Genomic DNA, 53,336 nt, shown 5'->3' with positions numbered 1-53,336 from the left:
GCAGAGATCGGAGATTCCGCCGCGTACCACCAACGGCAGGAATGCGATGCCGGACCAGACATAGCGATGCACGAGCAGATCGACCGGCGTGAAGCCGACCTTGAGGCCGTGCCGCGTGCCGGCGAAGCCAAGCGCCCAGAACACCGCCGCGGCGAGGCCGCAGAGCACGCCGACAAGGGCCGGCGCCTGATCGTTCCTCCGAATGAGAGCGTCGGCGCTCGTTCGCTGATCCATGGAGCATGCCTTATGTCAGCAAGCGACGAGGCTCAACCCATGCGGTTGCAGGGCTGGCACGCGGCGGAAAATATGCCTGCTCATCGAGCCTCCTCGCCGAACACCATCCGCCATCTCTTGCGCGTGTCCACGTATTCCCGCACCTCGCGGATCTTGTCGCCGGCCACCGTGAACACGAAGCTATAGTCATTCTCGTAACGCGCTCCCCCGGCAAGTGTAGCGCGCATCCGCTCCTCCACGATCACGACATCGCCGTCGGCATAGACGCCGCGAAAGCCGATATCGATCCCGGAGAACATCCTGTGCATCTCCTGCGATGAAGCGCGCGATCGCTTGCGCGCGGATCATGTGGTCGGTGTAATCGAGCGCGACCGCGGTGGCGTTGCCCTTCGGCGCGATCCACTCAGCGTCGTCGGTGAACAGCGCGGCGATGCGCATCGAGTCGCATACTGAAACAATCTTCCAGGCGTTGAGGACGGTGTCTTTCGGGCTGGTCACGCCGGGCTCCAAGACTGGCATCGCAGGGGGGCTTGCGTCGAGGGCGGCTTTCTAAGCCGCCCTGCCCATCGCGGCTCGCCGCAATCGGACTCGGTCATCCCGCGGCCCTTTCGCCTGCGCGGCCATGCGCTATCATCAGGCCATGCTGAGCTTTGATGTCTGCAATGCAGCGCGCCTGCGCCGCGATCCCCGCTATGACGGCCGCTTCTTCACGGCGGTGAAGACCACGGGCATCTATTGCCGCCCGGTCTGTCCGGCCAAGCAGCCGCTGACGCGCAACGTCTCCTACTATCCGTCAGCCGCCGCGGCCGAAGCCGCAGGCTTCCGCCCTTGCCTGCGATGCCGTCCCGAGACCGCACCGTTCTGCCCGGCCTGGAACGGCACGCGCTCGACGGTCGCACGCGCGGTGAAGCTCATCAATGAGGGCGCGCTCGACGAGGATTCGGTGGTGTCTTTCGCGATGCGGCTCGGCATCTCCTCGCGTCATCTGGCGCGATTGTTCGAGCGTCACGTCGGCACCACGCCGCAGCAGCTTGCGAAGACGCTGCGCGTCCAGCGCGCAAAACGCCTGCTCGATGCCGGCGATCACACGATGACTGACATCGCATTCCAGGCCGGCTTCGGCAGCCTGCGCCGTTTCAACGCCGCCTTCGCAGAGCTCTACGGCCGCTCGCCGTCGAGCCTGCGCTTATCGAAGCATGCGTAGCCCGTCAGAAAAACCCGGGGCTGAGATCGAGCCCGTATGTCAGGCTGAGCACGAACACGAACAGCGCGGCAGCTGCGAACAACGCGAGATGCCTGAGAATGAACGCGCGCGGCGAGACGCTTGCAACAACGGCTTTCTGTGCAATGGGCATGACTACTCCATTATGAAAAATGATTCTTGGCTGCTCAATAAGCCGCGGCCGCATCAAGCGCTCCGATCTGCAAAGCAACTATTAAAGAGATCACACTCGCTTTGAACGGCCGTACACAAGTGGCACGTGATCATCACTCGCTGCGCCAAAAAAAAGACCGCGCTCCCGAAAGGGAACGCGGTCCGGGCAGGCTCGGAGAAAACGAGCCTGCATCACGTTGACTTGATGTTGGCTAGTGGCGCCCCCAAATCAGCGGGCGCTGCCCGTCGTGACATCAGCGGTCTTCATCTTGCGCGGCGACAGAACGCGGGTCTGGTGGACCGAAGCGATCGTGGTGGGCGCCGAGGCCTGCTGCTCGACATGCGCGGCACCGAGCACGCGCACCTGCATCGGGGACACCGGAAAACCGTTGGCCTCGTAAGTCGGCAGCTCGGCGGCGAAAGCCACGGTGCTGCCAGCGATCGTCAGGATGGCGGCGGCGATCGACAGAGTCTTCTTGTTCATGGGTGATGCTCCTGAATGAAACGTTCGGAGCACATCTAAGCGCATTTTGCTGCATTGCGACATGCACTGCTGCAACGCAACAACGCGCCGAGTGCATGGCAATATGTTTAATGCGCGCCCCGGCGCGACATGACGCTGTTATGAGCGGCGGTCAGCCGCCGAGCACATGACCCCAGCCGTCGAAAACGTAGTCCTTCCAGATCACGGTTCCGTCACCGCCTGGCCGGCTGGCCCGCCTGAAATCATCGGCCTGCTCAGCGCTCCAGGTGATGATCGTATCGGAGAGCTGGTCGTGCAGGATGGCGGGCTCGGTGGGGTCGAAGGCGTCCATCGGACGAAGCGAGGAGTGCGTCATGGGCGCCTAACGCGCCGACCGTGACAAGGTTGCGCAACGTGTGGGCGAAACACCCTTACGCCGGCCGGCGCCAAAATATTCGTCTTTATCGAATTTTCTACACCGCCCGCGCGCAAGCGCCGGTGGAACCGCGATGGGAACCCGCGTTGCCGCCGCGCAACACCTGGTCGAAAAGCCCGCTTTCGCCGAATTGCGCCATTGCGCTGCCACACCGTCCCCCGAACAATCGGCGCGCGGCGTGCCTTTTCGTGCAAGACTGTTTGGCCAAGACTGTCTGGTCAGACTGTTCGGAGAAGACGAGGTTCAATAGAACCGTTTGGAGGCAGGGATCATGAATGATCGGCGGTCTCTTCTGGTGGCGGTCTCCTGCCCCTCGGCGGTTCTCGCCGGCTGGCTGGCGCTCTCTTTGTCCGCCTACGCCCCTGCCCTGATCGAAAACAGCGGCGCCAATGCTTCTGCCGTCTCGCGCGCAAAAGATCTTGGTCGGCTCGACCTCGCCGACATCCCGCACGCTGCGGCCATCGAGGACGGCGTCGCCCTGACCGCGGATATCGCCGCCGCGGTCGCTGCGACACCAAGCGCGGTCACCGCTGAAGCGGCAGCGCCCGAGGCGCCAGTTCCGGCCATCAAGCTCGCCTCGGCCGACCCAGTGCTGATCTTGCCGACCGAAGCGCCACTCGCGCCGCAGATTTCGCCTGATCCGACACCAATCGCCAGCGAGGTTGCTCCGGCTCCGGCGCCGGAGCCCGTGGTAAAGCTCGCATCCGCCGATCCCACCGAGATCGTGACGACCGAGGCGCTGTCGCCCGCGACGATCGCGACCGGCCCCGCGCCCGCGGCGAGCAAGGCCTCGCCGTCTGCGGACACGACCGCGGTGCTCGACGAATGCTACGTCATGGAAGCCTGCATCGACCGCTATCTCTGGGCGCTCTACCAGCGCACGCCCAAGGAAGACTCGATCAAGGTCGAGGATCGCCGCGCCGTCACCGTCAAGCGCAAGGGCAAGATGGTGACCGTGATGCGCAGCTTCACGAAACTGGTCGACGAGGACTTTGGCTGGAAGGATCCGAAGGCGGCCGACCGCGCCGGCATGTCGATGATGGACTACGTCATCGGCGGCATGGACAAGAGTTTCAAGAAAAAGCTGTTTCGCACGTTGCTCGCGGCTGAGGCTGCCGGGCTTTCGCCGGGTATCACCAGCGCGTTCCGCGACGACTATCGCCAGTCGATCGCGAGCGGCTTGAAGGCCGCCTCCGACCGCTCCTATCACGGCGGCAGCACGCGCGGCGGCTACGGCCACGGCATGGCGGCCGACATCGTCAGCACCAAGGGCGACAACCGCGCGCAGCGCTGGGTCTCGACCGAGGTGCTGTGGAAGTGGGTCGATGCCAATGGCAAGGCGCTCGGCATCGGCCGACCCTATCTCGGCCGCGATCCCCCGCATGTCGGCCCGGTCGACGGTACGGAATATGTCTCGCGCCGAGGCACGTCGGACCGCAAGGAAGCCAACGTCAAGCCGAGGAAAGCGCGGGCCGTGGCAAGTGCAAAGCTGCCAAAGGCGAAGGCACAGGCGACGCGCGAGCAGAAGGTCCCCGCGAAGCCGCAGAAATCAGCGCAATCGGCCGCGAAGCGCGCGACCTGAGTATGACGGCTTACCGTCCCGGCGTCGGCAGCGGCACGAGCCGCATCTCGGCGGCGCCGGCCTCCTGCGTGCGCACCAGCACTGCAAAGATGGTTTCGACTGCGAGCCGCACCGCCGCCTCGGTCGCAGTGTCCTTGGCCAGATGCGCCGCGATCAGGCCGGTGAGGAGATCGCCGGTGCCTGAGGGGCGGATCGGCAGGCGCGGCGTCGCAAAGCGCGACAACTGACCGTCGGCGCACAAGATCGTTTCCACGTGCCCTTCCGCCGTATCAGTGAGCGTGCAACCGGTGGCGACCACGTCAATGCGGCCGGTCCCGGCCAGCGTCGCGCACGCAGCGCGCAGACCCTGCGCATCCGAGATGTCGAGGCCCGCGAGCAGCCCGAGCTCGAACTGGTTCGGCGTGGTCAGATTGGCGGCGGGCAGCAGCCGGTGCCGGACCACATCCAGGATGCCGTCCGCGACATAGACCCGGCCATCATCGCCGATCACGGGGTCGCAGAGATAAACCAACTTTGAATTGCGGGTCAGCGCCCGCTCGACGAAATCGGCAATGACAGCGGCATTGCCGGGCGAACCGAGATAGCCGGTGACGAGGACCGCGGCCTCGTCGACAAGATCGCGCTCCTCGACGCCTCTCAGCAGATCTGCAACGAGCTCGGTCTCCAGCACCCGCCCGCGCAGGGTCGGATAGCGCGGATGGTTCGACAGCAGCGTTGTCGGCACCGCCGCGACATTCACGCCCTCCGCCTGCATGGCATAGGCGGCGGCGCTGTTGCCGACATGGCCGTGGACCACCTGGCTTTGAATGGAGATGACGAGCATGAAAGAGGTCCGTAGGGTCAAATGCCGAAGGGCGCAAGAGTAGCCCGGATCACGAACCGTGATACCCAAGCCCGGGCCGCAAAGCCTGCATCTTCCGCGCCAGCCGCCGATGCCCGTTCTCCTCCGACCGCGCCAGCCGGTCCACGACCGCGACATGATCCACATCACTTTTGTGCTGGTTGAGCTTGGCCTGCCCCTCGACGGTATCCACCAGGAGATCGATGACGCGAATGGCGGCCAACATGGTCTCGCGCTTGTCTGGCTCCATCTGTGTCAGGTCCCAGGGCGCCTTCGGCATTCGCGCTTCGGCGACCGCGAGCAGCGCATCGCCGTGCCCGCGGTTCTCATCGAGCCCGCGCAGATGCGCCACGCCTGACAGGTGTACGGCCTCGTAAAGCCAGGTCGAGACGTTGTCGCGCGAAGAATACCAGTCATTGGAGATGTAGGCGTCGTCGCCGGCAACGATCAGCAGGAAGCGCCGCGTGCCGTCCGCGAGCGGAACGAGCGGATTCCTGGCGGTGAGATGGATCTGGACGATCGCACGCCCCTCGCGTTGCTCCAGCACGAACGGCACATGCGAGGCGCGCGGGCCGCGCTCATCCGCCGCGACGATCATGCCGAAGCCGCGCTGGCTTGCGAATTCCAGCGCTTGCTGCTCCTCGATGCGGAATTGGGGGCGGAGGACATGCATGGCGGGGCGCTCGTCGACAGGCTGGAGGACAAACCGAGGCTAACTCATGATCCAGTCAAGTCGGAAACGATATTGGCCCGCAAACGCGGATGTCAGGAATGACTTCGCCGCCGCGCAAGCTCATCGATATAGGCGCAAAACATGTCGGCCATTGCGTTCGCATGACGCGCGATCTCCGCCTCGTTGCGCGGTGTCTCCGAGAACTGCTTGCCAACCTCGCTCAGCGTCGTCTTGATCAGCTCGCCGGCAAGCTCCCGCGTCGCATCCGGCGCCTCGGGCAAGGCCTCCCGCATGAAGGCCGCGACGATGCCCTTACCGGCGGCCCGCGCGTCGTGTGCTTCGGGCGCATCGCGATAGAGCGGCGCGGCGTCGCTGAGCGCCGTGCGGATCGCAGCCTCCTCGCACTCGGAGCGGATGAAGGCGCGGACCAGCGCGCGCAGTCGCACCAGTGGCGGTTTCGCCTGGTCCGCCAGGATGCCGCGCAAGAGTTCGCTCGTGCGCCGCCACTCCTCGCTCTGGAGGCGGAACAGGATCGCCGCCTTGTTCGGAAAATATTGATAGAGCGACCCGACGCTCACCCCGGCCCGCTCGGCCACCCGCGCCGTCGTGAAACGCTGCGCCCCTCCTTGGCCAGGACCTGAACAGCCGCGTCCAGAATGGCCGCCACCAGCTCGTTCGAGCGGGCCTGCTGCGGCTGTTTTCGTGTGGAAACTGAACGGCTTCGGCGATCGGCCATGGCGCCCTCGAGCAATGCGAATAGCGAATGCGACGAATTAGTCGTATTTCCATTGTCACGCAAGCACTCGCCTCGCGGCGACATCTGGAGACGACACATGACCATCCCGACCATCACATCACTTGCGCCACTGCTCGATCGTCTTTTCGACCAGGACGAAGCGGCGCGCGGCGCGATGCGAGCCGCCTTCGCCGATGTGACCGACGCCGACCGCGCACGGATGATGCGGAGCAAGACCGCTTACCGCGACCTCTACGGGCGGCTGAAGGACGCACCGCTCGCGGTCTCCCGCGAGACCGGTCACCTGCTTTACATGCTCGCACGCAGCTCCCGCGCCAAAGCGATCGTCGAGTTCGGCACCTCGTTCGGCATCTCGACCCTGCACCTTGCCGCGGGCTTGCGCGACAATGGCGGCGGCCGCCTCATCACCACCGAATTCGAACCGTCCAAGGCGGCCCGGGCGCGCGAGAACCTCGCGGCCGGCGGGCTGCTGGACCTCGTCGAAATCCGCGAAGGCGACGCGCTGAAGATGCTTCGAGTCGATCTGCCTGATACGATCGATCTCGTGCTGCTCGACGGCGCCAAGGCGCTCTACCCCGATATCCTGGATCTGGTCGAAGGCCATCTCCGGCCGGGCGCGATCATCGTCGCCGACAATGCCGACGACAGCCCCGACTATCTGGCGCGCATGCGCAGGCCCGGAAGCGGCTACATGTCCACGCCCTTTGCCGAGGACGTCGAACTCTCGGTGCGGATCAACTGACGCCCCGCCACATCGAGCAAGCGCGACCCCAATGGGCCGCCGCGCAAACCATCGCGCGGCGGTTTCGTGCCGCGCTCCGCCGTGTCGCAGGCTCGTCACTGACACGTGATAGCTGGACCCGGGCAAACGTCATATTCCCCGTACCGCGCGGTATCTTTCTTTGCACAACACGCCCGAGCCCGTGATGACTTCCGCCTTCAATGCCTACGCAGCGCTTGCCCTCGCTATCGTCCTCGAGGTCACGGCGTCCGCCTTCCTCCAGCAATCCGTGCAATTCACGCGGCTGTGGCCGACACTGGCGATGGTGCTGTTCTATGTCGCCTCGTTCTACGCTCTGTCGGTCGCGATCCGGGTCATCCCCCTGAGCATCGCCTATGCGATCTGGGGCGGGGTCGGCATCATCCTGACTGCAACGGTCTCCTTCGTGCTGTTTCGCCAGATGCTCGACGCTGCGGCCTTCGTCGGCATCGCGCTGATCGTGTCCGGAGTCGTGGTCATCAACCTGTTCTCGGCGAGCACGGTGCATTGATGCCGGCAAGCACGGTGTTCACCGGCAGGCCTTGCTTCGCGACGCCCTGCGGCAGCCGGCTCCCGCCTACTGGCTTTGCGACGGCTTGGGAGCACGCGGCCCGGATCGCTTTGTGCCAGGCTTGGCCGCAGCTCGCGGGGACGCCGTATCGACGGATTCCAGATAGGCGGCAAGCGCCCTGGCTGTGTCCGAACTGGTTGCGTAATGGTCCTTCAGGAACCAGGACAGCGTCAGGTTGAAGCGCCCCTTGGCAAGGCCGCGGGGGCTGCGATGGCAGGTCGCGCAACCATCGGCGAAAAGCTTTTGCGGCGACTTGCCGGCATCGAGATTTTGCGCGGCGGAAAATGTCGTCGTCAGGACGGCCGCGGCTGCAAGAGTCACTAGGGGCGTGATCAGGTCGCGCCCCGGTCGAAAGTGCGAAATCAATGTCGTCCCCTGCCCCGTCTTGCGGTCAGGCCGCCAATAGCTGATCGAATTCGGGCGGCGCGTAGGCCTTGCCGTCCTGGTCGGTGATGACGACCTTCCACCCCTCGCTTGCCCAAACCTTCGCCTTCGCCACGATGAGCAAACGGCTCTCGCGGGCAAAACTGCACTTCTCGTTGTCGCGTTCTGCGACCATCTTGTAGGCCAATGCGCATCCCCTTGCGTTGCCCCTGCACCCGCTCTCGTCGTGGCAGCGGGCTTTGGCGGCAATTCGCCGGGAGCGTGGCAATTTGATGCCATCCAAGGCAGCATTGTGCCTGGTTCCGGCCGAACGATGGAGATGGATCGTGCGCCGCATCATGAATGCGATTCTGCTTGTAGCGGGCTGGCCTGGTGCGGGCTTGCTCGGCGTGACGCCGACAGCCGCGCAGACCTATGATCCGCGCCATCCCGTCTGCATCGAGATCTACACGATCGACGGCCGCAGCATCGATTGCAGTTTTGCGACAATCGCGCAGTGCGCCGCGACCGCCTCCGGGCAGTCCGCCCAGTGCTATGCCAATCCTTATGCCACGCCGAGCCGGCAGCTGAGCCCGGTTCCGTCGCCGCCGCGACGAAGCCGATAGCATCAGGTCTGCGCTCCGATCAGTGGACGCGAATGATATGGGGACGGCCGAGATCAATCAGCCCCTGCACCGCCGAGAGGCGGTCATCGAGGGCTGCGATGGTCAGCAACAAATTGTTGCGGCGTTCGTCGAGAAGGCCCATCTCGGCGCCGGAGAGTTTGGTGCTCGATCGCTCCTTGTGAATCACCTCGAGAGATTGGCGCAATCCGGCAATCAGGCCGGACAGCTGCTTGGCTTCCTTGGTCATCGACCGCTTCGCGACATTATGGCGGCGCGCCTCCGCTTGGTTCTGTCTCATCGTCGTCATCCTCCCGTGCCCCGCTGCCCCGAGTGGAATGCTTACAGCTTTGAGTAGACATATTACGATCGATGAAATCTGCCCGCGAAGAAGCTTCTTAAATTGTACGCGCACGGAACCCGGTCCGCCCCGAGCAGAAAGCCCGGCGCGAGGGCCGGGCTTTCTTTGGCAACTCTAGTGCTTTTGGTGCCCGCCACCGGGACCGCCGGCCGGCGCACCGCCGCCATGCGGCGCGGCGTTGATGTGAGGAGCGCCGCCGCCACCGCCATGAGGCATCGCAGGCGCAGCCGCGCGCGGCGCCGGCATCTGGGCATGAGCATTCATCGGCGAGCCGTGGCTCACATTGGGCTGGGCCACATGCGGCATCGCAGGCCGGCTTGCGGGAGCGGCTGAGACACGCGGCGCCTCGTGTGCGCGTGCCATCGGTTGCGCAGGAACAGCCGCGCGGTGTGCGGCCTGCTCGTGCATGATGCGGGCTTGTGCATCGCGCGGATTGCGGCTCTGAAGATTGGTCCGCTCATGCGCGATGCGGTCGCTTCGTCCCGCGCGGGCCCGGTCCGTCGTCACCGCAGTCTCGCGCCTGGCGATCGCGGCGTCGTGCCGTGAAGTCGCGGCATCACGGCCCGAGACCGCGGCCGCGCCTCTAAGGCTTTCCTTCGCATTTTCCCTTGCACTTTGCTTGGCATTCGCACCGTTGCGCCCGAGTGTGACTGCCGCATCGCGCGTTGCCGCGCGGCCGATGCGAGCCGCGCGCGGATCGATCGTCATCCGCATCGCGTCGCGCTGATGCGAAGTCCAGTAGCTATTCCAGTGGGCATGCCGCCGATACCAGGGCCGCCCCTGATAATAGCTCGACCAGTACGAGGTCAGCACGAAGGGGACGATCGGCACGTCGATCTCGTCGACATAGTCTGGGAGATAGACGTAGTGATTGCGGTAGAGATATTCGAGATATTGCGACGACACCCAGCCGCGGTCATCCGAGAAGCTCACGTCGCACCAAGCGTTGCCGCGCAGGCAACCATGGATGTCGACGCGGGCGCCCTCGGGGATGCGATCGACCAGCGGAAAGCCCGGACCCGGCCCGGCGCGCAGGCCGGTCGAGACGGTGACCATGCCCGGTGCGGCCAGCGCGGCCGTCGGGGCAAGCAGCAATGCGGCTAACAACACGCTTCGGAATTTCATGGCGTAGTCCTCCTCTTTCGAGTCGGAACGCGCCAGCGGAACGGGCGTTCCGCGTACGAAGGTCTCATTCGTCGAAAGATCGAGACCGATGCCGCGCGCGGTTCAATATTCATTGGCTGTTCATCGACACCGCGCGCAGAGAGGGTGTGCGCTGCCGTCCCGTCAGTTCACTTGCTGCATAAAACCGTCGAAGTACGCAGCAAGCGCAGCAAAATCATCGAGCGGCAGCACGGTCGCGACATACTGATCCGGCCGCACCACGACCATGCAGCCGGCCTTGCGATCGATACCGCGCATGGTGAAAACGTCTTGACCATTCTTGAGGTCCGGACAGAACATCTTCTCGTAGTCGATCAGGCCGTACCGGCCCTTGCGCGGAAGCAGAAGCGCGGGCATCGCCTCCATGGCGAGCTCGCGATGATCCTGCTGGAAGACCGCCCGCAGGTCGATCACGCTGTCGATGTCGGCGGCCGCTGGCGTGTAACGCCGGACCGGCGACTCCCGGGCGTCGGAGAGAAAACTGCACAAGGCGCGAATGGCCGAGCCGGCTGCTGCCGGATCCTCAGCGCCGGAGAAAGCGTAGATGCGGAAGCGGCCATCCGCCGGCGCGGCGTGACCGAGATGCACCGGCTTGGCATCCGCAAGCCGGATCACCGGTGCGGAATGAAAGCGCGTGCCGATGACGAAGCCTTGCGCGAGATGCTGGTGGGACGTCGCTCCGGTCAGAACCGACGGGCGGTAATGCGTCGCCGTGCCCGCGGTGTAGCGACCGTGCCTCACGAAATAGTCCTGCGTCCTGGCGGCATCGGCGCCGCCGGCCTTGGCGGCGGACGCGAGAATTCCCGCCCATTCGCGGTCGAAATCGATCAGCTCTTTCGCAACCGCCTGGCGCTCGGCCGAATAGGAATGCAGCAGGCTCGGCGCAGACTGCTTCCGCAAAACGGCAGCGAGCTTCCAGCCGAGATTGAAGGCGTCCTGCATCGAGACGTTCATGCCCTGCCCCGCCTTCGGGCTGTGGGTGTGGCAGGCATCTCCGGCGATGAAGATCCGCGGCAGACGCGCTGCGATCTCGGTCTCCGGCACGTCGTCGAACTTGTCGGTCAGGCGCTGGCCGATCTCGTAGACCGACCACCACGCGATCTCCTTCACATCGAGCATATGCGGCTTCAGGATCCGCTGCGCCTTCGCGATCACGTCATCGGCGGTGATGTTGCGATTGGCGACGCGCTCGCCGACGTCGAGCTTGGCGAGCTCGACATAGAGGCGGACCATATAGCCGCCCTCGCGCGGAATGAGCAGCAGGCTGCCGTCCTTCGCCGACTGGATCAGGGCCTTGAAGCGGATGTCGGGAAAATCGGTCACCGCCAGCACGTCCATGACGCCCCAGGCATGATTGGCGGAATCGCCGAGCAACTCGCGACCGATCGATTTGCGCACCATGCTGCGGGCGCCGTCGCAGCCGACGACGTAGCGCGCCTTGATCGTCTCTATCTTGCCCTCGTTCTCGGGGTCGACCCGTTCGAGCCGCGCCGTCACGGCATGGTCGGTGGGCCCCGCGGAGGGATGGACCTGAAGGTCCAGCAGGCGCCGGCTGTAATGGGGCTCGATCCTGGCCGGCGCTTTGCGCATGACGTCGAGAAAACCGTCATGGATGCGCGCCTGGTTGAGAATGACGTGCGGGAATTCCGACAAACCGTCCTCGACGTCCTGCACCCGGCCGCTGCGGACGATGTTTTCCGGCATCCGCTCGTCCGGCTTCCAGAACGTGGTCTCGTTCACCCAACAAGCTTCCTTCAGGACGCGCTCGCTGAATCCGAAGGCGTGGAACATCTCCATGGTGCGGCATGCGATGCCATCGGCCTGCCCGACCAGCAAGCGATCCGGCTTCTGCTCGACGATGCAGGTCTTGATGTCAGCAAACTGCGCAAGCTGGGCAGCGAGCGTCAGGCCCGCAGGGCCACAGCCGACGATGAGGACATCGACCTCGTCAGGAACGCCCCCCGTTGCGCCCGAAGCCTGAATGCGCGCGGCGGGATCGGCGATTTCAGGGTCGCCCGGCTGAAATCCATTGAGATGGAATTGCATGAGCACCTCTCCCGGAAACGTTCTGTTTGGATATTGCTCAGTATGCTGACTATCAGTATACTTGTCAACGATCCCGGCCGTCCTGCCCCAACGGAGAAATTCGGTGAAAGACAACAACGACATGCCCGGACATCTGGCGCGCCGGTTCCAGCAGATCGCGGTGGCGGTGTTTTTGGCCGAGGTCGGCGATGCCGGATTCGACCTCACGCCGGTGCAATACGCCGCGCTCGCGACCATCAAGGCCAACCCGGGCCTCGACCAGGTGACGCTCGCAGGATTGATCGCCTACGACCGCACCACCATCACCGGCGTGATCGACCGCCTCGTGCAGAAGGGGCTCGCGGAGCGCCGCGCCTCGCGCCGCGACCGTCGTGCCCGCGAGCTCGAGATCACCGACGAAGGCCGCCGCACGCTGCGCAAGATCACGCCGGCCGTCGAATCCGCGCAACGCATCATGCTGCGCGGCCTCAGCGCGAAAGAAAGTGAGGATCTGATGCGGCTGTTGCACAAGGCCATCGCCGCCGGCAACGAGCTCAGCCGCGCCCCGCTGCGCGAAGCGCAGGCCTAACCCCGTAATTGTACCGGTCGTTGTCGCAATGTCGCGAAACCTGGAACTAACCTTCGGCTGTTAGGGTCCGCCGCATTCGGCGTTTAACGCGCGATTAACTTTGCCGGTCTGGAGTTTCGGATGTTCAGGTTCCTCATTGCGGCGGCGGCCATCGCGCTCTCGACCGCTCCGGCGCTCGCGAATGGCCATGGCGGCGGCGATGCCCCTCCTCCGCCGAAGCCCGCGACCTCACCGGCGAAAGTCATCCTGACCAAGCAGGGCCCCACGCTCGTCGACCTCAACGGCATGACGCTCTACTATTACGAGCGCGATACCACCGGCAAGACGTCGAACTGCAACGGCAAATGTGTCGAGAGCTGGGTGCCGCTGCCCGCAACGGCCGATGCCAAGGCGGTCGGCGACTTCACCGTGATCAACCGTAACGACGGCAGCAAGATGTGGGCATATCGCTATCGCCCGCTCTACACCTCGCCGGCCGACAAGGCGCCGGGCGAGGCCAATGGCAATGCCACGACGCTGCAATGGCGCATTGCCCGTCCCGAGAATTAGGGCGACCTACCCGCGCCAGCTGGGCTGCGCTTCGACTTGCGCGTTCTGTCCGGGCGGCAGCACCACGACCGTTGAATTGAGCTTCACCCGGTCATAGAGATCGATCACGTCCTCGTTGCGCATCCGGATGCATCCGGACGAGATCGCCTGCCCGATATATTCCGGCTGGTTGGTGCCGTGGATGCGGTAGAGCGTGTCCTTGTTGCCGGCATAGAGATAGATGCCGCGCGCACCCAGGGGATTGGCGGGACCGCCGGGCACGCGCGCCGGATAGGGTCCGAGCCGCGCCTGGATGTCCGCCGTCGGAACCCAGTCCGGCCACTCCGCTAGACGACCGACCCGCGCGACACCGGAGAACGCCATGGCTTCCTCGCCGACCGCAACGCCGTAGCGAATCGCCTTGCCGTCGGGCAGCACGAAATAGAGATAGCGCGCATCGGTATCGACCAGAATCGTGCCCGGCTGCTCCTTGCGCGGATAATCGACGATATGACGAAGATATTGCTCGGGCACGTTCGCTTGCGCGTACGGCGTATGCGCGAGTAACTGCCGGTCGCGCGGCGTCATGCTCGCGTCCGTCGATGGCGAAAGCGTTGTCTGCATGCAGCCGCCCAATGGAAGCATGGCAACAACGAATAGAACGAATAAGGATCTTGGCACCGCCGGCCCCGATAGCGATAGCAGCACCCCCAGCAACACCAGATGCTGCCAAAATCGTGCTGAAAACAAGGCATTGTGGAACACGTACGCGTGTTTTCTGAGGCGGGTTCCATCACCACAAAGGGCGCAAGAGCGTCGCACAGTCTCCATCCCCTCGCCTTGCTTTGGTCAAACCCGGCTGGACTCGTGCGTCATGGCTTGGGCCTCGGGGAATTGGACGGGCTCACCTCAACGGATCTGCTCGCGCGAATGCGGACGGCCAACACTTCAACTACTCAACGCCCGGGCTTCAAAACACCCGGGCTTCAAAGGAGCTGCGATGCTCGCGACGCTGAACTCTCGGCAAATCGTCGATGAGATCGTGAAGGACACGGTCACGAACAACGACCCGCACGACGCGGTGCAGATTTCGCCTGACATTGTGCTGGCCTCGCGCCCTCTCAGCGTCGCGCCCGCGCTCGCGCCTGAGATCACGGCCCGTCCGGAGCCGAAAATAGATCCGGCGTTCACGCTGAAGTCCAGAATGAATCCGGAGCCGAAGTTCAGTCCCGTCGCGGAGCCGCAGGCGGCAGCGCCCTCGGTCGACACTGCCGTGCGCGTCGCGGCCGGTGATGGTCTCAGCCGGCAGAAGCGCTCCTCGGCTGGCAAATGGCTGCGCGGCGCGTTCGTCACGATGCTGTTTGCGGGCGGAAGTGCGGCCGCCACTATCGCTTGGGAGAAACACGGCGACACCGCAAGACAGATGCTCGCCGAATGGACGCCGGTATTGGCGTCGCTGCTGCCTTCGACCTCGCAGACGGCACCGGTCGCCGCCGCGCAGGCCGCGCCACCTGCGGACCAGGCCGCAACGGATCAGGCCGCAACGGATCAACCGACAGATCAATCTGCGGCTCCGCCCGCAACCCAGGTTGCAGCAGCGGTGCCCACGGCAACACAATCCGATCCTGCACAATCGGTGCAGTCGATGACGCGCGATCTCGCCGCGATGGCGCAACAGATCGAGCAGCTCAAGGCCAACATCGCCGAGTTGAAGGCCGGGCAGGAGCAGATGGCACGCGAGATGACGAAGCCGCCCGCGCCGAAGCCGGTGGCCGATGCTAAGCCGCGCGTCGATCCGCGCGCGCAAATGTCCGTGCTGCCGCCGCGGCCTGCGACGGCGCCGGTTCGCAAACCGAAGCCGGTCGTGTCGCACACCTACATGCCGGCTTATTCGCCCGCGCCGCTCGCTCCGCCGCCGCCGTCGCAGGCTGCCGCGGTCCCACCGCCAGCTGCGCCTGTGACGACGACGCAAGCCGTTGCCGACGACGATGGACCTGTCGTGCGCCCGCCAATGCCGCTGCGCTGAACGATCGTCACGCGAGGACACGACGCGTCGCGCCAGCGATGGTGTCCGAGTCGATGTGGCGTGTTGAATCCGGGTGACTACGGGGAAGCGATGCTTCCATCGTTTCCCATGAAGAGAAAAGGCCGTCGGGATCTATGCCGGCGGCCTTCTCTTGCAGCTGCCGGTTCCCGGAGCCCGGTTCTGCTGCAATTCCATGCCTGATGATCACGCCGACATATTTAATAAAATCTTAACACGCTTGAATGCTGCACATCATTTCTGCGCCATAAGCACAGAGATTGCGCGCGCCTTTCATTCGATAAACATCGACTCAGTGGTACCATCAGTCATGTGTTGAAAGCCGAAGCTCAATTCGTCACACCGGGGAATTCGGATGCCTTACTATTCCTTCGATCTCGTGGTTGGTGAAGAGTTCAAGAACCAGGGCGGTATCATCCTCGAAGACATCGAGGTCGCCTCCGATCGCGCCGTCCAACTGGCCACCGAGCTGTCGCAGGTGAAGCCCGAGTTGCAAAGCAAGGGTTGCGCTGTGCGCGTCACCGACCGCGATCACAAAGAGGTCTATCGCACGCCGCTTGATCCGGTGCCGGCCTGGCGGCGCTAGCTCGCCGGCCGTCTTCGCGGCCGCACGCTATCCCCATTGCGGAGCGGCGCGGCAGCCGCTAGCCTTCCCGAAAATTCGGGGAGGTACCAAGGATGCGGACTGGTTTTCTGATGACGGCCCTGTTGCTGCTGGCGGCGCCGGCCCAGGCGGCCGACCATCCACGTTCGACCTATGTCACGCTGGTCTTGCAGGCCTTCGCCGCCAAGGTCGAATGTCCCGGGACCGATATCGTCTACCAGGATCTGGTGCAGAAGGCGGAGCAGATGCAGCTGCCCGAAGGCACCACCGAGAAGGTCCGCAAGGCGATCGCCTGGATGCACACCGGCGGCAAGTTGGGCGAGAAGCAGGACGACGATCTGATGGCCGAGGTCGCGGTGGCCACCCAGGCGACCGACCTCAACCAACGCCGCCTCGGCATGCCCAGCTGGTGCGAGGCCCAGAAGACCAACCTCGCCGGCCTGATCCGCAGCAAGGGCGGTTAGCGCTCATCGCGCGGCGTTAAGCACGCTGTGCCGGAACTTTTGCTTCGGCCAATAATCGTCACAATCCTCGCCAGCATGCGGCTCTCTTCGAATTCGAACAGGGGAGCCCCATGCGGATCAACCATGTCCTCCTTACCGTCGCGTTTGCCCTCGCAACGGTGACGACCGCGCCCGTGCTGGCGAAGAATTCCGACGCCCAGAAGGGCGAGGACAAATCGACCTCGTCCTCATCGTGTAGCGCCTATCAGCAGGCGCCGGACGGCTCGTGGGAGCCGCTCCCCTGCAAGGAGACCGGCGAGCGCTCACAGCCGCAGACGCAGCATCGCACGTCGCCGCAGGGCGCCGACCGCGGGGAGCGTTGAAGGCGGGGAACCTTGACGCGCGAGGGTGTCAGCTCTGGTGCGGACCGCGGATGATCTTCATCGCGTCGGCGATGTGACGCCACTCTTTGGCCTCATCGCCCTCGCCGCGGTCCTCACAAGCCCTGGCCTGTTCGGCGGCCTTCGCGATCGCAGCAAAACCATGCTGTTCCAGCATCTGGCGCGCGACGGTGTGGACCTGGACCTCGGTCATCATGGGCGTTCTCCCGTTTTGACGAAACCGCGGTGCATCGCGCCGCCGCGGGTTTTCACAACGATTGAGCCCTGACCTCGTTCCGCAGCGTTCCCGTCGGCGCGCAAAAAGGCGGCCCGCTATGCCCAGCGGACCGCCTTTTCACCCACCCCAAATTTGAAGCGTCGCGGCCGAGGTCCCTAGCCGGCCGCCGCGCGCTTGCGTTCGAAATCGTTGGGCACCTCGATATCGACCTCGAGGGTCGAGACCTCGTCGCCGCGATCGAGCCGGACGATGACCTTGGTCGGGTCCAGCGTGACGTGCCTGGAAACGACCGCGAGGATTTCCTCACGCAGCACACCGAGCAGGTCGGGCTGGCCGCGCAGTCCGCGTTCATGGGCAAGCAGGATCTGCAACCGTTCGCGTGCGACGGGTGCAGAGGCCTTGTTGCCGCGGAGAAGCCGAAGCAGACCCATGCTCATGCGGCCCTCCGTCGCAGCAGGCGGTCCATGAAGCCCTTGCGCTCGGTCGGCACCTGCATCGGCACGGTGTCGCCGCACAGCCGGCGGGCGGCGTCGATATAGGCCCGCGCCGGTGCGCCTTCCGCGTTCGACAGCGTCACGGGCGTGCCGACGTTGGAGGCGCGCAGCACGTCCTGGCTCTCCGGGATGATGCCGAGCAAGGGTGTTGCAAGAATTTCGAGAATGTCCTCGATGGTCAGCATCTCGCCGCGCGCCGCGCGCGAGGGATCATAGCGGGTAATGAGAATGTGCTTCTCGACCCGCTCGCCCTTCTCGGCCCGCACCGTCTTCGAATCGAGCATGCCGATGATGCGATCGGAATCGCGCACCGAGGAGACTTCGGGATTGGTGACGATCACGGCTTCGTCGGCAAAGCGCATCGCCATGGAGGCGCCGCGTTCGATGCCGGCCGGGCTGTCGCAGATCACCCAGTCGAAACGGCTGCGCAGATCGTCGATGACCTTGCCCACGCCCTCTTCGGTCAGCGCGTCCTTGTCGCGGGTTTGCGAGGCCGGCAGCAGCCAGAGGTTCTCCAACCGCTTGTCCTTGATCAGGGCCTGCGGCAGCTTTGCGACGCCCTGCACCACGTTGATGAGGTCGAACACGACGCGGCGTTCGGCTCCCATCACGAGGTCAAGGTTGCGCAAGCCGACGTCGAAATCGACGACCACGACCTTTTCGCCGCGTTGCGCGAGCGCAGCCCCCAGTGCGGCGGTCGTCGTGGTCTTGCCGACGCCCCCCTTGCCTGACGTCACGACCAGTACCTTGGCCATCTCTGAAATCTCCTTCTGGTCAGTTCAGCGCAGTAATTCGCATGGTGTTGCCCTGGAGCCAGGCCTGAGCCGGCTTGCCGCGCAGGGCCGCGTCGATATCGTCGGCGGTCTGGTAAAAGCCATCGATTGCAAGCAGTTCGGCTTCGATCTTCTGACAATAGATGCGTGCGCTCGTGTGACCGTTCACGCCCGCCATGGCGCGGCCGCGTAGCGCGCCGTAGATGTGGATGGAGCCGCCGGCGACGACTTCGGCGCCGGAGCCGACCGAGCCGAGAATGGTGACGTCGCCTTCGGGGAAGATCACAGTCTGGCCCGACCGAACGGGGCTTTCGAGCAGCAAGGAGGTCGGCTTGGTCTCGACCTTCGCCTCAACCTTCTTGGGAGCGCTCGGTTCGATGACGCAGCTCCGCCCGCCCGAAAGCAGCGGCGGCATCATGGGGGTCAACCGGCCCTCCTCCACGCCCTCGATCCCGAGCACGCGAATGTTGCGGTCCTGAAGGCTGGTGAGCAGATGCCCGATGCCGGACTGGCTGAGATCGACCGAGGACAGGTCGATCACCACGGGGCGGCCGGCAAAGAAGCCCGGCGAGCGCGCGATGGTGGTGTCGATCTCCTGCAGCCAGTCCTGGATGGGAACCGTCGGCACGAACACGAAGGCCACATAGGAGCGCCCGCGCAGGCGAACCATTTGGCGTTGAGGTTTTACTGCAGCCTCCATAGCGGCCGACTCGTTCCCTGTTATTGAATGGTTAACGATGCCGCCGATATGGTTAATGGCCGGTTAATTTCTCCGTGGGGTTACGTGCCCGTCCCAACTGTCATCGGCCGCGAAAGCTGGCGATCCAGTACTCCGAGACGGTTGTGGGTCAATCGACAGGGCGCGGCGTACTGGATGCCCCGCTTTCGCGGGGCATGACACCGGTGTGTGGGGCGGCGCGACGGCTCTTCGCCCCCTACTTCTTCACCTTGCTCGCATCCATCTTGACGGCGGGATCGAGCATCTTGGTCGTGAACGCCGTCGTGACGTCGAACGGCTTTTCCATGCCGAGATAGGTCTGGACCAGTTCGTAGTCCTTCTTCATCCGCTCGCCGTCGATCCAGCCGAGCGCCTTCGTCGTGGTGAACTCATCCGTCATCAAAAACTTGATGCGCTCCCACTGGCGCTCCTGGTTCTCCTTGTCGAGACCGGAGACCTGGTCGAGCAACGCCTTCAGGCAGGGTGCGGCGTCGGCGACGCAGGTCGCAAAGGCCTTTTGCGTGACGCGCACGAACTCCTCGACCAGCTTGGGATTCTTCTGCAGATAGCCGCCGTTCACGATCAGCGAATTGCCGTAAGGGTTGAGCCCGATGTCCTTCCAGTTGACGTAGCCGAGATCGCTTCCGAACTCGATCACCTTCAAATCGTGCTCGTTGTAGAAGTCGCTGATGATGTCGACGGTATGGCTCTTCAGCGCGGCGATCTTCGCGGTCGGCCCGACATTGACGAAGCCGACAGAGTCGGGTGCAAGCCCTGCAGCCTTGGCGAAAGCCGGCCACATCACGCGCGAGGCGTCCCCGGGCGGATTGCCGATCTTGTGGCCGGCAAAATCCTTCACCCCGTTCACGCCGTAGCTCTTCAGCCAGTAGAAGGTCTGCCCGGTGTTGGCGTAGACGCTCATTACGGCAACAGCGTCAGCGCCCTTGCTCTTCGCCACCAGCATGGTGGCGAGATCGGCGACGCCGAAGGGCGAGCCACCGGAGCCGACCTTTGCGGCGGAGACGCCGGAGCCCTTGCCGACCTCGATGGTCAGATCGATGCCCGCCTTCTCGTACCAGCCTTGCGCCTTGGCGTAATAATAGGGCGAGTGATCGGCCGTCGGCGCCCAGTTCAGGATCAGATTGACCGCTTCGCCCGCGGTCGCGGGCACGACTGGTGATCCGAGCATCAGGGCCACAGCCAGGGCCGAGCCCGCCGCCTGCAAACGCTTCATCGCATCTCTCCTCGTTGCCCGCGACCCGGCTTGTCGCTCTCCCCCTGTGAGGATACCAATGCAACAAGGCCGCCCTCAACTTGTCAACTGTTTGGTTGGAAATGCCCGCAAAACGTTCAGGCGACACCGTGCCGCAGCGGCGCGACCCGGTCGCCACACGCAAGAAGCTGCTCACCGCGGCGCGCGAGGAGTTCGCCCGGCACGGCTTTGCCGGCGCCCGCGTCGACGAGATCGCGGAGCGCGCCGGCGTCAACAAGCAGCTCGTCTACCATTATTTCGGCGACAAGGACGCGCTCTATCTCGCCGTGCTCGAATGGGTTTACGCCGATATCCGCGAGCAGGAACGCCAGCTCAATCTCGAAGGCCTGCCGCCGGAAAAGGCGATCCGGAAACTGATCGAAGCCTCGTTCGATTACCTGGCGACGAACCCCGATTTCATCGTGCTTCTGAACGACGAGAACCGCGGCGGTGCCCGCCACGTCCGCGGCTCGACGCGGCTGGAGGCGATGCATTCACCGCTGGTGAAGAGCGTGTCCCACATCCTTCACGAGGGCGTCCGCGCCGGCATGTTCCGCAAGGGAATCGACCCGATCCAGCTCTATATCTCCATCGCGGGCCTCAGCTATTTTTATCTCTCCAACACACCGACGCTCTCGGCGATCTTCGGCAAGGACCTGTCGAGCCGGGCCGCGCGCCGCGCCCGCCGTCGGCACGTCGCCGATCTCGTGCTGCATTCGCTCCGGCCGTAATCAACCAACTGGTTGAAACTTCCCTCGATGCCGGTTAGGCTTGCGACCAGCGGCAAGGTGGCCGCTGGCAACAGGGAGCAACTGGTGGCAGGAGACGGCGCCCGCAATACGCGCAGCTTTGCGATCGTCCTGATCGTGCACCTCGCCGTGCTCGTGCTCTGGCAGGTCCTGGTCGATGCCTTCCACGTGCCGAAGTTCATCCTGCCCTCGCCGCTCGCGACAATCCAGACGCTGGGAACCGCGAGCTACGCCTGGGGCGCCAATACGCTGGTGACGGCGATCGAGATCCTCGGCGGCTTTGCGCTCGGCGCATTCGTCGGCGTGGCGCTGGCCGTCATCTTCAGCTGGGCGCCGCTGATCAGCCTCGTGCTGCTGCCGCTGTTCGTGACGCTGAACATGATCCCGAAGGTCGCGCTCGGCCCGCTCCTCATCGTCTGGTTCTCCTACGGCATCGTGCCGAACATCCTGATCGCCTTCAGCATCTGCTTCTTCCCGATCCTGCTCACCACCGCGCGGGGCTTGCGCGAGGTCGAGCCGGATCTGCTCGACCTGGTCAAATCGCTGCGCGGCTCGCGCTGGACGCTGTTCCGCAAGATCCAGCTGCCGGGATCGCTGCCTTACATCTTCTCCGGCATGAAAGTCGGCGCCATCCTCGCGGTCGCCGGCGCCATCGTCGGCGAGTTCATCGCCTCCGAGCGCGGGCTCGGCTACCTCATAATCCAGGTGCAGTCATCGCTCGACACGCCCGCGATGGTGATGGCCGTCGTGCTGCTGACGCTGCTCGGCGTCGCGCTTTACGGCTTCGTGCTCGCCCTCGAACGCATATTCGTGGTCGGTGACGCAACACCGACCTGAAACGTCAAAGCCAAGACCAGGGACCACAACCATGCTCCTGACCCGCCAGACACTGCCGAAGACCATCCCTGATATCGCTGCGCTCGACGATCTCCTGTGCCGGCCGACCCAGGCATTGATCGACGACCTCGCCAGGGTCGAGGGCGACATCATGATCCTTGGCGTCGCCGGCAAGATGGGGCCGACGCTGGCGGGGCTTGCCAAAGCCGCAGCGCCCGATCGCCGCGTCATTGGCGTCGCCCGCTTCAGCGACGCCGGCGTCAAGGACTGGCTGCACGGGCGTGGCGTCGAGACCATCAATTGCGACCTGATGGACGAGACCGCGATTCAGACGCTGCCGAAGGCGCCCAATATCGTCTTCATGGCCGGCCGCAAATTCGGCGCGGAGGGCGATCTGTCGCTGACCTGGGCGATGAATGCGCACGTGCCGGCGCTGGTCGCGCAGGCCTTCCCCTCGTCGCGGATCGTGGCGTTCTCGACCGGCTGCATCTATCCCTTCGTCCCCGTCGACGGCAAAGGCTCGCGCGAGGACATGGCGCCGAACCCGCCCGGCGAATACGCCCAATCCTGCGTCGGCCGCGAGCGCATGTTCGAGTTTTTTTCGCGCAAATTCGGAACGCCCGGGCGGCTGTTCCGCCTCAATTACGCGATCGACATGCGCTATGGCGTGCTCCACGACATCGCATCGAAGGTGCTCACGGGCACGCCGATCGACGTCAGCATCGGTCATGTCAATTTCATCTGGCAGGGCGATGCCTCGTCCCAGGCGCTGCGCTGTCTCGCGCATTGCACGACGCCGACCTCGCCGATCAATGTCAGCGGCCACGAGATCTTGGCGGTACGCGACCTCGCAGCACGATTCGGCGCCAGGTTCGGCCGCGCGCCGGTGCTGACAGGAAACGAACAGCCGACGGCGTGGCTGACGGACACGTCCAAGGCCGTCGAGCTGTTCGGCCTGCCGGTCGTCGACACCGAGCAGCTGATCGCCTGGACCGCGGATTGGGTGTCCCGCGCCATGCCGAGCCTCGGCAAGCCCACCAAATACGAGGTGCGCGATGGACGCTACTGACGAGCCGGCCATCGTCAAGCTCGGCGTCGACGATGCGATCGCCGGGCTCGTGCTGTCGACGGAAGCACGCTGGAACCAGACCGAGGAGGACTGGCGCATCTTCCTGCACGATGGAATCGTGTTCGGCATCCGTGACGGCAGACGGCTGGTGGCAACCGCGGCCCTGCTGCCCTACTCCAGCAAAAATGCCTGGATCAGCATGGTGCTGGTATCAGGCACCCATCGCCGCCGCGGCCTTGCAACGCGCCTCGTCGATGCCTGCCTGGAAACCGCCCGCAGGAACGGCCTGACGAGCTGGCTCGACGCAACGCCGGATGGTGCTGCCGTCTATGGGCCGCTCGGGTTCACGCCGACCCTGCAATTGCGCCGCCTCAAACTGGTGAAACCCGCGTCAACGTCCGGGCAGGCACCTTCATCCGCGACGCTCGACGCGCTCCGCATGCGTGACCGGCGCGCCACTGGTTTCGATCGAACCGCCCTGCTCTCCAACTTCGCTCGGCGTCCCGGCTCACGCATCGTCTCCGCGAACGGAGCCATCGCGCTGGTTCGCGACGGACGCACCGCGCGCCATATCGGCCCGCTATTTGCCGACAACACGGCAGCAGCGCTGACCCTGGTGGATGCCATCGCACGATCGGAAACCGGGCCGCTGCTGCTCGACGCCGTCGCGTCGCAAGCCGCGTTCCCTGACGGATTGACCGCGTCGGGCTGGAGCATCGAACGGCCGTTCCAGCGCATGCGGTTCGGCCCCGCCACAGCCGCGGGTGAGGACATGCCATTCGCCGTCGCCGGCCCTGAATTCGGATAGGACATCATGCACCACAGTCAGATCAACAGCGATATCCGCAAGCTGATCGCCGACGGCACCGTGCTGCCAGCGCATCCCCTCGCGCTCACCGCCGAACGCCAGCTCGACAAAACGCATCAGCGCGCGCTGACGCGCTATTACATCGACGCCGGCTCCGGCGGCCTTGCCGTCGGCGTGCACACCACGCAGTTTGCGATCCGCGATGTCGGCCTCTATCGTCCCGTGCTGGAGCTCGCTGCCGAGACGGCGGCGGACTGGACCAAGCGTCCGCTGGCGCTGGTCGCGGGCCTTGCCGGCCCGACCCAGCAGGCCACCGCTGAAGCCCGCACCGCGCGCGACATCGGCTACCACGCAGGGCTCCTCAGTCTCGCTGCGATGAAGAGCGCGTCCGAAGACGAGATCATCGCGCATTGCACAGCGGTCGCGGCCGAGATTCCGCTGGTCGGCTTCTATCTTCAGCCGGCAGTCGGCGGCGTGGTCCTGTCGAGCCGGTTCTGGCAGCGCTTTGCCGCGATCGACAATGTCATCGCGATCAAGATCGCGCCGTTCAACCGCTACAGGACCCTTGATGTTCTGCGCGGCGTCGCGGCGGCTGGCGCGCTCGACCGCGTTGCGCTCTATACCGGCAATGACGACCACATCCTGCTCGATTTGATGCTGCCGTTCGACCTCCGCGACAACGGCATCACCACGCGGACCTACTTCAAGGGGGGTCTGCTCGGCCATTGGTCGGTCTGGACGGCGAGCGCGATCAAGCAATTCGAGCGCTGCAAGGCGGCACGGCACAAGGACAGCGTCCCGGCCGATTTGCTCGCGCTCGATGCCCGCGTCACCGATTGCAACAGCGCCTTCTTCGACGTCGCCAACGATTTTCACGGTTGCATCGCCGGCTGCCATGAGGTGCTGCGACGGCAGGGCCTGATGCAGGGCTTGTGGTGCCTCGATCCGAACGAGGGCATGAGTCCCGGCCAGAAGGACGAGATCGACCGCGTCACTCGCGAGCATTCAGATCTCAGCGACGACGCCTTCGTGGCCGCAAACTTGAACAAATGGCTGGCATGAGCTCAAACCCCTTCATCAGCCTGCAAGGCGTCCGCAAGGTCTATCGTAGCGGCGGCGCCGAATTCCTGGCGGTGTCCGACGTCACCATGGACGTGCAGGAGGGTGAGCTTGTCTCGCTGGTCGGCCCGTCCGGCTGCGGCAAGACCACAGTGATGAAGATCTTGGCCGGCCTGCACGGCGCCGACGGCGGCACGGTGAAGATCGGCAATGCCAAAAGCCCGTTCGATCCGACCCGCGACATCGGCATGGTATTCCAGCAGGCGCTGCTGCTGAAATGGCGGACGATCCTGGACAATGTGTTGCTGCCGGCGGAGATCGTCGGCCTTCCCATGAGGGCCGCGCGCGAGCGGGCGCGCGATCTGCTCAATCTGGTGGGTCTTGCCGGCTACGAGCAGAAATATCCGCGAGCGCTGTCCGGCGGCATGCAGCAGCGTACCGCGATCGCGCGCGCCTTCATTCACGACCCGAAACTGATCCTGATGGACGAGCCGTTCGGCGCGCTGGACGCGCTGACGCGCGAGCAGATGAATCTGGAGATGCTGCGGATCTGGCGCGAGAGCGGCAAGACCATCATCTTCATCACGCACTCGATTCAGGAAGCCGTGTTCCTGTCCTCGCACTGCGCCGTGCTGACCGCCGGCCCGGCAAAGATGGCCGATTATTTTCCGATCGACCTGCCCTTCCCGCGGGCTCTGCCGCTCAAGACGACGGACGCGTTCGGCGCCTATGCAAGGCGCATTTACGAGAAGCTGGGTCTGGGCGCGGCTTAATTCACCGCACGATAGATGCTGTAGGGTGGGCAAAGCGAAGCGTGCCCACCATGGCGAGTCATGCAAGCAGTGGTGGGCACGGCGCAAGTGCGCCTTTGCCAACCCTACGGGAGTTTGCGCGATCAGGTCTTGTTGCGCATCTTGCCGAGCAGATAATTATCGTAAAAATTCTCCGCGATCTGCGTGTAGAACAGCAGCTCCTTCATATAGGCGTCGTGGCTTTCCTTGGTGCGCTTGAACAGGTCGCTCTTGGTGGCGAGCTCGTTCAGATGCTCCTGGGTCGCGGCGTAGCAGGCCTCCAGCACCGGCTGCGGAAACGCCTTCAGCTCCGCGCCATTGGCGATCAGCCGCTTCAGCGCTGCCGGATTCACGCTGTCGTATTTCTCGAGCATCCAGGCACCCGCGGCCGACGCGGCCTGGTTGACGATCGCCTGGTACTGCTTCGGCAGCGACGCCCACTTCTCGTCGTTGACGATCATGTGCAGCATGGCGCCGCCTTCCCACCAGCCGGGGAAGTAGTAGTATTTTGCGACCTTCTGGAAGCCGAGCTTTTCGTCGTCATAGGGTCCGACGAATTCGACCGCGTCGATCGTGCCCTTTTCCAGCGCCGGATAAATGTCGCCGCCCGCGATCTGTTGCGGGACCACGCCGAGCCGCGCCAGTACATGACCGCCCATGCCGGCGATGCGGAATTTGAGACCCTTGAGATCGTCGACCGTCTTGATCTCCTTGCGGAACCAGCCGCCCATCTGGGTGCCGGAATTGCCGCATAGGATGGCGTGCGCCTTGAATGGCTTCAGCGCCTCGTTGGTGAGGTCGGCGCCGCCGCCGAAGTGCCACCAGGATTCCTGATGGCGATGGTTCATGCCGAACGGCGCGCCGGTCGCATAGGCCAGCGCCGGCTCCTTGCCGATGTAGAAATAGAGCGGGGTCTGCGCCATGTCGACAGAGGCTGTGCTGACGGCATCGAGCGCCTGCAGGCCCGGGACGAGCTCGCCGGCCGCAAAGGTCTGGATCTGGAATTTGTTGTCGGTGGCCTCGGCAACATATTTCGCAAAGGTCTGCGCAGTGCCGTAGATGGTGTCCAGCGACTTCGGGAAGCTGGAGGTCAGGCGCCATTTGATCTCGGGCGCGCCTTGCGCGATCGCAGGTGCGGCAACCAGCGTCGTCGCGCCGGCCATGGCGCCGCCCTTGAGGAACGTACGGCGTTTCATGATGGTCTCTCCCTGAACTATGTTTCAACGTCTCGGCTTGAGCGCGATCTTCGCGAGCTATTGCCGTTCCTATAGCGGAGTTCAAGTTGTGAGCGGTAGCCCGGATGGAGCGCAGCGCAATCCCGGGATCCCCCAAATATCTACCGCGTCACTCTCAGAGCAGCTTGGCGCTCACGAACAGCGCGCGCACGGCGTTGGTCGCCTGCACCACGAGCATGGCGTTCTCGGCGGCGCCTTCGAGCGCTGCGACCGCATCTTCATGCAAGGAGCGGAATTCCATCCACTCGACCGATTTGAAATTGGTGAGGAATTGATAGGCCTGGCCGACGGTCGCAATCGCCAGCGTGTCGCCGTTCAGCTTGATCTTGAACGTCGTGCGCAGCGGGGTCCCGGAACTTTGCGGATCACTCACTTTGCGGATCACTCATGGGCTGCTTCTGCACGATGACGGCTTAACGAAGGGAAAACGGCAGCCCCGCCGTGGCAGGCAAATATCAGGAGCAGATATCAGGACTCGGTGCTCGCGCGCTGCGAGGCGGTCGCCGATGGGCTCAACTTCGGCACCACGACCAGACGGTTGAACTCACCGTTATCGTAGGCCTTCATAAAACGATCGTAGTCCTTGATCGACACGCAGCCGTTGGAGTCGCCACGGGGCCCGAGCATGTAATTGTGGGTGAGCAGGCCGACGCGGCCGAGCGCGCTGGTGCCCTCGGTGGGGGTCAAGCGCAGTGCGCGGACGCCGTGAAACAGTTTTTCGCGGGGCTTCAGGTCGTAGGTCGCGGGCGGGGTCGCGCCAACCATGCGCTGGTCGACGTGCTCCGGGTCGTCCATCAGCGCGCCCATGCCTGAATGCGCTTCCAGCGCGAGGCCGCTCGGCAGGTAAAGCGCCTTGGCCGAGATGTCGTAGACCGCGGTGCGCGAATCGTAACCGAGCGCGGCGAGATCCGGCGCCTTGCCGAACAGGCCGCTGTCGGGCGTCAGCGAGGCCAGCTTGATCTTGTCGGTGAATTTTTCGAAGAAGTTGCGGTTGTCGACCCTGGGGTTGGTCTCGGCATAAGCCTGGCTCGAGGCGATCTGGGCGGAGATGTCGGCCTGGGGCGGGCGCGAGCGCGGCATCGGGATGGCGTCAGCACGCTGCGATTGTCTCGTCTCCTCGGACATATGCCGGTCGTCGTCGGTCAGAGTGGAGCGCCAGTCATCGCCCTGGAGCTTCTGGGCGAGCATCGCCTTGGCGTCGCGCAATTTGAGCTGGACTGCACTCACCGCGGAGCGCTCCAGCGTCCGCAGCCCAAGCTCGCGGGCGGGCGGATTGCCGGACGCCGAAGCGAAACGATCATCGAACGAAGGCGCATTGGCCGGCGGCAGTGCGGCGGTGACCAGCGAGGCCGGAGCGCCGATATCCGCGACCCAGGCGGCAGCGCCTAGTGCCAGCGCGACGGCGGCCAGAGACAGCAATATCGTCTCGGCTCGCCCAATACGGCGGCGCGACAATAGCCTCTCGGCTTGTGCCCGGTCGGAAACCATCAGCTCCCCAAAATCGACCCCCGGGGGGACCCACCCCCACCCGGAGACTCTATACCAGCTACCACATTGGGAGCCAAAAGTTAGGCATAATCGGGGCCGGCAGGCGTCTGGCAAGGCTCCGGCAAGCCATTCCGGGGTATTCCAAGGTATCTTATGACCGATCCGTTCGATCTAGAACGCTTTGTCCGGGCCCAGGACCCGGTCTATGGCGACGTTCAGGGGGAGCTGACCCGGGGCCGAAAGCAGAGCCACTGGATGTGGTTCGTCTTCCCGCAGGTCGCCGGCCTCGGCTTCAGCGCCATGTCGCAGCGCTACGCCATCGCCTCCCGCGCGGAGGCCAAGGCCTATCTCGCCCACCCCATCCTCGGTCCGCGCCTGATCGAATGCACCCGCCTCGTGCTTGCCGTCGAAGGCCGGACCATCAACGCGATCCTCGGCGCGCCCGATGATGCCAAATTCCGCTCGTCGATGACGCTGTTCGACGCGGTGTCCGACGAACCCGTTTTCGACCAGGCGCTCGCCCGGTATTTTTCGGGCAAGCGCGATCAGGCAACGCTCGATATCCTCGCGGTCCTCGACCGACAGCCCAAGTGACCGCGGCCACCAGCGTAAACCCGGGATTAACATCGCCTGCCTATTGTCCGTGCAAATTATTTCCCGCGCCAGTTGCCGGACAGACTCATGAAAATCGGTACGCTCCTGACCACCGCGATCGTCTCGCTCTCGACCGTGGGCGGCGGCCTCGCCGTCTACGTCGCCGTAACGAAATACCAGACGATGGAGCGAATCACCGAAGCCCAGGGGCGGCTGGCGACCGTCCGCGCCGTCAGCGACATCCCGCGCTACCTCAATCCCGAGCGCGGCTTTTCCACCAACATCCTCTATGGCCCTCCCGCCGTCGACCCGGCGCTGCTGGCCGAACAGGACAAGCTGCGCAAGCAGACCGATGCCGCCCGCGACAGGATGAACGCGCTGCGCAAGGACCTGCCGGGCCCGTTCGACGACGGCAACACCACCGGCGGCAACATCGACGCCATCAATTCGAAATTCACGTCGCTGCGCGAGGCCATCGACAAGGCGATGTCGGGCCCGCCTGAGGCGCGCAAGGACGCCGCCAAGAAGATCGTCGCCGACAACGCCGTGCTCAACGCCAGCGTGACTGCGCTGCTCAACGAGCAGGTCCGCCGCATGGCGATCCTCAATGGCGACGCCTACCGGCAGGCCAGCTACGCCAACATCGCGATGACGTTGCGCGACGTCGGCGGCTTCAACTCCAGCCTGCACAAGAACCTCGTCGGGGGCAAGAAACCAGCGACCGATACCGAGAAGGCCGAGATCAGCCGCTCGCAGGGCCGCAACGATCAGATCGTGATGTCGCTGCTGGAGCTGCGCGGCAATCCCGCAACGCCGGCGAACATCGCCGCCGCACTGGAGAAATTCAACGCGATCTACATCGAAGAGTTCGGCCGCGAGCTCAAGCTGGTGAAGGAGGGTGCGGTCAGCGGCAAGTACGAACACGACATGGACACCTATTACACCGCCACGCAGCGCGGCCTCGGCACCATCATCGAGGTCCGCGACGCCTTCTACGACAACGCCGAGCACATTCTCGCCGGTGCCTCCACTGCGGCCCACACCAGCTTCACCATCGCTCTCGCGGGCCTTCTCGCCGTGCTGATCGCCAGCGCCGGCCTCATCGTCACGGTCCGCCGCCGCGTCTGCGCCCCGATCGTCAATCTGACAACGCGGATGTCGCGGCTCGCCGACGGCGAAGTCGCGGAAGAGATTCCCGGCGCCGAACGTTCCGATGAAATCGGCGCGATGGCCGCGGCTGTCCGGGTCTTCAAGGACAACATGATCCGGGCTGACAGCCTCGCGGCCGAAAAGCAGGCCGAGAACGACGGCAAGATGCGCCGCGCACAGGCGCTCGACGGGATCACCCGCGCGTTCGAAGCCAAGGTCACCGAGCTCGTCGGCGGACTGTCAAAAGCCTCCTCCACTATGGAAAGCACGGCGCAGTCGATGACCTCGACGGCAGCCCAGACCAACAGCCAGGCCGCGGTCGTCGCCGCCGCCTCACAGCAAACATCGAGCAACGTGCAGACTGTTGCGAGCGCCACCGAAGAGCTGACCTCTTCGATCTCGGAGATCGGCCGTCAAGTGGCCCAATCCACCGAGATCGCCGCCCGCGCCGTCGACAACGCCCGCCGCACCGGCGACACCGCCCGTGCGCTGGCCGAGGGCGCGCAGAAGATCGGCGACGTCGTCACGCTGATCCAGAGCATCGCCGAGCAGACCAATTTGCTGGCGCTCAACGCGACCATCGAGGCTGCCCGCGCCGGCGACGCCGGCCGCGGCTTTGCGGTGGTTGCTGCCGAGGTGAAATCGCTCGCGGGCCAGACCGCCAAGGCCACCACCGAAATCTCCGAGCAGATTGCGGCGATCCAGGCCGCGAGCGACGAGACCGTGACCGCGATCCGCAACGTCGCCGACGTCATCGGCGAAATCGACCAGATCGGCACCGCGATCGCGGCCGCGATCGAGGAACAGGGCTCGGCGACCAAGGAGATCGCCCGCAGCGTCCAGGAGGCCGCGCGCGGCACCCAGGAGGTCAACACCAACATTTCAGGCGTGCAGCGCGCCGCCGGCGATACCGGCACGGCCGCAAGAGAGGTGCTGGGCGCAGCCGAGCAGCTCTCGACCCAGTCGCGCGATCTCGCCGGACAGTTCGACCGCTTCCTCGGCGAGGTCAGGTCGGCGTAGCATCCAAATTCGTAGCCCGGATGGAGCGCAGCGTAATCCGGGAATCGTGCCGCAAACACCGACGGCACCGGATTGCGCTGCGCTCCATCAGGGCTACGGGACCGTCAATAAGGCGGCGCCTTGCGCGCCCGCTGCGCCTTGGCGGCCTCGATCCACCACGCGAGATCGTCGGCGAAGCGCGGGAACGAGCGTTCCAACGCCTTGCCGCCTTCGCCGATCGGTTCGCCCGCCTCCGACAGCGTCTGTGCGATCGGGCCGACGCCGATGGTGCTCGACACCACCACCATACCCATCTCCGACAGCGTGCCGTGCCAGGCGGTCGAGGCACGCGCGCCGGACAGGCGGCCGGCCGAGTAGCTCACGATCGCGGCCGGACGCCAGAACCACTCCTCGAGGAAGTGGTCGGTGAGATTTTTCAGGCCCGGCTGGATGCCCCAATTGTACTCGCCGGTGACGAAGACAAAGCCATCGGCGCCGCGGATCTCTCCGGCCAGCTTCTCCAGCGCCTCAGGTGCGGAGCCCTTGGGATATTCCTTGTACATACGATCGAGCATCGGCAGGCCGATCGCCTTGGCGTCGATGAACACGACGTCGTCGCCGCGACCGCGCAGGCGATCGATGACGAAATTCGCAAGGCGTATGCCCATGCGATCGGAACGGTAGGAACCGTAGAGGACGAGGATGCGATTGCTCATGGCCGGTAGTATAGCACGGATCAGCAGGCCGGCCTCAACGTTTTGACGCGCTAGGTTCGCCGTCCGTGCTCGAGCGTTTGCGACGGTGTCTCGCCGAACCTGTCACGATAGCTTCTGGAGAAGTCGCCGAGATGCCAGAAGCCGAACGCCAGCGCGACGGCCTTGACGCTGTCGGCACCGGCGAGCAACCGCTGACGCACCAGCCACAGCCGCCGCAGACGTAGATAGCGGTGCAGGCTCATGCCGCGATAGCGGCGGACGACGTCGTGCATGGTGCGAACGGACAAGCCGAGCTTGCGCGCGATCTCGTCGCTGTAGATGGGCTGGGAGATGTCGTCGGAAAGCAGCGCGCGGATGTCCTGAAAGACCTTGAAGTTGCGCTCGTCATTGGGGCGCAGGGTCCATCGCGCGGGACCCATATTGTGGAAAATTGCGTCCACAGCGCCGAGCAAGGTCTCCCTCATGGCGGCAGCCTTCAGCGGCACGTCGGGTGCATCGACCGGCCCCGAAGCGGCTGCCAGCACCTCCCGAACCACACCGCGGAGCCGGTTCAAGCCCGCGGCGGTCGTTTCGAAGATGTTGAAGCAGAGGGCTGCTTGTGGCCAGCCGCGATCCGTCACCTCCGGCCTGAACACCACCGAGCCGATTTGCCGCGGCACTTCCTCGATGGTGGTGTAGGTTGCGCCGCCGCTGCCCATGACGATGACGGGTCGTGTGCGCTGCGTGCCGTTGAATCGAACCGGCACGTCCAAATCGTCCATCGTGAATCCGATCGCGGTACAATTCTCGACGAGCTGTGCGTCGACGACCCGCGGAAATGCCCGCGTCAAGTTCACGTCGCAGCCGGGCAGCGACAGAATGGTCTGCTCGGCCGAAATCCTCCGTACGAAAGGCGTGAACTCGAAGTTCAGGCCTCGTATGGCACTTCGAAATTCATCGACGTCGGTGAAACGAAATACCTTCGGCGCTAGCGTCGGCGCATCATCAGTTCTGTTCATGGCAAATGTGAAACTTCGCGTCGCAACACACGCGCGTCCGGCGACGATGCCGGCCCAACTTCCCCGTTCCGGTGTCCCTTAAGTCTGAAAGAATCACTTCGAACTATGTTGACCAGTTGGCGAGCGTCGAAGTCCAAGGACAAGCCGGCGCATCAAATCTCGCCAATTTTCGATAGCGTTTCCCGTGTGGCCAGCGGTGCACATATACCTAGACGAGCAAAATCAAAATTTCAAATTAACGTTTGTCGAGCGGAATAGAAGCAGTTCGATAGTCCAAATTAATTTTAGGTCAGGCCCCTGCCATGATGGCAAATTCGCCTGCTGATATTCTCGCTGAATTGGAAGAGACGGTCGCAACGTGCCCGGCGGAGCGTTGCGCACGCATTCTCTCCGGCATGGTGCAGTTGCTCACTGGTAGCCGCGGCCAGTGCCGGGAATTGCTCGTCAACGTGGTCGACGGTGTTCTGCTGCGATTGACGGAACGGGTCGAGACCAGCGCACTGGTTCAGCTCAGCATGGCGCTCGCCGAGCTTGACATCGCGCCTCCCGAAACATTGTGGCGTCTCGCCTCGCACGATAATCCGGACGTGGCATGTCCTGTGTTGCTCAAGTCGCGCGCACTTTCCGCGGCAGATCTCGAGGCTGTCATTGACTCCCGTGGCGAGTGGCATCGACGCGCGATCGCCGCCCGCAGCGACATCGCGCCGACCGTGACCGAAGCGTTGATCAAGCACGGCGGCCCGATCTGCCTTGCCCTGATCAAGAACCCGGGAACGAAATTCTCCGACGCAGCCTATGCAGCGCTGATTGCCATGGCCGACCAGGACGGCGAGATCGCGAAGGCGCTGGTGCTCCGGCCCGGCACGCCCGACCTGGTCGTGCGCAAGCTGCTCTCCGCCCCACCAGCCCGGAAGGCGCCGGCCACGCCCAACCCGCTCGCCGCGTCGCCGGTGCCGGAAACGGAGCCGGCTCCGCCAAAGCGGCCTTGCAGGGCCGACTACGCCAGCGCGAGGCCGGAGATCGTCGTCCTCAACCGCATCGGCAAGCTCAACGATTCCACGGTGAACCGTTTTGCGATCCGCGGCGAGACGGCCAACCTATTCACGGCGCTGTCGGTGCTTTCAGGGGCGCCGCTCGAAATCATCGAGCGTGTCGTGAGCGACGACGATTGCGAGGGGCTGGTCATGGCGTGCCGGGCCTCGCGGCTGAACTGGCAGACCACCCTTACCATCCTGAGCAACCGCAGCGGGAAAAGGCTCTCCTATGCCGGGCGCGAGCGCGCGCAACGGATCTTCGAGACGCTGCTTCTGTCCACCAGCCAATGGACAGTGCGATGGGGGGAAATAGCGGCAAGCGCCAACACGAGCGATCCGGCAAATCGCGGCGCGAAGATGGGGGTTAGCCGATGAAGTTCGACGGTCGCAAAGCGCAGCGCGTGAAAATGGATCACAAGCAGCCGGTCAATCTGATGGGCTCGGACGGCACGTGGCGGCGCAGCTGCGTTCTGCTCGACATATCGCAAAGCGGTGCGAAGATCGAAGTCGAGGGCACGCTCGACGTTCTGCGGGCCAAGGAATTCTTCCTGCTGCTGTCGTCGACGGGGCTCGCCTACCGGCGCTGCGAATTGGTCTGGATCGACGGCACCACCGCCGGCGTGCACTTCGTCACCGCAGACGGCAAGAGGAAACCGGCAGCCGCCGCGCAGACTGCCGCTCAGAGCAAATAGGCCCAAGGATTCATCAGCCCATCCACTCAGCATAATTCAGGTCAACCGTGCAGAACGCGCGAATTATATCCCGCCCCGTCAAGGGCGACGGCGGCATCCGAGAGAAGGAAGCGGTACGCCCGTTCGTGCATGTGCTGGCTGATTCTTCAGACAAATTGTCGAGCGTCTGTTCGATGCTCGAGCAGCAGTTTGCCGTCGCAGGCGAACGGCTCGACGCGGAAGCCAAGCTGTCCCAGGTGCCGTTCGCGATCGTCATCCGTGCGGAATTGCGTGATGTCCACACCATTGCGGCCATCAAGAAACGAGGCGTAAAGCTCGCGAAGGCAACCAAGCGCATCTTCCTGGTCGAGCACTCCTCTCACATGAGTATCTCGCAGGCCTACGCGCTCGGAGCCACGCTCGTCCTTCCCGGGACGATCGACAAGATCAAGCTGCTGGCAGCGCTGGTTGATCCCGCCGAAGAGGCGCCTGCTTCCTCAGGTCACGCGCCGCAGCCGGACAACGCCGTCGAGACCGCGGCGATTGCCATCGCGTCGATGTTTGCCTCGGTGACATCGGGGCAGCCGATTGACGTCAGCGGCGCCAGGGAAGCCGGCCGCCAGATCGCCGATCGCATCACCCAGCATGGCCTGTCGGAATGGCTCACGACGGTGCGGCGCCATCACGAGGGGACCTATCAGCATTGCCTCCTCGTCACCGGCGTCGCCATCGATTTCGGCCTGAGCCTTGGCGTCGGCAGGTCAGATCTGGAGCGGCTATACACGGCGGCCATGTTCCACGACATCGGCAAGGCCCGGATCCCGCTTGCCATCCTCGACAAGCCCGGCCGTCTCGATCCGGAGGAACGTGCCATGATCGAGACGCACCCGGTGGCGGGCTACGATTTTCTGAAAGACCACGACAATATTTCGCCGGAGATCCTCGATGCCGTGCGGCATCATCACGAATTTCTCGACGGCAGCGGCTACCCGGATGCGCTCTGCGCCGGGAACATCGGCGATATCGTGCGCATCCTGACGATCTCGGACATCTACGCTGCCCTGATCGAGCACCGGCACTACAAGCCAACGATGCCGCGGGCAGAGGCTTATAACATTCTCTGCGGAATGAGTGGAAAGCTGGAAAAGGCACTGCTGACCGCGTTCAGACAGGTCGCACTCACGAGATGAGCGCAGCAACCCGTCTCGACCCCAGCCTAGTGCGCGGCGCGGTGTCTGGTGCGGCGCGGAACGGTCCGGCAGGCCAGCCCTTCGGCCAGCAGCTTCATGTCCTCGTGCCGGCCGCTGCGGATCATCCGGCCGAACTCTTCGGGGGTGAAAGGAAGACTTGGATCATCATCGATCGGACGCCGCACTCGCGGGCCGAAGAACCGTCGAACCAGGCTAGCGAGCCGCCGCATGTCAATTCCCTCGCGCCAGCATCAAACCTTTCAGTCCGCACATTGTTCCTCCCGCACGATCGAGAATGCAAGAGGCCGCCAAGCGGTCCGCACCAAAAAAAATCGGCGAGAGAATAATCTCCTCTGCCTGCGCTACTCGGCGAATCCGACGTAACGCACGAAATCGTCGTTGCCCCCGCGATCGGAGCGAACGGCGTTCGCGGCAAAGTTGTCGTCGGGATAGCCCATCGCGACGCAGGTCATGATCACCTCGTCCTCCGGAATGTTCGCGACCTCGCGCACGATGTCGGAACGCATGATGCCCTGCCCGTTGATCACCGAACCGAGACCGCGGTCCCAGGCCGCGAGCACGATGCCGTAGCAGAGCGCGCCCAGATCGAAATGGCAGACCGCGCCGGGATCGAGCACGCGGTCATAGGTCAAGACCAGCGAGACCGGCGCGTCGAACTGGCGGAAGCCGCGCAGCACCCAGTCCTGCCGCATCGGCTTGTCGTCGCGCGCGATCCCCATCGCGCCGAACAGTTTCTTGGCGACGTCGACTTGCCGCGTCCGGTGCACGCCCTGGTATTCGCCATGGCTGACGATGTCGCGCTTGACTTTGGCGCCGCCAACCATTTCCTCCATGTTGCGTCGGCGCAGCTGATCCAGCGGCCCGCCTGTGAGCACGTGGACATGCCAAGGCTGGGTGTTCATCGACGACGGCGCACGTTTGGCACTGTCGATGATCGCCTCGATCACCGCGCGCGGCACCGGCTCGTTCCTGAAGCCGCGCACGCTGCGGCGCGACTGGACCAGCGTTTCGAATTCCACCTCAAGACCTCCCTGCCCGTTCATCCCATGGCATCGCAAACCCTGGCATGGCAACTGCGAGCCGTTGCCGATGCGGCGCGCCATATCTATGCTAACCCGCAAGCAAGACCAAGAACCCTGTGAGGATCCCAACATGGCCGCACCGCTCGATCCCGTCATCGCCCAGATCATTCCGCTGCTGCCGATGCGCGATGCCAAGACGATGACGCCACAGAGCGCACGCGATTCCTTGCGCGCACTGGCTGCCTCACGCGCGGCCATAGCGCCGCCGCCGGTGGACATCGTCGCGGATATCAAGGTGAAAGGCGGCGCCGGACCGCTCGATGCACGTATCTACCGGGTCGGCACCACGCCGGCGCCGACCGTGGTGTTTTTCCATGGCGGCGGCTGGGTCGCGGGCGACCTCGAGACTCACGACCGGCAGGCACGCAACCTTACGATCGAGACCGGCGCGGTCGTCGTCTCCGTCGACTACCGTCGCCCGCCCGAAACGCGCTTTCCCGGCGCGTTCGAGGACGCCTTTGCCGCGGTGAGCGACGTGTTTGGCCGCGTCGCGGAATTTGGCGGCGATGCAAAACGCCTCGGCGTTGCCGGCGACAGCGCCGGCGGCAATCTCGCCGCCACCAGCGCGATCGCCTGCCGCGACGCCGGCATCAAGCTCGCCGCACAACTGCTGGTCTATCCCGTGACCGATGTCCTCGGCAGTTATGCGGACGCGCGCGAGAACGCACGCTTCCCCTCGCGCGCCGAGAATGCCGAAGGCTACTTCCTCTCGCGCGCCGTGATGGAGTGGTTCTGCGGCCATTATCTCGCCGATCCCTCGCATGCGACCGACTGGCGCGTATCACCGCTGCGCGCGGCTTCGCTCGCCGGCGTCGCGCCCGCGATCGTGACCACCGCCTGGTTCGATCCCCTCCGCGACGAGGGCACAGCCTATGCACGCGCGCTGGAAGCCGCCGGTGTGCCGGTGAAGCATCATGAAGGCCCCGGCCTGATCCACGGCTATTTCGGCCTCGGCGACGCCTCCGCGGTGGCGCGAGCCGAAGCACAGCGCGCACGCGCGGACTTCAAGGCGCTTCTCGCGCGCGGCGCCTGAGGGCGACGCCCGGAGCGGCAGGATCGGCTGCCGCGCCGGCCAGCGCTCAGGCTTTGGCTGCGGGCACCTCGAAGAAGCCCGTCGCCTGAACGAGGCGGCCATCGTCGCCGAAGCGGCCAAAACTCTCGCCCGTGACGAACACGCGACCGGCGCCGTCGTACATCGTCCAGCGAAAAAGCCCCTGATCATGGTGCTCGAGGAAGCTGTCATTCCTGAAATGCGCGCCGGGAAACTTGAGCTGGGTTTGACCGATGCGCGCCATCAAGGCGTCACGTCCCTCAATCTGCGAGCCCGGATCGGTATACACGCAGTCCGCGGCCACGCTTTGCTCAAGCAGCCGACGCCGCTCGTCCTCATCGATGGGTCCCCACGCCGCCTGATAGGTGTTCCAGATCTTCAGTCGCGCTTCATCGTTCATCTCGCAGAACCTCTCGTGGCCTCATGCCGCTTCCGTCAAATTGACAATTATTGATATTTTGTCAATATGACTCGACGTTCAATTCCAACGCTTGTGAGGCTCATGGCTCGTTCCAGCATTTCGAAAGAGGCGCTTGCCGTCGAGGCTGCAACGGAGGTGTTCTCCCGCTACGGCCATGCCCGCACGACGATGGGCGACGTCGCCGCCAAGGCGGGAATGTCGCGGCCGGCGCTCTATTTGCTCTTCCCCGACAAGGATGCCGTGTTCGCGGCGGTGATCCAGCGAATGGACGAGCAGAAGCATCGGGAGATCAGGGCCGCAATCGCGCGCCTCGACGGCCTTCACGCCAAGCTGCTCCACGCCTGCAAATCCTGGGGATCGCATGGCTTCGACCTGATCGAGGCGCATCCCGATTCGGCAGATCTGTTCGACCTCCGTTTCCCCGCAGTTCGGAAGGTCTACGACAACTTCCAGTGTCTGGTCGCCGACCTCATCCGCGATCAGGTGAAGGCCGCCGGGATAGCGATCGAGCCGGAGGTGCTGGCGCGATGCCTGGTGTTCGGCATGCGGGGACTGCGCGAAACCGCCAGGAACGGCAAGGAGATGCGGCGGCTGATCGCCGTTCAGGTCACCATGCTCGTCAGAAGCATCGATGACGGCAGTTGAGCTGCGAAGAGCCGCCTATCGCGGCCTCCCCGCCCGTTGCGCGTTGGTGTGCCCCCACGTTTGGTCCCAATCTTGACCGGCGGCATCGACGACGCGGCCGTCGGCTTCGAAGAACTTGTTCGGCACCTGGAAGATCGCCAGGATCAGGGCGCCCTCCGGGCACCAGGCCGCATGCCGGCTGCCCGCCTCGCGCCAGATGAATTCGCCGGCCTTGCAGGCAATCCCCTTGGCCGGTCCCTGGTTGTCGACGAGAGCGCCCTCTATGACATAACTCTGCTCGACGCCGACATGCTCGTGATCGGGCAGCACCGATCCCGGCGCAAAGCGCATCAAGGCCGTCATCAGACCGCTGCTGCGATCGAACAGCAGCGTCTTGGCCTCGCAGCCGGGAAAGCGCGTCTTCTGCCATTCCATGTCTTGCGGCCGAACCAGGTGAGAATGCCGGTCAGAAGCGGCATCCGGCATGTTCGCAATCAGGGTCTCCATCACGATCTCCCTTCGGCTAAACTCGCCCGAAGCTAGCAGGATCGCCCGTCCCGGTCAGCGAGCAGTGCAGCAGACCGTGGGCCCCGTCGAACCCGCGTTCGAAAAATCGCCAGGAAGACCGGACAGCAGGCGCTCATCCAGCTTGATTGCGCCACGATTCCCGGCTCCAATCCGCGTGCCATTTCTGGTTTAGGGAGACAATCATGATGAAGCGGATTTTCCTGGCTGCGATCGTTGCCACGTTTGCAGCGGGTTCGGCCTTCGCGGAGGACACCTGCGAAAGCAAGGCCGTCGGCAAGGACGGCAAGGCCCTGGCTGGCGCCGCCAAGACCTCGTTCATGAAGAAGTGCAAAGCCGAAGCCTGCGCGCCCAAGGCCGTCAGCGCCGAGGGCAAGCCGCTCGCCGGCGCCGCCAAGAACAGCTTTATGAAGAAGTGCGAGATGGGCGCGTAAGGCGCCGCGAATTCGCTGCTGCTTTAGCGAGCAATCGCCAGACGAACTGCCACATGGCCGGGCTTGTCCCGGCCATTCGCGTGTGTGTTTGCGTGTGCCGGCTTCCAGACCAAATCATCCGAAAGCGTCGCCCTAGACAGGAGCTCTCGACTGACCGATCATGTGGTGCTGAGCGAAGCGGGGCGCATCGACAAGGCTTTCTAGGAAAGGGACGTCAAGATGTGGCAACCTCGAGTGCGTCATCACTTCATCGCGGCAATGAGCTTGCTCTTCGCGCTGCTCATCGGACTTGAAGCCGCGAACGCGCGGGGCCCGGGACTGCCCAACGTCATGGTGCTCGCAACCGGCGGCACGATCGCCGGCAGCGGCGCGAGCAGCACCACCGTGGTCGGTTACACCGCAGCCACGGTGGGCATAGAGACCCTCCTGAATGCCGTCCCCGAACTGAAAACGGTGGCCAACGTCAAGGGCGAGCAGGTTTTCCAGATCGCCAGCGAGAACATGAACAATGACTACTGGCTGAAGCTTGCCAAGCGCGTCAACACGCTGCTCGCGCAGGACGACGTCGACGGCATCGTGATCACGCACGGGACCGACACGATCGAGGAAACCAGCTATTTCCTGGACCTCGTCGTCAAGAGCAAGAAGCCCGTCGTCGTCGTCGGCGCAATGCGACCGTCGACGGCGATCAGCGCGGATGGGCCGATCAACCTCTTCAACGCGGTGATCCTCGCGGGCAGTGACGAGGCCGTCGGCAAGGGCGTGCTGGTTGCTCTCAACGATCAGATCAACGCGGCTCGCGATGTCACCAAGAACAACACCTCGACGGCAGACACCTTCCGCACACCGGAACTCGGCTTTCTCGGCTACATGCAGGGCAACAAGCCGTACTTCTATCGTCAATCGACGCGCCGCCACACGGCGGACTCCGAATTTGACGTCTCCAGCCTCGATGTCCTGCCGCAAGTCGATATCGTCTACGGCTATGCCAACATGAACCGGGTCGCGATCGACGCTTTTGTCGGCGCCGGAGCCAAGGGGATCGTGCATGCCGGCGTCGGCGACGGCAGCCTGGCCAGGCCCGCGGTCGAGCCAGCTCTCGACGAGGCCCGCAAGAAGGGTGTCGTGATCGTTCGCAGCAGCCGCGTCGGCAACGGCATCGTCGCACGCAATGGCGAGGCCAAGGACGACGAACACGACTTCGTCGTTTCGGATACGCTCAACCCTCAAAAGGCGCGCATTCTGCTGATGCTGGCGCTGACAAAGACGACCGACACGAAGGAAATCCAGCGGATGTTCTACACCTACTGAGCTAGCCCTACTCTCGCTTGAAACGGTAATCAAAGGCGGCGCCGAGCGGCTTGATCAGCCCGACCGTCGGCGCCGGAAAATGGACAGGCAGGATCAGCGTGTCGGTGTCCGCGACGGAAGCAAAGAACTTTCGCCGCGACACCGCCGACTGCTTCGGATCCCAATCCGGTCTGGCCGACCAGTCCAGCTCGCGGCACTGGATCTGATGATGCATGAGGTCGCCGGCGACCACCGCGCGGCGCCCCTTCGAGAAGATGTTCACGCAGCAATGGCAGGGCGAATGCCCCGGCGTCGGCGTCAGCGTGACGGTGTCGTCGAGCGCGTAATCGTCATCCACCAGGAGCGCCTGGCCTGCCTCGACGATCGGCAGGCAATTGTCGCGAAACACGGTGCCGGGCGGGTTGCAGCCCTTGGCATGCTCGGCCTCCCAGGCCGCATATTCACCCTTGTGGAAGACGTATTTCGCATTCGGGAACGTCGGCACCCAACGACCGTCGCGCAAGCTCGTATTCCAGCCGGTGTGGTCGATGTGAAGGTGCGTGCAGAACACGTAGTCGATCTGCTCAAAGCCGATGCCGAGCGCGAACAGCTCGTTGCGCCAGCGCGCCTTGCCCGGAAAATCGAACGGCGGCGGATGGCCCTTGTCCTCGCCGGTGCAGGTATCGACCAGGATGGTATAGCGCGGCGTGCGCACCACGAAGGTCTGATAGGTGATCACCATCATGCCGCGCGCGGCGTCGAACACCTCCGGCTCCATCGTCGGCAAATGCCGCTTGAATACGCCCTCGTCATAGGCCGGGAAAAAATCCTGCGGCCGCCGCCACGGGCCCTCCCGCTCGATCACCGCGTCGATGGTGATGTCGCCGAACCTGACCTGCTTCACGCGCGTTTCGCTCCCTTTTTTGAAAGAGCGTAGCGAGAGCCCCTGAAACGCGCAAGCAAGCGAATGGATTGCAAATCTCTCGATCTGGTTGTAGCCCGGATGGAGCGAAGCGTAATCCGGGAAGGTGCCCGCGTGGTTCGCTACCGGCGCAACTTCGTCCCTGGCGGGACCTTCTTCTTCACGGTGGCGCGGGATGATCGAAGATCATCCGCGTTGGTCGATCATGTTGACAAACTGCGCGACGCATTTCGTATGACGCGCGCCGACAGGCCGTTCACGATCGATGCAATCGTGGTCCTCCCTGATCATCTGCACGTCATCATGACGCTGCCGGACAATGACGCTGACTTTTCCGGCCGATGGTGGCGGATCAAGAGCTCCTTCACGCATCAACTGGCTGTTTCAGGTGCCCCCATCTCCCGCAACGTCGGGGCGAATTCGCGTTGTGGCAACGGCGATTTTGGCAGCACACCATTCGCGACGATGCCGATTTCGAACGCTGCGCGAACTACATCCATTACAATCCAGTCAAGCACGGCCTTGTCGCGTCACCGATAGACTGGCCGCATTCGTCGCTCCATCGCTACGTCCGCGAAGGCGTGCTTCCGCCCCGATTGGGGAGGAGCCGCGGAGGTCGACGGCAACTTCGGAGAGCGCGGAGATTGAATCCCGGATTGCGCTTCGCTCGATCCGGGCTACGAAATTCCAGCGGCCGCTCCTGTAGCCCGGATCGCGCGAAGCGTAATCCGGGGCCGGACCAACCGCATCGCGCGACTGCCCACGCGGCACGAAACCCGGATTGCGCTTCGCTCCATCCGGGCTACCGCCGATCACTACGACCGCAACCCCGGCGCTTCCTGCCCCGTGCGCGCGACATATTCCGTGTAGCCGCCGCCGAACTGGTGGATGCCTTCGGGCGTCAGCTCCAGCACGCGGTTCGACAGGACGCTGAGAAAATGCCGGTCATGCGAGACGAACAGCATGGTGCCCTCGAAATCCGACAGCGCCGTGATCAGCATTTCCTTGGTGGCGAGGTCGAGATGGTTGGTCGGCTCGTCCAGCACCAGAAAGTTCGGGGGATCGAACAGCATCTTCGCCATCACGAGGCGCGCCTTCTCGCCGCCCGATAGCACACGGCAGCGCTTCTCGACGTCGTCGCCGGAGAAGCCGAAGCAGCCGGCGAGCGCGCGCAGAGAGCCCTGCCCCGCGGTCGGAAACGCATATTCGAGTGACTCGAACACCGTCTGCTCGCCGTCGAGCAAATCCATCGCATGCTGCGCGAAATAGCCCATCTTGACGCTGCCGCCGACCGCCACGGTGCCATCGTCCGGCTCGCTCGCGCCCGCGACGAGCTTGAGCAGCGTCGATTTGCCGGCGCCGTTGACGCCCATCACGCACCAGCGCTCCCTGCGGCGGATCATGAAATCGAGCCCGTCATAGATCCGCTTGCTGCCGTAGCCCTTGAACACCTTCTTGAGCGCAACGACATCCTCGCCGGATCGCGGCGCCGGCGGAAAGTCGAACGCAACCGTCTGGCGGCGGCGCGGCGGCTCCACCCGCTCGATCTTGTCGAGCTTCTTCACCCGGCTCTGCACCTGAGCTGCGTGAGAGGCGCGCGCCTTGAACCGCTCGATGAACTTGATCTCCTTGGCGAGCATGGCCTGCTGGCGCTCGAACTGCGCCTGCTGCTGCTTCTCGCTTAGCGCCCGCTGCTGCTCGTAGAACTCGTAATTGCCGGCGTAGGTGGTGAGCGAGCCGGAATCGATCTCGACCACTTTCGAGATCACGCGGTTGATGAACTCGCGATCGTGCGAGGTCATCAGCAGCGTGCCTTCGTAATCGTGCAAGAACTTTTCCAGCCAGATCAGGCTTTCGAGATCGAGATGGTTGCTGGGCTCGTCGAGCAGCATGACATCGGGACGCATCAGGAGAATGCGCGCCAGCGCCACGCGCATCTTCCAGCCGCCGGAGAGCTTGCCGACGTCGCCGTCCATCATCTCCTGGCTGAAGCCGAGGCCGGACAGCGCCTCGCGCGCGCGGCCGTCGAGCGCGTAGCCATCGAGCTCTTCGAACGCGTGCTGCACCTCGCCGTAGCGGGCGATGATCTCGTCCATCTGGTCGGCCTTATCAGGGTCGGCCATCGCGGTCTCGAGCTCGTGCAGCTCGGCCGCCACCGCACTCACCGGTCCTGCCCCGTCCATGACCTCGGCCACGGCGCTGCGGCCGGCCATCTCGCCGACATCCTGGTTGAAATAGCCGATGGTGATGCCGCGATCGGTCGAGACCTGCCCCTCATCGGGCGGTTCCTCGCCGGCGATCATCCGGAAGAGCGTGGTCTTGCCGGCGCCGTTCGGCCCGACGAGCCCGATCTTCTCGCCCTTGTTGAGAGCGGCGGACGCTTCGATGAACAGGATCTGGTGGCCGGCTTGCTTGCTGACGTTGTCGAGGCGGATCATGAGGTCTTTTTGGGGATTGTTGCGTTGCAGCGTCATAGGCCATGCGGGCCCCCAGGGGAAGCCCGGCCGGACCCGGATCAGCCCCGCGCGCCGCCGAATTCGCGCAATTCGACCCGCAGCTTAGGCCTTGTAGACCTCCACGGTCTGCATCATGCCCATCTCCTCATGGTTCATCATGTGGCAGTGGAGCATGTAGACGCCGGTGAAATCGATGAAGCGCGAGCGGAACACGACCTGGCCGCCCTTGCGCTCCACGATCACGGAATCCCGCCATTCCGGCACCGCCAGCGCCTTGCCATTGGCCGAGATCACCTGGAACGGGTTGGTATGGATGTGGAAGACGTGGTCGTCATGCTCATGGGTGTTGACGATGGTCCACTCCTCGACCGCGCCCAGCTTGACCCGCTGATCGATGCGGCCGGGGACGAACTTCTTGCCGTCGACGAAGAACTCGAATTCCTGCCAATGGCCGGCGGCGTCGGCCTCCGGCGCGGTCGCCGACAGCACCACCTTGCGGCGGTTGGTGATCTCGGAGTCCTTGATGGTCGCGAGCGGCGCCGGCGGCAGGACGCGCGGCAGCTTCATGTCCATCGGCGCACCTGACACCACGACCCGCGCCAAGGGCCCGACCGGCGACGGATGCCCCTGATCGTAGGGCGTAGCGTTGAAGGCGTAGGTGCCGGGGCTGCCTGCCTTCACCAGAATGTCCGCGCGCTGACCGGGCGCAATCAGGACCTGCTTGAGCGGCTGCATGGCGCCGAGCTGGATGCCGTCATAGGCGATCGCTTGCAGATCGTGCTTCTCCAGGTCGAGCAGCATGTCGTCCTGATAGGCGGCATTGAGGATGCGCCAGCGCTGCACCTCGCCGGGCCGCATCTCGATCATTGGCCGGCGTTGGCCGTTGATGGCGAGAAAGCGCGTCGCGGTCTCGGGAAACAGCGTCTCGAAATTCTCGACCATGCCGTTGGAATCGTAGACCACCTGGGTGAGCACCATGAGCCGTTCGCGGGCTGTGGCGATCTCGGGAATTTCGGCGAAATCACCCTCGATGACGACGGCGCCGACCATGCCGGAGGACATCTGGATGTCGGCGCTGCCGTGGTGATGCGGGTGATACCAGTAGGTGCCCATGGTGTGATCGGCCGGCAGGGTGATTTCGATGTTGTAGCTGCGGCCTGGCGCCATCGAGCGCATGACGTTGTCGGAAATCCCGCTCGGGCTGGTATGCGCGCCGTGGAAATGGAAATTGGTGTTGTTGAACTGGTGCGGATGGCTGATGTCGGCCGGCAATCCATCGCGGTTCGGCGGCAAATCGTTGATCATCTTGATGCGCAGGGTATCGCCGGGTTTCATGCGCAAGGTCGGGCCGGGGCTGCCGCCCTCATAGGACCTGACATAGAGCCTGACGCCGCCGATCTGGCGATAGGCATAGCCGACGCGCATGGTCGTGCTCAGCACGCCATTGACGGACCGCCGCACCTCGGGCTCGACCAGCGCTTGGTCCATGGCGGGAACCGGCGTTTCAGCGACCATCCCCATGCTCGGCGACATGTCCGCGGTGTGGGACATGCCCGCATGGTCGTGCACGGCGTGCTGGGCATTTGCGGCACCTGCGAACAGCGACAACGCGCCCGCTTTGAGACCGCAATCCAGCAATTGACGGCGCGACAACGTCGTCGTGCCCATCGTGCTGGTGACTGAAGACGCACCGTTCGGATCCTGCTGCATTTGAATTGCGCCCCCTGTTGCCGGACCGTCTTCCGTTCGATTCGACTCTAAAGCAAGCACCAAACCACAATTCGAGGCGCAAGCGCACCACATTCATTGGTTGTAAACCTCCTCAGCCGTTCTATCGTCGCAGGATGCATCGTGACGGATTCGCGCTGGCGCTGGCCTATGCCCTCCGGACATTGCATGCTGGCCGCATCCCGATGTTCTCGAAACTCTGTACAAGGATATGATCATGGGGCCTTCGCGACGCGAGTTCGTGAAGTGGTTGTCGGCGGGAGGCATCTCGGTCAGCCTGTCACATCTGGCGTCCGCGGCGGGCGTGCCCTTCGCAGCGCACGAGACGCTGCCTGGACGCGGCAAGTTCAATCCCGCGACAAATGGCGCCGGCCGTGTCGACGGCGTCGCCAAGGTCACCGGCGCAAAGCTTTACGCCTCCGACTTCCGCGCCAACGACATGCCGGGCTGGCCGCAGGCCACCTCGCACGCCATCCTGGTCCGCGCCAACGACGCCACGCACGTCTATACCGGGCTGGACCTCGCCCGCCTCGGCGGCGCGCTCAAGCCGTCGGTGGTGGTGACTGCGACTGATCTCGACCGGATCGGGACCCAGGTGCCGGAATTCTATGCGGGCGACCTGTTCTGCCCGATCGGCAAGACGCCGCTTTATCTGGGACAGCCGGTCGCGCTTTTGATCTTCGAAAAGTTCGACGCCTTCGACCAGGCGCGTCTGGCGCTGCGCGACGGCACGTTCGTCCATTTCGGCGAAGAGACCGGGCCTGTCGTCGTCCCGGATTACGGAGCCTTCCGCTTCACCCGCGTGGCAGGCCCCTCGCCTGACAAGCCGGATGTCTATTCGCCGCTCCAGGCCGGCTGGGTCTCGCCCAAGAAGGTCCAGAGCGCGGCGCTGCCAGTGTGGTCGCCGCTCGCGAAGGACATGCCCGCGGATTACGCCAAGGCGGCGAAATATGGCGAGCAGATCCGTGCCGAGCTTGCAGCGGATGACGCCTCCATGCTTGTGCTCGACCGCGAGTTCGAGACGCAATCGGTCGACCCGATGTTCCTGGAGCCGGAATGCGGGCTCGCCTGGTACGACGGCAAGGGCGGCAATCTCGAACTGCTGTTGGGCGTCCAGTCGCCCTACGAGGCGGCGGAATCGATCGCGCATCTCTTGGGCAAGGCCCGCGCGCCCTACAAGCCGGCGCACATCAACGCGCAGTTCGCCCATGTCGGCGGCGGCTTTGGTGGCCGCGATCACACGCCTTTCATTCTCTATGTTGCGCTCGCGGCGGTCTGCTTTCCCGGCAAGCCCGTGCGGCTGGCGCATGACCGCTACCAGCAGTTTCAGGCCGGCATCAAGCGCCATTCGATCAAGATGCGCTCGCGCATCGGTATCGATCGCGCGACCGGCAAGATCAAGGCGTTCGCGGCCGATCACGTGCTCGACGGCGGCGGCATCGCCCATTTCTCGGCCAGTGTTGCCGTCGTCGCGGCCACCGGCGCGATCGGCATCTACGACATTCCGAACGTCGACGTCAGGACTGTCGCGGTGCACTCGCGCGGCGTAAGCGCGGGTTCGATGCGCGGCTACGGCATCCTGCAAGCCATGACGGCGCTGGAGGTCCTGATCGACGAGGCCGCGTCCGAGCTCAAGCACGATCCGATCGAATTCCGGCGGCGCAACGCGCTGCCCCAGAACGGCCGGACCATGACGGGCAATCCCTACATCGTCTCGGTGCGCACGCCCGAAATCCTCGACAAGCTCGAGAAGCACCCGATCTGGCAGCAGCGGGCGCAGTTCAAGCAGACCTCGTCGGATCGGCTGGTCGGCACCGGCGTCGCCTGCGTGACGAAAGACTATGGCTCCGGCGCGGACGGCTCGCTCGGCCGTGTCGAGCTTGGACCTGACGGCAAGATCGTGATCTTCTGCGATCATGTCGAGATGGGCAACGGCATCGGGACGGCGCTGGCCAACCGCGTCGCCGGCCATCTCGGCGCCATCGCCGACGAGGTCTCGGTCGCCCGCGTCGACAGCTATGACGTGCTCGGGCTGGTCACGTCGGGCGATCCCTCCACCATGGACCAGAAGACCCAGGATGCCGCGGAGAAAAACCCGCGCTGGGTGCCCGCGATCAGCTCGCCGACAAGCTCCTCGATCGGCGCCCATGTCGGCACCCATTCCGCCGCGGAAGCCGCCCGCGTCATTTTCCGCTTCGGACTATGGCCCTCGGCGCTCGAGCTGTGGCGCATCGCAAAGACTGATCCGCGCGCGGGACAATGGGCCAGCGCAAGCTGGAAGAACGGCCAGCTCACCATGCCCGGCCTCGAACCGCTCGCCCTCTCCGTGCTCTCGGCAACAGCTCATTCGCGCGGCTTCGTCACCGGTGCGGTTGCGCACAGCTTCTCGCGCTGGGCGTGGTCGCGGGCACGCTTCCCGCTGTCCGGCGAGCAATACCGCGCCGATATCGACGCACTGGCGATCCGCAAAGGCAACGGCAAGTTCGAGCGGATCAACCGCACCAGCGTCAAGTTTCCGCCGACCGACAACAACCGGATCGGCACCGCCTACACCTCGATGTGCGGCACGGTCGTTCGCGTCGAGATCGAGCGCGCAACCGGGAGCTTGCGCATCGCCAAGGCCTATAGCGTGCTCGAATGCGGCACCGCGCTCGTGCCCGAGGTGGTGATGGGCCAGGCCCAGGGCGGCTTCGCCATGGGCGTCGGCTACGCGTTGCTCGAAACCCTGCCCCCGTTCGAAGGCGGGCCGGGCAACGGCGAATGGAATCTCGGGCGCTATCTGGTCGCACGCGGCTCCGACCTGCCGCTCCGCGATCTCGAGATCGAGATGCTGAAGCCGCAGACGGCAGACGAAGCACCGAAGGGCATGGCGGAGGTCGTGATGATCCCGATCGTGCCGGCGCTGATCAACGCCATCCACGACGCCACCGGCCATCGCTTCCGTGCGCTGCCGGTCACCGCAAGCCTATTGAAGGGAGTGCTCGCGTGACGACCCTCAGCCTCACCATCAACGGCCAGAAGCACGGTCCGATGGACGTCCGCGACGATCTCTCGATGAATGATTTTCTGCGCGAGATGCTGGGCATGACCGGCACCAAGTTCGGCTGCGGCGCCGCGCAATGCCTGAGCTGCGCCGTCATCGTCGACGCGCCCGACGGCACCAGCACCACCAGCCCGACCTGCGTCGCGCCCGCCGTGAATTTCGACGGCAAGTCGATCCGCACCGTCGAGGGGCACGCGAAGGACGGCGAGCTCTCGACCCTGCAAAAGGCCTTCATCGCGCATTTCGCCTTTCAGTGCGGCTATTGCACCGCCGGCTTCCTCAATGAGGGCCAGGTCTTGCTGGAGCGCCTGTCGCGGACACCGGTGGCGCGCGAGGCACTGGAGCAGACCATCGCGGATGCGCTCGACGGTCATCTCTGTCGCTGCACCGGCTACGTCAAATATCACGAGGCGGTGCGCGACGTGATCCTCGCCGACTCCAAGCGCTACCTCATGGCCACCAAGTGACGCGCATCATGATCTCCGACCTGCGGTTCAAGATGATTGCTGTGGTCGCCGCCCTCGCCGGCAGTCTCAGTGCGGGCTTTGCGGCGTCGGGGACGGCAAGCCACGCCCTCGCCTCATCCGAGAGCTTTGCTTCGATCGGCGACACAGAGAAGCGTTCGGCCGCAATCTTCACCGAACTCGGCAAGGTACTGACGCATCCGCGCTGCACCAATTGTCATCCGGCCGGCGACAGGCCGCACCAGGGCGACAATGCCCGCCTGCATCAGCCACCCGTCACGCGCGGCGCCGACGGCCACGGCCTCGAGGCGATGCGCTGCAACACCTGCCACCAGAAGGCCAATTTCGAGCCCGGCCGCATGCCCGGCCATCCCGACTGGCATCTGGCCCCGCGCGAGATGGCCTGGGAGGGCAAGACTGTCGCCGAGATCTGCGAGCAGATCAGGGATCCTGCGCGCAATGGCGGCCGCAAGGTGGAAGACCTGATCGACCATATCGGCAAGGACACCCTCGTCGGCTGGGCCTGGAAGCCCGGCTTCGGCCGCTCGCCCGTGCCGGGCACGCAAGCGCAGGCCGGCGCGCTGGTGGAGGCCTGGGCGAAGACCGGAGCGGCGTGTCCGGCGCCGTGAGCGGGTGCTCACAAAATCGATTTGGGTGAATAGCCGCTCTAAACTTGCGAGTAGATATCGTCAGCCCACGTTAAAGGAGTCGGCTGAGGACCAATTCCCGAGACCGCCGCACTTCGAAGTAAGTTTTGCCGCCTCGTTCGAATCCTGCCCGCTCGTAGAAGCGCAGAGTCGTCTCACGCTTGGACCCCGTTGCCAAGTGGACCTTATAGCAATCGGCCTGCGATGCGATCTCAAGCGCATAGGTGAGGACCCGTCGCCCGAGCCCTAATTTGCGATGGTCGGCGTGGGTGACTACATTCTCAATGACGCCATATGATCGGCCCCCCCGAACGGTTCAAAAGCGGCGGATGCCGGGTTGCCGTCGGATTTGTCTCCAAGAGCCGACATGACGCGTTCAGGCGCCCCCTCGGCTAAGGGAAAAAGCGCTCCCTACTGTCGCGTTCCATGGATCGGCTGCTTTAGCGGCTCTCACCCTGGCGAACGAGAGTTTCTCGAAAGAAATCGATGATGCTGGCATTGAACTCGCGATGGAATGCCCTCCTGTCGAAACCTGGCGGATCAGCACAGAAGCGAGGAAGCTTCTCCGCGAACTCTGCCGAGCACGGCGACAGGAAAGCAAAATGACCGGCAGGCACCACACGCACTTCCTTCTTGCCGGGCAGCGACTCAGCAACGAGCGCTGAGTTTTTCGGGTCTACGCCTGCACCCCCAAACTCTGATCGCCAGATCAGCAGCGGGATTTTTATGTCTGCCAAGCGGTCGGCGGGAAAGGCAAAGTTAACTGCCGTATCGGCGAGCACTGCGGCTCGGATACGAGGTTCGTGAGGCAAGCTGTTTGGTATGTCGCCGCTACGGAGTTGCTCGCATGCCCGCGTTCGGTTCGCATCCGAGCAGTAAAGCGCAAATCTCCGGAGATCGGGATTGCCGCCCGCCAAAACCAATCCGGTATAGGCGCCGAGCGAAAACCCAAAGAAGCCGATCCTGGAGGAATCAATCGCAGCCCGGTCTTTCCAGTCATTCAAGATGAAATCAAGCAATCGGATAATGCTGGCGGGCCGGGATGCCAGAATGGAAAGGCTGTCTCGCTGCGAGGAATCGTTTCCATTGTCACCCGGAAGGTTGATCGAGGCGACGACAAATCCGGCGTTTGCCAGAGCCTGCACCGTGTCATCGTGTTGTCCGAACCAACCGCCGCGTCCGTGTGAGACAATCACGAGTGGCAATTTCGTTCCTGTGACAGGACAGTCCTTCGCACCTTCAATCGCTTCAATAAATTGGACGGTGAGTTTGCCGAGCGGCACTCGTTGCGCCGCTGCCGCGCAAGGGTACCATATAGCGCCAGCCAGACTGGGATCGGTAGCCAGAAGCTGAACACCGGCAGCCTGTGCAGACGAGGTCAAGCAGCCGAGTACGGCAGCATAGATCCAATACAATCTGACCATCAGCGTCCCCATTCGCCAGCGAGCTATCGGATTAGCCCATGGCCGAAGTGTGTTGCGTGGCCGCATTGAACGCCGCTATCGGTCAAAAGCAGCCATCGCGCAGATTGCACGTCGGCTCACCTCCCGAAAGCGGCCGCCGCGGTGTTCTGAGCTAAGGTCCGTCACGGGCCACAAGCGGACGTCTACTGCGTTCTAAAAATGCTGCGTAAACAAAGACAGACCGACGCCAATCACAATCAAAATCATCATAACGCACGTGGGACGTACAGGCGTCGGCGCGCCAGGCCGGAACGTTCGCAATGTGATTGCAACATACAGCATCGGGATCAGCGCGACGGCTGAGACGGTCAAGATCGCCCACGGCGCCCAGCGTTCGCCCGTGTAAAGCGCAAAACACAACCAAAGGAGCGTAATGCCTAATGTGGCAAAACCACTGCCAATGATTTTCAGCATGCCGAGAATGATTGCTTGAACACCCGAATCGAGTTCGTTGAAGGGCTTTCCAACTACGATAGCGTGATACGGCAGGTAAGCTTCGCGACGCATATATCTCACACCGAACAAGACTCCTCCGAGAGCCACAACAATCACCATGGCCAACGCCAAATCCTGCATCCTTTAGACCCCGCCTATTCGATGCCTTCGCCGATTTCGGCAACGAAGCTAGTACCCTTTATGGTTGTTTCAATAAAGGGTATCAACCCTGCTCGCGCACTTTATATCGCTTCGGCCTGTGAGGTCTGCTAGACTGTATGTCCCCCCACAAAATGAGGCGACTCACCCTCGATGTTGCGACGAGGGTTGCCCGGATGGACCGGGTAGAGCCTCAAACAAGGAGGGCGAGTCGTGGGTCATCATACCGAGTTCTTTGTCGGAATCGATACGTCAAAATCGCGCAATGCTATAGCCATTGCCGATGGCGGCCGTGGCGGCGAGGTACGATATCTCGGGGAGTTTCCTGCCACGGAGGCAGCGATCCGAAAGCTGGTGGCAAAGCTTGCAGCGAAATGCTGTCAGTTGACGTTTTGCTACGAAGCAGGGCCAACAGGATACGGTCTCTACAGACTGCTCAAGAGCCTCGGCCATGACTGCCTGGTGGTGGCCCCCTCGCTCGTTCCGAAGAAGGCCGGCGATCGAGTGAAGACGAACCGGCGCGATGCGGTAAGCCTCGCCAAGCTGTTGCGCGCGGACGAGCTCACGGCGGTGTGGGTGCCGGACGAGCGCCATGAGGCTATGCGCGATCTCTCGCGCGCCCGTCAAGCAGTGAAGAAGGACCTCCAGGGCAAGCGTCAACAGATCTCGTCATTGATGCTGCGGCTGGGACGCATCTATCCGGGCAAGACAACGTGGGGACCAGCCCACATGAGATGGCTCATGTCGCAGAAGCTCGAGCATCGCGAGCAGCGCATCGCATTCGAAGAGTTACTTGAGGGGGATACGCCAGGAAAGTGAGCGGCTGGAGCGTTTGGAAGATGCCATCCGCGAGGTAGTACCCGAGTGGTCGCTCGCCGAGGTTGTGTCGGCCC

General features: G+C 64.1%; 62 protein-coding genes and 3 pseudogenes (1 of these 65 running past the window's edge). 31 read left to right on the top strand and 34 right to left on the bottom strand.

Annotation, left to right across the window (positions count from 1 at the left end; genetic code table 11):
* Window positions 1-234: the beginning of a DMT family transporter gene (locus ABIB80_RS19555; RefSeq protein ID WP_007591700.1), read on the bottom strand. 684 nt of this gene lie to the left of the window's left edge; the window shows 234 of its 918 coding nt (coding positions 1-234); its start codon is at window positions 232-234; the stop codon falls past the left edge of the window.
* Between the two features lie 80 nt (window positions 235-314).
* On the bottom strand, window positions 315-533 hold the full coding sequence (locus ABIB80_RS19550; protein WP_245285861.1) for a nuclear transport factor 2 family protein: 219 nt from the start codon (window positions 531-533) through the stop codon (window positions 315-317).
* Window positions 534-856: 323 nt separating this feature from the next.
* On the opposite strand from ABIB80_RS19550, the gene ABIB80_RS19545 reads away from it, so the two are divergent.
* Window positions 857-1,438: a bifunctional transcriptional activator/DNA repair enzyme AdaA gene (locus ABIB80_RS19545; RefSeq protein WP_246649236.1), complete on the top strand. Its 582-nt coding sequence runs from the start codon at window positions 857-859 to the stop codon at window positions 1,436-1,438.
* 4 nt (window positions 1,439-1,442) lie between these two features.
* Here ABIB80_RS19545 and ABIB80_RS19540 read toward each other — a convergent pair whose 3' ends face one another.
* The 3 genes from ABIB80_RS19540 to ABIB80_RS19530 all read right to left on the bottom strand — a co-directional run bounded on the left by ABIB80_RS19540 (window position 1,443) and on the right by ABIB80_RS19530 (window position 2,448).
* On the bottom strand, window positions 1,443-1,589 hold the full coding sequence (locus ABIB80_RS19540; RefSeq protein ID WP_007591703.1) for a hypothetical protein: 147 nt from the start codon (window positions 1,587-1,589) through the stop codon (window positions 1,443-1,445).
* 249 nt (window positions 1,590-1,838) lie between these two features.
* Window positions 1,839-2,093, bottom strand: coding sequence for a hypothetical protein (locus ABIB80_RS19535; protein ID WP_007591705.1), 255 nt, complete (start codon window positions 2,091-2,093; stop codon window positions 1,839-1,841).
* A 151-nt stretch (window positions 2,094-2,244) separates the two neighbouring features.
* On the bottom strand, window positions 2,245-2,448 hold the full coding sequence (locus ABIB80_RS19530; protein WP_007591707.1) for a hypothetical protein: 204 nt from the start codon (window positions 2,446-2,448) through the stop codon (window positions 2,245-2,247).
* A gap of 331 nt (window positions 2,449-2,779) precedes the next feature.
* On the opposite strand from ABIB80_RS19530, the gene ABIB80_RS19525 reads away from it, so the two are divergent.
* On the top strand, window positions 2,780-4,090 hold the full coding sequence (locus ABIB80_RS19525) for a M15 family metallopeptidase domain-containing protein (RefSeq protein WP_007591708.1): 1,311 nt from the start codon (window positions 2,780-2,782) through the stop codon (window positions 4,088-4,090).
* Between the two features lie 10 nt (window positions 4,091-4,100).
* Here the strand turns inward: ABIB80_RS19525 and pdxY are convergent, their stop codons facing one another.
* The 3 genes and pseudogenes from pdxY to ABIB80_RS19510 form a co-directional block, all read right to left on the bottom strand.
* Complete coding sequence (gene pdxY, locus ABIB80_RS19520; RefSeq protein WP_007591709.1) at window positions 4,101-4,913, bottom strand: pyridoxal kinase; 813 nt, start codon at window positions 4,911-4,913, stop codon at window positions 4,101-4,103.
* Window positions 4,914-4,962: 49 nt separating this feature from the next.
* On the bottom strand, window positions 4,963-5,604 hold the full coding sequence (locus ABIB80_RS19515) for an FMN-binding negative transcriptional regulator (RefSeq protein ID WP_354128149.1): 642 nt from the start codon (window positions 5,602-5,604) through the stop codon (window positions 4,963-4,965).
* Window positions 5,605-5,696: 92 nt separating this feature from the next.
* A pseudogene (locus tag ABIB80_RS19510) lies at window positions 5,697-6,340 on the bottom strand (TetR/AcrR family transcriptional regulator).
* A gap of 97 nt (window positions 6,341-6,437) precedes the next feature.
* On the opposite strand from ABIB80_RS19510, the gene ABIB80_RS19505 reads away from it, so the two are divergent.
* Together ABIB80_RS19505 and ABIB80_RS19500 are read left to right on the top strand one after the other, a co-directional pair.
* On the top strand, window positions 6,438-7,103 hold the full coding sequence (locus ABIB80_RS19505) for an O-methyltransferase (RefSeq protein WP_007591711.1): 666 nt from the start codon (window positions 6,438-6,440) through the stop codon (window positions 7,101-7,103).
* A 184-nt stretch (window positions 7,104-7,287) separates the two neighbouring features.
* Window positions 7,288-7,632, top strand: coding sequence for a DMT family transporter (locus tag ABIB80_RS19500; protein WP_007591712.1), 345 nt, complete (start codon window positions 7,288-7,290; stop codon window positions 7,630-7,632).
* Between the two features lie 66 nt (window positions 7,633-7,698).
* On the opposite strand, the gene ABIB80_RS19495 is transcribed toward ABIB80_RS19500, so the two are convergent.
* Both ABIB80_RS19495 and ABIB80_RS19490 read right to left on the bottom strand, forming a co-directional pair.
* Entirely contained in the window at window positions 7,699-8,013 is a 315-nt protein-coding gene (locus tag ABIB80_RS19495; RefSeq protein ID WP_035992793.1) for a hypothetical protein, read from the bottom strand.
* Between the two features lie 70 nt (window positions 8,014-8,083).
* Window positions 8,084-8,263, bottom strand: a complete 180-nt coding sequence (locus ABIB80_RS19490) for a hypothetical protein (protein WP_035992796.1) — start codon at window positions 8,261-8,263, stop codon at window positions 8,084-8,086.
* A gap of 139 nt (window positions 8,264-8,402) precedes the next feature.
* On the opposite strand from ABIB80_RS19490, the gene ABIB80_RS19485 reads away from it, so the two are divergent.
* On the top strand, window positions 8,403-8,681 hold the full coding sequence (locus tag ABIB80_RS19485) for a DUF3551 domain-containing protein (RefSeq protein ID WP_007591714.1): 279 nt from the start codon (window positions 8,403-8,405) through the stop codon (window positions 8,679-8,681).
* A 19-nt stretch (window positions 8,682-8,700) separates the two neighbouring features.
* On the opposite strand, the gene ABIB80_RS19480 is transcribed toward ABIB80_RS19485, so the two are convergent.
* From ABIB80_RS19480 to ABIB80_RS19470, 3 genes are all read right to left on the bottom strand, one after another.
* The gene (locus ABIB80_RS19480) at window positions 8,701-8,979 is read right to left on the bottom strand and encodes a hypothetical protein (protein WP_007591715.1); all 279 of its coding nucleotides are present in this window, start codon (window positions 8,977-8,979) and stop codon (window positions 8,701-8,703) included.
* 174 nt (window positions 8,980-9,153) lie between these two features.
* Window positions 9,154-10,164, bottom strand: a complete 1,011-nt coding sequence (locus ABIB80_RS19475; RefSeq protein ID WP_354128148.1) for an SH3 domain-containing protein — start codon at window positions 10,162-10,164, stop codon at window positions 9,154-9,156.
* A 162-nt stretch (window positions 10,165-10,326) separates the two neighbouring features.
* Complete coding sequence (locus ABIB80_RS19470) at window positions 10,327-12,249, bottom strand: FAD-binding monooxygenase (RefSeq protein ID WP_007591718.1); 1,923 nt, start codon at window positions 12,247-12,249, stop codon at window positions 10,327-10,329.
* Between the two features lie 103 nt (window positions 12,250-12,352).
* Here ABIB80_RS19470 and ABIB80_RS19465 point away from each other — a divergent pair, with 103 nt between their 5' ends.
* Together ABIB80_RS19465 and ABIB80_RS19460 are read left to right on the top strand one after the other, a co-directional pair.
* Window positions 12,353-12,817 (top strand): MarR family winged helix-turn-helix transcriptional regulator, encoded by a 465-nt coding sequence (locus tag ABIB80_RS19465; RefSeq protein WP_007591720.1) that lies wholly within the window; start codon window positions 12,353-12,355, stop codon window positions 12,815-12,817.
* A gap of 120 nt (window positions 12,818-12,937) precedes the next feature.
* On the top strand, window positions 12,938-13,366 hold the full coding sequence (locus ABIB80_RS19460) for a COG4315 family predicted lipoprotein (protein ID WP_007591722.1): 429 nt from the start codon (window positions 12,938-12,940) through the stop codon (window positions 13,364-13,366).
* A gap of 6 nt (window positions 13,367-13,372) precedes the next feature.
* Here the strand turns inward: ABIB80_RS19460 and ABIB80_RS19455 are convergent, their stop codons facing one another.
* Window positions 13,373-13,990, bottom strand: coding sequence for a L,D-transpeptidase (locus tag ABIB80_RS19455; protein ID WP_198288227.1), 618 nt, complete (start codon window positions 13,988-13,990; stop codon window positions 13,373-13,375).
* A gap of 355 nt (window positions 13,991-14,345) precedes the next feature.
* On the opposite strand from ABIB80_RS19455, the gene ABIB80_RS19450 reads away from it, so the two are divergent.
* The 4 genes from ABIB80_RS19450 to ABIB80_RS19435 all read left to right on the top strand — a co-directional run bounded on the left by ABIB80_RS19450 (window position 14,346) and on the right by ABIB80_RS19435 (window position 16,819).
* A complete protein-coding gene (locus ABIB80_RS19450; protein ID WP_007591726.1) occupies window positions 14,346-15,371 on the top strand; it encodes a hypothetical protein in 1,026 nt (341 codons plus the stop codon).
* 373 nt (window positions 15,372-15,744) lie between these two features.
* The gene (locus tag ABIB80_RS19445; RefSeq protein WP_007591727.1) at window positions 15,745-15,975 is read left to right on the top strand and encodes a DUF6894 family protein; all 231 of its coding nucleotides are present in this window, start codon (window positions 15,745-15,747) and stop codon (window positions 15,973-15,975) included.
* A 92-nt stretch (window positions 15,976-16,067) separates the two neighbouring features.
* Window positions 16,068-16,457, top strand: coding sequence for a hypothetical protein (locus ABIB80_RS19440; RefSeq protein ID WP_007591729.1), 390 nt, complete (start codon window positions 16,068-16,070; stop codon window positions 16,455-16,457).
* Window positions 16,458-16,567: 110 nt separating this feature from the next.
* Entirely contained in the window at window positions 16,568-16,819 is a 252-nt protein-coding gene (locus ABIB80_RS19435) for a hypothetical protein (RefSeq protein WP_007591737.1), read from the top strand.
* 28 nt (window positions 16,820-16,847) lie between these two features.
* Here ABIB80_RS19435 and ABIB80_RS19430 read toward each other — a convergent pair whose 3' ends face one another.
* The 5 genes from ABIB80_RS19430 to ABIB80_RS19410 form a co-directional block, all read right to left on the bottom strand.
* Window positions 16,848-17,033, bottom strand: a complete 186-nt coding sequence (locus tag ABIB80_RS19430; RefSeq protein ID WP_007591738.1) for a hypothetical protein — start codon at window positions 17,031-17,033, stop codon at window positions 16,848-16,850.
* Window positions 17,034-17,209: 176 nt separating this feature from the next.
* Window positions 17,210-17,491: a cell division topological specificity factor MinE gene (minE, locus tag ABIB80_RS19425; RefSeq protein ID WP_007591739.1), complete on the bottom strand. Its 282-nt coding sequence runs from the start codon at window positions 17,489-17,491 to the stop codon at window positions 17,210-17,212.
* Entirely contained in the window at window positions 17,488-18,303 is an 816-nt protein-coding gene (gene minD, locus ABIB80_RS19420; RefSeq protein WP_007591740.1) for a septum site-determining protein MinD, read from the bottom strand. The genes minE and minD overlap by 4 nt, the downstream gene beginning before the upstream one ends.
* Window positions 18,304-18,322: 19 nt before the next feature.
* Window positions 18,323-19,021 carry a septum site-determining protein MinC gene (gene minC, locus ABIB80_RS19415; RefSeq protein WP_007591741.1) on the bottom strand — a complete coding sequence of 233 codons (699 nt, stop codon included), beginning with the start codon at window positions 19,019-19,021 and terminating at the stop codon, window positions 18,323-18,325.
* Window positions 19,022-19,256: 235 nt separating this feature from the next.
* Window positions 19,257-20,273, bottom strand: coding sequence for an ABC transporter substrate-binding protein (locus ABIB80_RS19410; RefSeq protein WP_007591742.1), 1,017 nt, complete (start codon window positions 20,271-20,273; stop codon window positions 19,257-19,259).
* A gap of 101 nt (window positions 20,274-20,374) precedes the next feature.
* Between ABIB80_RS19410 and ABIB80_RS19405 the strand changes: the two genes are divergently transcribed.
* The 6 genes from ABIB80_RS19405 (at window position 20,375) to ABIB80_RS19380 (ending at window position 25,586) form a co-directional block, all read left to right on the top strand.
* Window positions 20,375-21,022, top strand: coding sequence for a TetR/AcrR family transcriptional regulator (locus ABIB80_RS19405; protein WP_007591743.1), 648 nt, complete (start codon window positions 20,375-20,377; stop codon window positions 21,020-21,022).
* Window positions 21,023-21,106: 84 nt separating this feature from the next.
* Window positions 21,107-21,877, top strand: coding sequence for an ABC transporter permease (locus ABIB80_RS19400; protein WP_502918732.1), 771 nt, complete (start codon window positions 21,107-21,109; stop codon window positions 21,875-21,877).
* Between the two features lie 31 nt (window positions 21,878-21,908).
* Window positions 21,909-22,946 (top strand): NAD-dependent epimerase/dehydratase family protein, encoded by a 1,038-nt coding sequence (locus tag ABIB80_RS19395; RefSeq protein ID WP_007591746.1) that lies wholly within the window; start codon window positions 21,909-21,911, stop codon window positions 22,944-22,946.
* Complete coding sequence (locus tag ABIB80_RS19390; RefSeq protein ID WP_354128146.1) at window positions 22,933-23,754, top strand: GNAT family N-acetyltransferase; 822 nt, start codon at window positions 22,933-22,935, stop codon at window positions 23,752-23,754. Before ABIB80_RS19395 ends, ABIB80_RS19390 begins: the two co-directional genes overlap by 14 nt.
* A 6-nt stretch (window positions 23,755-23,760) precedes the next feature.
* The gene (locus tag ABIB80_RS19385; RefSeq protein ID WP_007591750.1) at window positions 23,761-24,816 is read left to right on the top strand and encodes a dihydrodipicolinate synthase family protein; all 1,056 of its coding nucleotides are present in this window, start codon (window positions 23,761-23,763) and stop codon (window positions 24,814-24,816) included.
* A complete protein-coding gene (locus ABIB80_RS19380) occupies window positions 24,804-25,586 on the top strand; it encodes an ABC transporter ATP-binding protein (RefSeq protein WP_035992801.1) in 783 nt (260 codons plus the stop codon). Before ABIB80_RS19385 ends, ABIB80_RS19380 begins: the two co-directional genes overlap by 13 nt.
* Before the next feature lie 122 nt (window positions 25,587-25,708).
* Here the strand turns inward: ABIB80_RS19380 and ABIB80_RS19375 are convergent, their stop codons facing one another.
* The 3 genes from ABIB80_RS19375 to ABIB80_RS19365 all read right to left on the bottom strand — a co-directional run bounded on the left by ABIB80_RS19375 (window position 25,709) and on the right by ABIB80_RS19365 (window position 28,258).
* Window positions 25,709-26,800 (bottom strand): TRAP transporter substrate-binding protein, encoded by a 1,092-nt coding sequence (locus ABIB80_RS19375; RefSeq protein WP_219683902.1) that lies wholly within the window; start codon window positions 26,798-26,800, stop codon window positions 25,709-25,711.
* Window positions 26,801-26,954: 154 nt separating this feature from the next.
* Window positions 26,955-27,212, bottom strand: coding sequence for a hypothetical protein (locus ABIB80_RS19370; protein ID WP_354128145.1), 258 nt, complete (start codon window positions 27,210-27,212; stop codon window positions 26,955-26,957).
* A 95-nt stretch (window positions 27,213-27,307) separates the two neighbouring features.
* Entirely contained in the window at window positions 27,308-28,258 is a 951-nt protein-coding gene (locus ABIB80_RS19365; RefSeq protein ID WP_007591761.1) for a DUF2778 domain-containing protein, read from the bottom strand.
* A gap of 222 nt (window positions 28,259-28,480) precedes the next feature.
* Here ABIB80_RS19365 and ABIB80_RS19360 point away from each other — a divergent pair, with 222 nt between their 5' ends.
* On the top strand, window positions 28,481-28,921 hold the full coding sequence (locus ABIB80_RS19360; RefSeq protein ID WP_007591762.1) for a DUF1810 domain-containing protein: 441 nt from the start codon (window positions 28,481-28,483) through the stop codon (window positions 28,919-28,921).
* An 87-nt stretch (window positions 28,922-29,008) separates the two neighbouring features.
* On the top strand, window positions 29,009-31,090 hold the full coding sequence (locus ABIB80_RS19355) for a methyl-accepting chemotaxis protein (RefSeq protein ID WP_354128144.1): 2,082 nt from the start codon (window positions 29,009-29,011) through the stop codon (window positions 31,088-31,090).
* Between the two features lie 104 nt (window positions 31,091-31,194).
* Here the strand turns inward: ABIB80_RS19355 and ABIB80_RS19350 are convergent, their stop codons facing one another.
* Window positions 31,195-31,785, bottom strand: a complete 591-nt coding sequence (locus ABIB80_RS19350; RefSeq protein ID WP_007591764.1) for an NADPH-dependent FMN reductase — start codon at window positions 31,783-31,785, stop codon at window positions 31,195-31,197.
* A 50-nt stretch (window positions 31,786-31,835) separates the two neighbouring features.
* The gene (locus ABIB80_RS19345; RefSeq protein WP_007591765.1) at window positions 31,836-32,783 is read right to left on the bottom strand and encodes an AraC family transcriptional regulator; all 948 of its coding nucleotides are present in this window, start codon (window positions 32,781-32,783) and stop codon (window positions 31,836-31,838) included.
* Window positions 32,784-33,085: 302 nt separating this feature from the next.
* On the opposite strand from ABIB80_RS19345, the gene ABIB80_RS19340 reads away from it, so the two are divergent.
* Genes ABIB80_RS19340 through ABIB80_RS19330 form a run of 3 tightly spaced genes read left to right on the top strand, consistent with a single transcriptional unit; the run spans window position 33,086 to window position 35,678 of the window.
* A complete protein-coding gene (locus tag ABIB80_RS19340) occupies window positions 33,086-34,192 on the top strand; it encodes a DUF2336 domain-containing protein (RefSeq protein WP_007591766.1) in 1,107 nt (368 codons plus the stop codon).
* Window positions 34,189-34,509, top strand: a complete 321-nt coding sequence (locus ABIB80_RS19335) for a PilZ domain-containing protein (RefSeq protein WP_007591767.1) — start codon at window positions 34,189-34,191, stop codon at window positions 34,507-34,509. Before ABIB80_RS19340 ends, ABIB80_RS19335 begins: the two co-directional genes overlap by 4 nt.
* Window positions 34,510-34,556: 47 nt before the next feature.
* Complete coding sequence (locus tag ABIB80_RS19330; protein WP_007591768.1) at window positions 34,557-35,678, top strand: HD-GYP domain-containing protein; 1,122 nt, start codon at window positions 34,557-34,559, stop codon at window positions 35,676-35,678.
* 26 nt (window positions 35,679-35,704) lie between these two features.
* Here the strand turns inward: ABIB80_RS19330 and ABIB80_RS19325 are convergent, their stop codons facing one another.
* Both ABIB80_RS19325 and ABIB80_RS19320 read right to left on the bottom strand, forming a co-directional pair.
* Window positions 35,705-35,908: a hypothetical protein gene (locus ABIB80_RS19325; RefSeq protein WP_007591770.1), complete on the bottom strand. Its 204-nt coding sequence runs from the start codon at window positions 35,906-35,908 to the stop codon at window positions 35,705-35,707.
* A 132-nt stretch (window positions 35,909-36,040) separates the two neighbouring features.
* A complete protein-coding gene (locus ABIB80_RS19320; protein ID WP_007591772.1) occupies window positions 36,041-36,718 on the bottom strand; it encodes a nitroreductase in 678 nt (225 codons plus the stop codon).
* A gap of 133 nt (window positions 36,719-36,851) precedes the next feature.
* Between ABIB80_RS19320 and ABIB80_RS19315 the strand changes: the two genes are divergently transcribed.
* Window positions 36,852-37,814 (top strand): alpha/beta hydrolase, encoded by a 963-nt coding sequence (locus ABIB80_RS19315; protein ID WP_007591774.1) that lies wholly within the window; start codon window positions 36,852-36,854, stop codon window positions 37,812-37,814.
* A gap of 46 nt (window positions 37,815-37,860) precedes the next feature.
* On the opposite strand, the gene ABIB80_RS19310 is transcribed toward ABIB80_RS19315, so the two are convergent.
* Window positions 37,861-38,232 carry a nuclear transport factor 2 family protein gene (locus ABIB80_RS19310; RefSeq protein WP_007591775.1) on the bottom strand — a complete coding sequence of 124 codons (372 nt, stop codon included), beginning with the start codon at window positions 38,230-38,232 and terminating at the stop codon, window positions 37,861-37,863.
* 102 nt (window positions 38,233-38,334) lie between these two features.
* On the opposite strand from ABIB80_RS19310, the gene ABIB80_RS19305 reads away from it, so the two are divergent.
* Window positions 38,335-38,898, top strand: a complete 564-nt coding sequence (locus ABIB80_RS19305; RefSeq protein WP_007591783.1) for a TetR/AcrR family transcriptional regulator — start codon at window positions 38,335-38,337, stop codon at window positions 38,896-38,898.
* Window positions 38,899-38,913: 15 nt separating this feature from the next.
* Here the strand turns inward: ABIB80_RS19305 and ABIB80_RS19300 are convergent, their stop codons facing one another.
* Window positions 38,914-39,384 (bottom strand): cupin domain-containing protein, encoded by a 471-nt coding sequence (locus ABIB80_RS19300; protein WP_007591784.1) that lies wholly within the window; start codon window positions 39,382-39,384, stop codon window positions 38,914-38,916.
* Window positions 39,385-39,587: 203 nt separating this feature from the next.
* Here ABIB80_RS19300 and ABIB80_RS19295 point away from each other — a divergent pair, with 203 nt between their 5' ends.
* Both ABIB80_RS19295 and ABIB80_RS19290 read left to right on the top strand, forming a co-directional pair.
* Window positions 39,588-39,836, top strand: a complete 249-nt coding sequence (locus ABIB80_RS19295) for a hypothetical protein (protein ID WP_007591786.1) — start codon at window positions 39,588-39,590, stop codon at window positions 39,834-39,836.
* A gap of 219 nt (window positions 39,837-40,055) precedes the next feature.
* The gene (locus tag ABIB80_RS19290; RefSeq protein WP_354128143.1) at window positions 40,056-41,147 is read left to right on the top strand and encodes a type II asparaginase; all 1,092 of its coding nucleotides are present in this window, start codon (window positions 40,056-40,058) and stop codon (window positions 41,145-41,147) included.
* 7 nt (window positions 41,148-41,154) lie between these two features.
* Here ABIB80_RS19290 and ABIB80_RS19285 read toward each other — a convergent pair whose 3' ends face one another.
* A complete protein-coding gene (locus tag ABIB80_RS19285; protein ID WP_354128142.1) occupies window positions 41,155-42,030 on the bottom strand; it encodes an MBL fold metallo-hydrolase in 876 nt (291 codons plus the stop codon).
* Window positions 42,031-42,162: 132 nt separating this feature from the next.
* Between ABIB80_RS19285 and ABIB80_RS19280 the strand changes: the two are divergent.
* Window positions 42,163-42,696, top strand: a pseudogene (locus ABIB80_RS19280) (REP-associated tyrosine transposase).
* Window positions 42,697-42,863: 167 nt separating this feature from the next.
* On the opposite strand, the gene ABIB80_RS19275 reads toward ABIB80_RS19280, so the two are convergent.
* Both ABIB80_RS19275 and ABIB80_RS19270 read right to left on the bottom strand, forming a co-directional pair.
* Window positions 42,864-44,486, bottom strand: a complete 1,623-nt coding sequence (locus ABIB80_RS19275; RefSeq protein ID WP_007591795.1) for an ABC-F family ATP-binding cassette domain-containing protein — start codon at window positions 44,484-44,486, stop codon at window positions 42,864-42,866.
* Window positions 44,487-44,606: 120 nt separating this feature from the next.
* Window positions 44,607-46,214 carry a multicopper oxidase family protein gene (locus tag ABIB80_RS19270; RefSeq protein ID WP_354128141.1) on the bottom strand — a complete coding sequence of 536 codons (1,608 nt, stop codon included), beginning with the start codon at window positions 46,212-46,214 and terminating at the stop codon, window positions 44,607-44,609.
* Between the two features lie 235 nt (window positions 46,215-46,449).
* On the opposite strand from ABIB80_RS19270, the gene ABIB80_RS19265 reads away from it, so the two are divergent.
* From ABIB80_RS19265 to ABIB80_RS19255, 3 genes are read left to right on the top strand one after another with little or no spacing between them, the layout of a single operon-like run.
* The gene (locus ABIB80_RS19265) at window positions 46,450-49,221 is read left to right on the top strand and encodes a xanthine dehydrogenase family protein molybdopterin-binding subunit (RefSeq protein ID WP_007591798.1); all 2,772 of its coding nucleotides are present in this window, start codon (window positions 46,450-46,452) and stop codon (window positions 49,219-49,221) included.
* Window positions 49,218-49,742 carry a (2Fe-2S)-binding protein gene (locus ABIB80_RS19260; RefSeq protein WP_007591800.1) on the top strand — a complete coding sequence of 175 codons (525 nt, stop codon included), beginning with the start codon at window positions 49,218-49,220 and terminating at the stop codon, window positions 49,740-49,742. Before ABIB80_RS19265 ends, ABIB80_RS19260 begins: the two co-directional genes overlap by 4 nt.
* An 8-nt stretch (window positions 49,743-49,750) precedes the next feature.
* The gene (locus tag ABIB80_RS19255) at window positions 49,751-50,368 is read left to right on the top strand and encodes an Isoquinoline 1-oxidoreductase subunit (protein WP_354128140.1); all 618 of its coding nucleotides are present in this window, start codon (window positions 49,751-49,753) and stop codon (window positions 50,366-50,368) included.
* Window positions 50,369-50,438: 70 nt separating this feature from the next.
* Here the strand turns inward: ABIB80_RS19255 and ABIB80_RS19250 are convergent, their stop codons facing one another.
* The 3 genes from ABIB80_RS19250 to ABIB80_RS19240 form a co-directional block, all read right to left on the bottom strand.
* Complete coding sequence (locus ABIB80_RS19250) at window positions 50,439-50,672, bottom strand: GNAT family N-acetyltransferase (protein WP_502918731.1); 234 nt, start codon at window positions 50,670-50,672, stop codon at window positions 50,439-50,441.
* Window positions 50,673-50,826: 154 nt separating this feature from the next.
* Window positions 50,827-51,810 carry an alpha/beta hydrolase family protein gene (locus tag ABIB80_RS19245; RefSeq protein ID WP_007591806.1) on the bottom strand — a complete coding sequence of 328 codons (984 nt, stop codon included), beginning with the start codon at window positions 51,808-51,810 and terminating at the stop codon, window positions 50,827-50,829.
* A gap of 192 nt (window positions 51,811-52,002) precedes the next feature.
* Window positions 52,003-52,410, bottom strand: a complete 408-nt coding sequence (locus ABIB80_RS19240; protein WP_157158546.1) for a hypothetical protein — start codon at window positions 52,408-52,410, stop codon at window positions 52,003-52,005.
* A gap of 246 nt (window positions 52,411-52,656) precedes the next feature.
* On the opposite strand from ABIB80_RS19240, the pseudogene ABIB80_RS19235 reads away from it, so the two are divergent.
* Window positions 52,657-53,336, top strand: a pseudogene (locus ABIB80_RS19235) (IS110 family transposase); the annotation flags it as partial.

This window comes from Bradyrhizobium sp. i1.15.2 (genome assembly GCF_040548425.1).
Classification (GTDB): Bacteria; Pseudomonadota; Alphaproteobacteria; order Rhizobiales; family Xanthobacteraceae; genus Bradyrhizobium; species Bradyrhizobium canariense.
Note: the sequence above shows the minus strand (reverse complement) of the source record. Positions and strands in the feature narration are given on the sequence as shown.

Coding starts and splice junctions, on each gene's coding strand:
- ABIB80_RS19550 (WP_245285861.1), bottom strand. CDS start 533: ATGTTCTCCGGGATCGATATCGGCTTTCGCGGCGTCTATGCCGACGGC.
- ABIB80_RS19545 (WP_246649236.1), top strand. CDS start 857: ATGCGCTATCATCAGGCCATGCTGAGCTTTGATGTCTGCAATGCAGCG.
- ABIB80_RS19540 (WP_007591703.1), bottom strand. CDS start 1,589: ATGCCCATTGCACAGAAAGCCGTTGTTGCAAGCGTCTCGCCGCGCGCG.
- ABIB80_RS19535 (WP_007591705.1), bottom strand. CDS start 2,093: ATGAACAAGAAGACTCTGTCGATCGCCGCCGCCATCCTGACGATCGCT.
- ABIB80_RS19530 (WP_007591707.1), bottom strand. CDS start 2,448: ATGACGCACTCCTCGCTTCGTCCGATGGACGCCTTCGACCCCACCGAG.
- ABIB80_RS19525 (WP_007591708.1), top strand. CDS start 2,780: ATGAATGATCGGCGGTCTCTTCTGGTGGCGGTCTCCTGCCCCTCGGCG.
- pdxY (WP_007591709.1), bottom strand. CDS start 4,913: ATGCTCGTCATCTCCATTCAAAGCCAGGTGGTCCACGGCCATGTCGGC.
- ABIB80_RS19515 (WP_354128149.1), bottom strand. CDS start 5,604: ATGCATGTCCTCCGCCCCCAATTCCGCATCGAGGAGCAGCAAGCGCTG.
- ABIB80_RS19505 (WP_007591711.1), top strand. CDS start 6,438: ATGACCATCCCGACCATCACATCACTTGCGCCACTGCTCGATCGTCTT.
- ABIB80_RS19500 (WP_007591712.1), top strand. CDS start 7,288: ATGACTTCCGCCTTCAATGCCTACGCAGCGCTTGCCCTCGCTATCGTC.
- ABIB80_RS19480 (WP_007591715.1), bottom strand. CDS start 8,979: ATGAGACAGAACCAAGCGGAGGCGCGCCGCCATAATGTCGCGAAGCGG.
- ABIB80_RS19475 (WP_354128148.1), bottom strand. CDS start 10,164: ATGAAATTCCGAAGCGTGTTGTTAGCCGCATTGCTGCTTGCCCCGACG.
- ABIB80_RS19470 (WP_007591718.1), bottom strand. CDS start 12,249: ATGCAATTCCATCTCAATGGATTTCAGCCGGGCGACCCTGAAATCGCC.
- ABIB80_RS19460 (WP_007591722.1), top strand. CDS start 12,938: ATGTTCAGGTTCCTCATTGCGGCGGCGGCCATCGCGCTCTCGACCGCT.
- ABIB80_RS19455 (WP_198288227.1), bottom strand. CDS start 13,990: ATGCTTCCATTGGGCGGCTGCATGCAGACAACGCTTTCGCCATCGACG.
- ABIB80_RS19450 (WP_007591726.1), top strand. CDS start 14,346: ATGCTCGCGACGCTGAACTCTCGGCAAATCGTCGATGAGATCGTGAAG.
- ABIB80_RS19445 (WP_007591727.1), top strand. CDS start 15,745: ATGCCTTACTATTCCTTCGATCTCGTGGTTGGTGAAGAGTTCAAGAAC.
- ABIB80_RS19440 (WP_007591729.1), top strand. CDS start 16,068: ATGCGGACTGGTTTTCTGATGACGGCCCTGTTGCTGCTGGCGGCGCCG.
- ABIB80_RS19435 (WP_007591737.1), top strand. CDS start 16,568: ATGCGGATCAACCATGTCCTCCTTACCGTCGCGTTTGCCCTCGCAACG.
- ABIB80_RS19430 (WP_007591738.1), bottom strand. CDS start 17,033: ATGATGACCGAGGTCCAGGTCCACACCGTCGCGCGCCAGATGCTGGAA.
- minE (WP_007591739.1), bottom strand. CDS start 17,491: ATGAGCATGGGTCTGCTTCGGCTTCTCCGCGGCAACAAGGCCTCTGCA.
- minD (WP_007591740.1), bottom strand. CDS start 18,303: ATGGCCAAGGTACTGGTCGTGACGTCAGGCAAGGGGGGCGTCGGCAAG.
- minC (WP_007591741.1), bottom strand. CDS start 19,021: ATGGAGGCTGCAGTAAAACCTCAACGCCAAATGGTTCGCCTGCGCGGG.
- ABIB80_RS19410 (WP_007591742.1), bottom strand. CDS start 20,273: ATGAAGCGTTTGCAGGCGGCGGGCTCGGCCCTGGCTGTGGCCCTGATG.
- ABIB80_RS19405 (WP_007591743.1), top strand. CDS start 20,375: ATGCCCGCAAAACGTTCAGGCGACACCGTGCCGCAGCGGCGCGACCCG.
- ABIB80_RS19395 (WP_007591746.1), top strand. CDS start 21,909: ATGCTCCTGACCCGCCAGACACTGCCGAAGACCATCCCTGATATCGCT.
- ABIB80_RS19390 (WP_354128146.1), top strand. CDS start 22,933: ATGGACGCTACTGACGAGCCGGCCATCGTCAAGCTCGGCGTCGACGAT.
- ABIB80_RS19385 (WP_007591750.1), top strand. CDS start 23,761: ATGCACCACAGTCAGATCAACAGCGATATCCGCAAGCTGATCGCCGAC.
- ABIB80_RS19380 (WP_035992801.1), top strand. CDS start 24,804: ATGGCTGGCATGAGCTCAAACCCCTTCATCAGCCTGCAAGGCGTCCGC.
- ABIB80_RS19375 (WP_219683902.1), bottom strand. CDS start 26,800: ATGAAACGCCGTACGTTCCTCAAGGGCGGCGCCATGGCCGGCGCGACG.
- ABIB80_RS19360 (WP_007591762.1), top strand. CDS start 28,481: ATGACCGATCCGTTCGATCTAGAACGCTTTGTCCGGGCCCAGGACCCG.
- ABIB80_RS19355 (WP_354128144.1), top strand. CDS start 29,009: ATGAAAATCGGTACGCTCCTGACCACCGCGATCGTCTCGCTCTCGACC.
- ABIB80_RS19350 (WP_007591764.1), bottom strand. CDS start 31,785: ATGAGCAATCGCATCCTCGTCCTCTACGGTTCCTACCGTTCCGATCGC.
- ABIB80_RS19345 (WP_007591765.1), bottom strand. CDS start 32,783: ATGAACAGAACTGATGATGCGCCGACGCTAGCGCCGAAGGTATTTCGT.
- ABIB80_RS19340 (WP_007591766.1), top strand. CDS start 33,086: ATGATGGCAAATTCGCCTGCTGATATTCTCGCTGAATTGGAAGAGACG.
- ABIB80_RS19335 (WP_007591767.1), top strand. CDS start 34,189: ATGAAGTTCGACGGTCGCAAAGCGCAGCGCGTGAAAATGGATCACAAG.
- ABIB80_RS19325 (WP_007591770.1), bottom strand. CDS start 35,908: ATGCGGCGGCTCGCTAGCCTGGTTCGACGGTTCTTCGGCCCGCGAGTG.
- ABIB80_RS19315 (WP_007591774.1), top strand. CDS start 36,852: ATGGCCGCACCGCTCGATCCCGTCATCGCCCAGATCATTCCGCTGCTG.
- ABIB80_RS19310 (WP_007591775.1), bottom strand. CDS start 38,232: ATGAACGATGAAGCGCGACTGAAGATCTGGAACACCTATCAGGCGGCG.
- ABIB80_RS19305 (WP_007591783.1), top strand. CDS start 38,335: ATGGCTCGTTCCAGCATTTCGAAAGAGGCGCTTGCCGTCGAGGCTGCA.
- ABIB80_RS19300 (WP_007591784.1), bottom strand. CDS start 39,384: ATGGAGACCCTGATTGCGAACATGCCGGATGCCGCTTCTGACCGGCAT.
- ABIB80_RS19295 (WP_007591786.1), top strand. CDS start 39,588: ATGATGAAGCGGATTTTCCTGGCTGCGATCGTTGCCACGTTTGCAGCG.
- ABIB80_RS19290 (WP_354128143.1), top strand. CDS start 40,056: ATGTGGCAACCTCGAGTGCGTCATCACTTCATCGCGGCAATGAGCTTG.
- ABIB80_RS19275 (WP_007591795.1), bottom strand. CDS start 44,486: ATGATCCGCCTCGACAACGTCAGCAAGCAAGCCGGCCACCAGATCCTG.
- ABIB80_RS19270 (WP_354128141.1), bottom strand. CDS start 46,214: ATGCAGCAGGATCCGAACGGTGCGTCTTCAGTCACCAGCACGATGGGC.
- ABIB80_RS19265 (WP_007591798.1), top strand. CDS start 46,450: ATGGGGCCTTCGCGACGCGAGTTCGTGAAGTGGTTGTCGGCGGGAGGC.
- ABIB80_RS19255 (WP_354128140.1), top strand. CDS start 49,751: ATGATCTCCGACCTGCGGTTCAAGATGATTGCTGTGGTCGCCGCCCTC.
- ABIB80_RS19245 (WP_007591806.1), bottom strand. CDS start 51,810: ATGGTCAGATTGTATTGGATCTATGCTGCCGTACTCGGCTGCTTGACC.